The sequence below is a fragment of the Halomonas sp. SL18_1 genome, from assembly GCF_055755715.1.
Map to the genome: position 1 here is coordinate 3,179,383 of NZ_JBVTRK010000001.1, position 56,794 is coordinate 3,236,176.

Below are 56,794 nucleotides of genomic sequence, written 5' to 3' on the forward strand. Positions count from 1 at the left end.
CGGTCAGCCAGGAGTATTTAGCCTTGGAGGATGGTCCCCCGTCTTCAGTCAAGGTTTCACGTGCCCCGACCTACTCGATTTCACTGGATCAGGCTTTCGGCTACGGGACTATCACCCGCTATGGTCGCGCTTCCCAGCGCGTTCGCCTAACCATTCACCAGCTTAAGGGCTGGTCCCCGTTCGCTCGCCGCTACTGGGGGAATCTCGGTTGATTTCTTTTCCTCGGGGTACTTAGATGTTTCAGTTCCCCGGTTCGCCTCCCAACACCTATGGATTCAGTGTGGGATACCCTGCTGATGCAGGGTGGGTTTCCCCATTCAGAGATGCCCGGGTCACAGGTTGTTTGCCACCTCGCCGAGCCTTATCGCAGGCTTCCACGTCTTTCATCGCCTCTGGCTGCCTAGGCATCCACCGTATGCGCTTAATCGCTTGACCATATAACCCGAAAGGGTCTGGCCTACGATTACGTACGACAATTGCCGGATACGCTTGAGACGTATCTCATGTCCTTTCTTCTCAGAAAGGAACTTGTCAGCATGATTCACATTGTTAAAGAGCATTTAGAGCGGTAAGCCCTAAGCTGTAAGCTTTAAGTCAACACCTTGCAGTGTCGTCAAAGCTTATAGCTTAGCGCTAACGTTAGACTGTTTTGGCTGGCGTTTCTGGGAGTGGTGGAGCCTAGCGGGATCGAACCGCTGACCTCCTGCGTGCAAGGCAGGCGCTCTCCCAGCTGAGCTAAGGCCCCTAAAACCGCTGTAAGCTGTAAGCCATAAGCTTCAAGCTAACCCTAGCTCGCGATTCCAAGGGGGTTATCTTACAGCTTCAAGCTTATAGCTTATAGCTTATAGCTTAAGGCTAGAGATTGGTGGGTCTGGGCAGATTTGAACTGCCGACCTCACCCTTATCAGGGGTGCGCTCTAACCAACTGAGCTACAGACCCAAACAGTCTTTGCTCTGGCCGATCAGGTAATTCATTGTGAGCACTTGCCGCGAGGCGGCGATATGTCGTTTAAGGAGGTGATCCAGCCGCAGGTTCCCCTACGGCTACCTTGTTACGACTTCACCCCAGTCATGAACCACACCGTGGTGATCGCCCTCCGAAGTTAGGCTAACCACTTCTGGTGCAGTCCACTCCCATGGTGTGACGGGCGGTGTGTACAAGGCCCGGGAACGTATTCACCGTGACATTCTGATTCACGATTACTAGCGATTCCGACTTCACGGAGTCGAGTTGCAGACTCCGATCCGGACTGAGATCGGCTTTATGGGATTAGCGCACTCTCGCGAGTTGGCAACCCTTTGTACCGACCATTGTAGCACGTGTGTAGCCCTACCCGTAAGGGCCATGATGACTTGACGTCGTCCCCACCTTCCTCCGGTTTGTCACCGGCAGTCTCCCTAGAGTTCCCGACCGAATCGCTGGCAAATAGGGACAAGGGTTGCGCTCGTTACGGGACTTAACCCAACATTTCACAACACGAGCTGACGACAGCCATGCAGCACCTGTCTGTGCGCTCCCGAAGGCACGAATCCATCTCTGGAAACTTCGCACGATGTCAAGGGTAGGTAAGGTTCTTCGCGTTGCATCGAATTAAACCACATGCTCCACCGCTTGTGCGGGCCCCCGTCAATTCATTTGAGTTTTAACCTTGCGGCCGTACTCCCCAGGCGGTCGACTTATCGCGTTAACTGCGCCACAAAGTCCGCGAAGGACCCAACGGCTAGTCGACATCGTTTACGGCGTGGACTACCAGGGTATCTAATCCTGTTTGCTACCCACGCTTTCGCACCTCAGTGTCAGTGTCAGTCCAGAAGGCCGCCTTCGCCACTGGTATTCCTCCCGATCTCTACGCATTTCACCGCTACACCGGGAATTCTACCTTCCTCTCCTGCACTCTAGCCTGACAGTTCCGGATGCCGTTCCCAGGTTGAGCCCGGGGCTTTCACAACCGGCTTATCAAGCCACCTACGCGCGCTTTACGCCCAGTAATTCCGATTAACGCTCGCACCCTCCGTATTACCGCGGCTGCTGGCACGGAGTTAGCCGGTGCTTCTTCTGTGGGTGATGTCCTTCTTCCGGGGTATTAACCCGAAAGCCTTCTTCCCCACTGAAAGTGCTTTACAACCCGAAAGCCTTCTTCACACACGCGGCATGGCTGGATCAGGGTTGCCCCCATTGTCCAATATTCCCCACTGCTGCCTCCCGTAGGAGTTCGGGCCGTGTCTCAGTCCCGATGTGGCTGATCATCCTCTCAGACCAGCTACGGATCGTCGCCTTGGTGAGCCATTACCTCACCAACTAGCTAATCCGACATAGGCTCATCCGATAGCGCAAGGTCCGAAGAGCCCCTGCTTTCTCCCGTAGGACGTATGCGGTATTAGCCTGAGTTTCCCCAGGTTATCCCCCACTACCGGGCAGATTCCTATGCGTTACTCACCCGTCCGCCGCTCGACGCCCGGGAGCAAGCTCCCGTCGTTTCCGCTCGACTTGCATGTGTTAGGCCTGCCGCCAGCGTTCAATCTGAGCCATGATCAAACTCTTCAGTTTAAGATCATATAGTTCTTACCCTCCCGAGGGAGGAAGCGAACCAAACTTGGCTCAAGGTTCAAACGTCTCGTTTGACGAGTCGCTTGCCTTGATAATGGTGTGACTTCTCACCACCTCATCGACAAGCGCCCACATGAATTACCTGATCGATTGTTAAAGAGCGACTCCGGGCTCTCGAGAGAGTGGAGCGTCTCGCTTGCTGTCGTGACCGGAGCTTCCGGCCTCGCCAGCGCCCTGCGAGGAAGGCGTATTCTACTGAACCGGCCGAGCTTGTCAACTCTCTTCGCCGCCTCACTGTCGTGAGCGTGGCGTCGAAGCCCAGCGCTGCTGGTGGCCGCCCAGAGCCCCTGACGGGCCTCTGTATCGAGTGGAGCGCATTCTACCGAATCCGCCGCGGGCGTCAAGCAGGAATTTTGCGAAGCGATTCGAAAAACCCAAAGCGAGACAGCCACTTACCACTCTCGTCACCGCCTGCAACGTTGCCCGTCGCCGGCAGCGGATGCGTACTTTACGGATTAACGGGCAGGCGTGCAACCCCTCCGCATCAAAAAAATATAGACCACTTACGCTCAGGACGCCAAGGCAATCGGCAAGACGACCTGGCAATCCCGAACCGCCAGGCAGGGGAAGTCGCGAGGCGCCAACCACCGCCTGCCATGGTCAGATCACGAAGAGGTCGACGAAACGGTGAACCGGGGTGCTCTCCAGGCGCGCCTGATCCTTGCACAGGGCGAAGATACGCTCGCAGCGTTCCGCCGGGAAGCGGGTCGCCAGGTTGCGGCGGAACTTCTCTTCCAGCACCGGGATGCCCTCGGCGCGGCGCCGGCGATGACCGATCGGGTACTCGACCTCGACCCTGTCGGTGGATGAGCCGTCCTTGAAGAATACCTGGATGGCATTGGCGATGGAGCGCTTCTCGGGATCGTGGTAATCGCGGGAGAAGCGCGGTTCTTCCACCACCTCCATCCTGTCGCGCAGCTCATCGATGATCGGATGGGCCTCGTGGAACTCATCCTCGTAGTGCTCGGCCGTCAGGCTACCGAAGGCGAGCGGCACCGCCGTCATGTACTGCAGGCAGTGGTCGCGGTCGGCCGGATTGGCCAGCGGCCCCGACTTGGAGATGATACGAATCGCCGAATCGTGGGTGGTCAGCACGATCCTGTCGATGTCATCGAGACGGTCCTTGACCTGCGGATGCAGGGCGACCGACGCTTCACAGGCCGTCTGGGAGTGGAACTCCGCGGGGAAGGCGATCTTGAACAGGATGTTCTCCATCACATAGGTGCCGAAGTCGCGCTGGAAGGAGAACTTGCGCTCCGCCTCCGGCTTGAGCGCCTGGTCCTTGTTGGTCTTGGAGAAGAGCACGTCGTAGAACCCCCACTGGGGGGCACTCAGGGCCCCGGGAATCCCCATCTCGCCGCGCAGGGCGATATCGGCCAGGCGCACGCCACGGGAGGTGGCATCCCCTGCCGCCCAGCTCTTGCGCGAGCCGGCATTGGGCGCATGGCGGTAGGTCCTGAGACTCTGGCCGTCGACCCAGGCGTGGGAGAGTGCGGAGAGCAGCTGCTCGCGGTTGGCGCCCATCATCCTGGCGGCCACAGCGGTGGAGGCCACCTTAACCAGCACCACATGGTCGAGGCCGACTCGGTTGAAGCTGTTCTCCAGCGCCAGCACCCCCTGAATCTCATGGGCCCGAATCATCGCCTCTAGCACGTCGCGCATGACCAGCGGCGCCTCTCCCTCGGCGACACGCCGCTGAGAGAGGTGGTCTGCCACCGCCAGGATGGCTCCCAAATTGTCGGAGGGGTGCCCCCACTCTGCCGCCAGCCAGGTGTCGTTGTAGTCCAACCAGCGCACGATACAGCCGATGTCCCAGGCGGCCTTGGCCGGGTCGAGCCGAAACGAGGTGCCGGGCACCCTGGCGCCGTGAGGCACCATCGTGCCCTCCACCAGCGGTCCCAGGTGCTTGGTGCACTCCGGAAAGCGCAGCGCCAGCAGGCCGCAGCCCAGGGTATCGATGAGGCAGTTGCGAGCGGTATCCCAAGCCTCGCTGCTGTCGATTTCGACATCGAGAACATAGTCGGCGATCTTCTGCAGTTCGGCGTCATAGTCCGGGCGTACATTGGCTTCCACGGTGCTCATCTTGATCTCCTTCGACATCGATAGTGGCTACCCCCACTATACGAAAACGCCCCGAGCCATGCGACTCGAGGCGTCTTCTTTTCATCGGCAAATTCACCCGCAAGCGGGGGCAAGATCAGAAGCTGTCGCCTGGCACACGCACGAAGCCTTCCATCAATACCCGCGCGCTACGGCTCATCACCGCCTGGTCGATCACCCAGCGCCCCTCCTCCAGGCTCGCCTCGGCACCCACCCGCAGGGTGCCGGAGGGGTGCCCGAAGGTCACGGCGTTGCGCTTGCCGCCGCCGGCGGCCAGGTTGACCAGCGTGCCTTCGATAGCCGCGGCAGAGGCGATCGCCACCGCTGCAGTCCCCATCATGGCGTGGTGCAGCTTGCCCATGGAGAGGGCGCGCACCAGCAGGTCGACCTCCGCCTCCGTCACTTCCTTGCCGCTGGAGGCGACATAGCGGGTCGGCGGTGCCACAAAGGCCACCTTGGGCGTGTGCTGGCGGCTGGCCGCCTCACCGAGGTCCTGGATCAGGCCCATCTTGAGGGCGCCGTGAGCACGCAGGGTCTCGAAGCGCGAAAGCGCGACCGGGTCGCCGTTGATCGCCTCCTGCAGCTCGGTGCCGGTGTAGCCGAGATCGGCGGCATTGACGAAGATGGTCGGGATGCCGGCGTTGATCAGAGTGGCCTTGATCGTTCCCCCGGCCGCCACCTCGGCCGGCACCTCCAGGTCGTCCACCAGGTTGCCGGTGGGAAAGATGGCGCCCTCGCCGTCGGCGGGGTCCTTGAAGGCCACCGGCACCTCGGCCGCCGGGAAGGTCACCCCGTCCAGCTCGAAGTCGCCGGTCTCCTGCACCTCACCGTCGGTGATGGGGACCTGGCAGACGATGGTCTTGGCGATATTGACCTGCCAGATGCGCACCTCCACCACACCGTTGTCGGGAATGCGCGCCGGGTCCACCAGGCCGTTGGCCACGGCGAAAGGGCCCACGGCGGCGGAGAGGTTGCCGCAGTTGCCGCTCCAGTCGACGAAGGCCTTGTCGATGGCCACCTGACCGAAGAGGTAGTCCACGTCGTGATCGGGGCTTTCGCTCTTCGAGAGGATCACCGTCTTGCTGGTGCTGGAGGTGGCCCCGCCCATGCCGTCGATCTGCTTCTGGTAGGGGTCGGGGCTGCCGATCACCCGCATCAGCAGGCGATCCCGAGCCTCGCCGGGCTCGCGAGCCGCCTCGGGCAGGTCGTCGAGCCGGAAGAAGACGCCCTTGCTGGTGCCGCCGCGCATATAGGTGGCGGGAATGCGAATCTGCGCTGCCCGACTCATGCGCTGACCTCCGTAGACTCCAGGAAGTCCTTGGCGAAGCGCTGCAGCACGCCGCCTGCGGAGTAGACGGTGACCTCTTCCGCGGTATCCAGGCGGCAGGTCACCGGCACCCGGTCGACCTCGCCGGTCTTGCGGTGGATCACCAGCTCGAGCGTCGCGCCCGGCGCCGGCTTGCCTTCCACGTCATAGGTCTCGGTGCCGTCGAGCTGCAGGGTGTGGCGGGTGGTGCCCTCCTGGAACTGCAGCGGCATCACGCCCATGCCGATCAGGTTGGTGCGGTGGATGCGCTCGAAGCCTTCCGCCACGATCGCCTCGACCCCGGCCAGCGCCACGCCCTTGGCCGCCCAGTCGCGCGACGAGCCCTGGCCGTAGTCGGCGCCGGCGATGATGATCAACGGCTGCTTACGCTCCATGTAGGTCTCGATGGCCTCCCACATGCGGGTCACCTCGCCTTCCGGCTCGATGCGCGCCAGCGAGCCCTGCTTCACTTCGCCGTTCTCGTCGCGGACCATCTCGTTGAAGAGCTTGGGGTTGGCCAGGGTCGCGCGCAGGGCGGTGAGGTGGTCGCCGCGATGGGTGGCGTAGGAGTTGAAGTCCTCCTCCGGCAGGCCCATCTTGTGCAGGTACTCCCCCGCCGCGCTGTCCATCATGATGGCATTGGACGGCGACAGATGGTCGGTGGTGATATTATCCGGCAGGATCGCCAGCGGCCGCATCCCCTTCAGCGCGCGCACGGCCGCCATGTTGCCTTCCCAGTAGGGCGGGCGGCGGATATAGGTGCTCTGGGGGCGCCAGTCGTAGAGCGGGCTCTCGGCCTTGTCCGCGGCGTCCAGGTCGAACATCGGGATATAGACCTGCTTGAACTGCTCCGGCTTGACGAACTCGCCGACGATGGCGTCGATCTCCTCGTCGGAGGGCCAGAGGTCCTTGAGGGTCACCGGGTTGCCGTTGTTGTCGGTGCCGAGCACGTCCTTCTCGATATCGAAGCGCACGGTACCGGCGATGGCGTAGGCCACCACCAGCGCCGGCGAGGCCAGGAAGGCCTGCTTGGCGTAGGGGTGGATGCGGCCGTCGAAGTTGCGGTTGCCGGAGAGCACGGCGGTGGCGTAGAGATCGCGGTCGATGATCTCCTGCTGGATCGTCGGGTCCAGCGCCCCGGACATGCCGTTACAGGTGGTGCAGGCGTAAGCGACGATGCCGAAGCCGAGCTTCTCCAGCTCCGGCAGCAGGCCGGCCTCCTCCAGGTACAGCCGCGCGACCTTCGATCCTGGAGCGAACGATGACTTCACCCAGGGCTTGCGGACCAGACCCAGCTCGTTGGCTTTCTTTGCCAGCAGGCCCGCCCCCACCACGTTGCGCGGGTTGGAGGTGTTGGTGCAGCTGGTGATGGCGGCGATGATCACCGCGCCATCGGGCATCTTGCCCTCCTTCTCATCCGCCTGGGCCTTGTCGCTGTCCTTGTAAGAGCCCACGGCGATGCCGCGCTCAACAAGGGCACTGGTGGGCAGGCGACGGTGCGGGTTGGAGGGGCCCGCCAGGTTGCGCTCGACGCTTGAGAGATCGAAGGTCAACACCCGCTCGTACTGGGCCTCTGTCAGGCTGTCGGCCCACAGGCCGGTCTGCTTGGCGTACGTCTCCACCAGCGCCACCTGCTCCGGCTCGCGGCCGGTGAGCGACAGGTAGTCGATGGTCTGCTCGTCGATATAGAACATCGCCGCGGTGGCGCCGTACTCCGGCGTCATGTTGGAGATGGTGGCTCGGTCGCCGATGGTGAGGCTCTGGCCCCCTCGCCGTAGAACTCGAGATAGGCGCCGACCACGCGCTCCTTGCGCAGGAACTCGGTGATCGCCAGCACGATATCCGTGGCGGTGATGCCGGGCTTGGGCTTGCCGGTCAGCTCCACGCCGACGATATCGGGCAGGCGCATCATGGAGGGGCGCCCCAGCATCACGGTCTCGGCCTCGAGGCCACCCACGCCGATGGCGATGACGCCCAGGCAGTCGATGTGCGGAGTGTGGCTATCGGTGCCCACGCAGGTATCGGGGAAGGCCACCCCGTCGCGTGCCTGCACCACCGGCGACATCTTCTCCAGGTTGATCTGGTGCATGATGCCGTTGCCGGCGGGGATCACGTCGACGTTCTCGAAGGCGGTCTTGGTCCACTCGATGAAGTGGAAACGGTCCTCGTTGCGACGATCCTCGATGGCACGGTTCTTCTCGAAGGCGTCCAGCTCGAAGCCGGCGTGCTCCACGGCCAGGGAGTGATCGACGATCAACTGGGTCGGCACCACCGGGTTGACCTTGGCGGGGTCGCCGCCCTGCTCGGCAATGGCGTCGCGCAGGCCGGCCAGGTCGACCAGCGCGGTCTGGCCGAGGATGTCATGGCACACCACCCGGGCCGGGTACCAGGGGAAGTCCAGGTCGCGGCGGCGCTCGATCAGCTGCTTCAGGGCATCGGTGAGCAGTTCCGGCTCACAGCGACGCACCAGCTGCTCGGCGAGCACCCGAGAGGTGTAGGGAAGGGTGTCGTAGGCACCGGGCTGAATCGCCTCGACGGCCGCACGCACGTCGAAGTAGTCCAGCTCGGTGCCGGGAAGCGGTTTACGGTATTCAGTATTCATGGCGTCGAGAGTCTCTTGCTGACGGCCTGGGCGCGAGGCAGGGAAAACGCGAGGTGGGACGACCCCGCGGAGCCGTCCTGTGAGGGCTGATCGATCAGTCGCGCTGTTCGATGGGCACCCACTCGCTGTGCTCGGGGCCGACATAATCGGCGCTCGGGCGAATGATACGGTTGTTGGCGCGCTGCTCGAAGACATGGGCCGCCCAGCCGGTGACGCGCGAGCAGACGAAGATCGGCGTGAACAGCTTGGTGGGAATGCCCATGAAGTGGTAGGCGCTAGCGTGGAAGAAGTCGGCGTTGCAGAACAGCTTCTTCTCGCGCCACATCACCGCCTCGACGCGCTCGGAGACCGGGTAGAGCACGCTGTCGCCCACGTCCTCGGCCAGCTGCTTGGACCACTTCTTGATAATGGCGTTGCGCGGGTCGGACTCGCGATAGATCGCGTGGCCGAAGCCCATGATCTTCTCCTTGCGCTCGAGCATGCCCATGATCTTCTGCTCGGCCTCGTCGGCGGACGTCCAGTTCTCGATCATCTCCATGGCCGCCTCGTTGGCGCCGCCGTGCAGCGGACCGCGCAGCGAGCCGATGGCGCCGGTGACGCAGGAGTGCATGTCGGAGAGGGTCGAGGCGCAGACCCGCGCGGTAAAGGTCGAGGCGTTGAACTCGTGCTCGGCATAGAGGATCAGCGAGACGTTCATCACCCGGGCGTGCAGCTCGGAGGCCGGCTGGTCCCGCAGCATGTGCAGGAAGTGACCGCCGATGGATTCGTCATCGGTCTCGGTCTCGATACGAACGCCGTCGTGGCTGAAGCGGTACCAGTAGCAGATGATCGAGGGCAGCACCGCCAGCAGGCGGTCGGAAACGTCCTGCTGCTCATCGAAGCTCTGCTCGGTCTCCAGGTTGCCCAGCATGGAGGCGCCGGTGCGCATCACGTCCATGGGGTGGGCGTCCTTCGGGATCTGCTCCAGCACTGTCTTGAGTGCCGCGGGCAGGCCGCGCAGGCCCTTGAGCTTGGCGATGTAGGCGTCGAGCTCGGCCTGATTGGGCAGCTTGCCCTTGAGCAGCAGGTAGGCCACTTCTTCGAACTTCGCCTTCTCGGCCAGCTCCGCAATATCGAAGCCGCGGTAGGTCAGGCCGGCGCCGCTCTTGCCGACGGTGCAAAGGGCGGTAGTGCCGGCACTCTGGCCGCGCAGGCCAGCGCCGCCGATCGGTTTATCTGCCATGATCTCTCTCCTCTTGAAAGTATCCGAAATGTCGTGAAGGAACGCGCCTCAGGCGTCGCTGCCCTTCTCGGCGAAGAGCGCATCGAGCTTCTGCTCGAAGCTGTGGTAGTTCAGGAAGTCGTAGAGCTCGTCCCGGGTCTGCATCAGCTCGACCACGTCACGCTGGTGGCCGTTGGCGTGGATGCTCTGGTAGACCTTGAGCGCCGCGGCGTTCATGGCACGGAAGGCCGACAGCGGATAGAGCACCATGCGGCAACCCACCTCGCCCAGCTCCTGCTGGGTGAACAGCGGCGTGGCGCCGAACTCGGTAATGTTGGCCAGTATCGGCGCATCCACCCGCTCGCAGAACGCCTTGTAATCCTCCAGGGTGTGCACCGCCTCGGCGAAGATGGCATCGGCACCGGCTTCGATGCAGGCCTGGGAGCGCTCGATGGCGGCGTCCAGGCCATCCTTCTGGAAGGCGTCGGTGCGGGCGATCAGATAGAAATCCGGATCGATGCGGGCATCCGCGGCAGCTTTGACCCGGTCAACCATCTCCTGCTGGGAGACGATGGCCTTGTTGGGGCGATGGCCGCAGCGCTTCTGGGCCACCTGGTCTTCCAGGTGCACGGCGGCCACGCCGGCGCGCTGCATCTCCTTGACGGTACGGGCGATGTTGAAGGCGCCGCCCCAGCCGGTATCGATATCCACCAGCAGCGGCAGATCGGTGGCGCCACAGATGCGGTGCGCGTCCTCGACCACGTCGTTCATGGTGGTCATGCCCAGGTCCGGCAGGCCGAAGGAGGCGTTGGCCACGCCGCCGCCGGAGAGGTAGATCGCCGGGTGACCCACCCGCTCGGCCATCATGGCGGTGTAGGCGTTGATGGTGCCGACGATGGGCAGTGGCCGGTTGGTCTCTAGGGCGGCACGGAAGCGCGCACCGGGAGTGGGGTGAGTGGTCATCTGGATTCTCCTCTGGCTATGGTTACCGGGCCACCCTATGAGCTGGTCTCGGCGTGTTCTGTGTACTGGGCAAGGGTTGCCGCATAGCGGTCGACGACGTTGGCCCGCGAGGCGCTGACGTGGCGGCGCATCAGCAGCTCGGCAAGCTCCCCGTCGCCGGCTTCGATGGCGTCGACGATGCGGTGGTGCTCGACGAAGGCACGCTGGGGACGCGAGCCGCTGGCGCTGAACTGAGTGCGGTAGAGCCTCACCAGGTAGTAGAGGTCATCGCACAGCAGCGTCATCAGCATGCGATTGTGGCTGCCCTGGACGATCCGGTAGTGAAAGTCCAGATCGCCCTCGCGCTGGAAGTAGGCCTCGCCCTTGCGCAGGTCGGCCTGGCGCTCGTGCACTGCCAATACTTCGCGGAGCCCGGCGATCTCCTCGGCGGTCATGTGCTCGGCGGCCAGCCGCGCGGCCATGCTCTCCAAGGCCTCGCGCACGTCGAACAGCTCCAGCAGCTCCTTGACCGAGAGCTTGACCACCCGCGCCCCCACGTGGGGCACCCGCTCGATCAGGCGGTGCGCCTCCAGGCGGCGCATGGCCTCGCGCAGCGGCCCCCGGGAGATGCCGTAGGTCTTGGAGAGCCCGGGTTCGGTAATCTTGCTACCCGGTGCCAGCTCCCCGCGGACGATGGCATCCTGAAGCTCCTGGAAGACCCGCTCGGCCAGGGTGCGAACTTCCGGCGTATTCTGTTCTGGTGCGACTGAGTTCATAGCGATTGTCGACAATTAAACGATGAGAGAACTTTAGTCACTGCCTTGTCATCGGTCAACCAGGCGACAAGGCCGATGTGCTACGCCTTTGGTTGTAGACAACCGTTGAACGCCAGGGTTTGCTGTCGACAATGGCTAGCGTTGACGGTCAATAGGCTGGGTGTCGCCGATAGGTAGGACAAGGCCCGGCATCATCCCTAGAATGGGGCGCCTGTTCAGAAAGGCCCCGGCGATGACCACACGACTCGAGATCACCCCGCTCCCCTACCGCCCCGACCCGCTGGGCTACTTCGCGGCGCTGCGCCACCGCCCGGGCGCCGTGCTGCTGGACAGCGGTCGCCCCGTGGCCCCCGGCGGTCGCTTCGACATCCTCTCGAGTGACCCGCTGCGCACCCTGAGCATCGACGACCATGGCCGGGTCAGCGATGACGACCCGCGTCTCGCCGGCCTCGCCCCCTTCGCCGCCCAGCAGGCGCTGCTCGACAGCCTGGCGCTGGAGACGCCCGACAGCGAGCTGCCCTTTCTCGGCGGGCTGATCGGCTACTGGGGCTACGACCTGGGCCGCTGCCTGGAGCCGGTGGCCGGCCAGGCCCAGCCTGTGGTGGCGCTGCCGGCCAGCCGGCTCGGCCTCTACGACTGGGCGCTGATTCAGGACCACCACACCCGCGAGAGCTGGCTGGTGGCCAGCGACCGGCGGCGCCGCCAGGTCATGGCATGGCTGGAGACGCCGTCCCCGACGCGCTCCCCCTTCCGGCTGCGGGCCCCCTTCGTCGGCGAGCAGGACCGCCCGGGCTACGCGCGGCGCTTCGCCGCCGTGCAGGCCTATATCCGCGCCGGCGATTGCTATCAGATCAACCTGGCCCAGCGTTTCAGCGCCCCCTTCGTCGGCGACCTCTGGGACGCCTACTGCCGGCTACGCCGCGCCACTCCCACGCCCTTCTCCGGCTATCTGGCCTGGCCCACCGAACAGGGCGAGCAGGCGATTCTCTCGCTGTCGCCGGAGCGCTTCCTGCACTGCGCCAGCGACGGCCGGGTGGAGACCCGACCCATCAAGGGCACCCGCCCCCGAGGCGCCACTCCCGAGGAGGACCGCGCCCTGGCCGACGCGCTGGCGGCGAGCCTCAAGGATCGCGCCGAGAACGTGATGATCGTCGACCTGCTGCGCAACGACCTGGGCCGGGTGTGTCGCCCCGGCAGCGTGCGGGTCCCCCAGCTGTGCGGACTGGAGAGCTACGCCAACGTGCATCATCTGGTCAGCATCGTTCGGGGCGAGCTGGCCGCCGGGCGGCGGCCGCTGGACCTGCTGGCGGCCGCCTTCCCCGGCGGCTCCATCACCGGCGCCCCCAAGGTGCGCGCCATGCAGATCATCGACGAGCTGGAGCCGAGCCGGCGCAGCGTCTACTGCGGCAGCCTGGGCTACGTGGACGTGCGCGGCCACATGGACACCTCCATCGCCATCCGCACCGCCGTCGCCGATGCCGGCCGGCTGCACCTCTGGGGCGGCGGCGGCCTGGTGGCGGATTCCGACGTGGAGGCCGAGTACACCGAGACCCTGGACAAGATCCGCCATCTCCTGGGCGCACTGGAATAAGAATCACCCACGCTAAGCACCAAATAGCATATAAGTGTCAAACCAATCGGTATTCGGGACCCGCCCCGGGCTTTGCTAGGGTACGGCCATCGACCGTACTGGAGGGTAGGATGTCGAGCTTCGACCCCAACCGCTTCGTCCTGGAGCATGACCAGGACACCCCCAAGGAGATCCTGCGCGCCGCCTACCAGGCCTTCGGCGAGCTGACCCTCTCCTTCTCCGGCGCCGAGGACGTGGTGCTCATCGACCTGGCCCTCAAGGTGGCCCCCAAGGAGGCCGTCCACGTCTTCGCCCTGGACACCGGCCGCCTGCACGCCGAGACCTACGCCTTTATCGAGCGGGTCCGCGAGCACTATGCCATCGAGATCGACGTGCGCTTCCCGGACGCCGAGGCGGTGCAGGCCATGGTGCGCGAGAAGGGGCTGTTCAGCTTCTACCGTGACGGCCACCAGGAGTGCTGCGGCATCCGCAAGGTGGCGCCGCTGCGCGAGCGCCTGGCGGGCCTGCCGGTGTGGGTTACCGGCCAGCGCCGCGACCAGAGCCCCGGCACCCGCTCCAGCCTGCAGATCGCCGAGCGCGACGCGGCCTTCGGCAGCGAGGCAAGCCCGCTGTTCAAGATCAACCCCCTGACCCACTGGTCCAGCGAGGACGTCTGGACCTATATCCGGATGTTCGACGTGCCCTACAACCCGCTGCACGAGCGCGGCTTCATCAGCATCGGCTGCGAGCCCTGCACCCGCCCCACCCTGCCCCATCAGCACGAGCGCGAAGGGCGCTGGTGGTGGGAGGACCAGGGCGGCAAGGAGTGCGGCCTGCACAGCACCAACCTGGGCCGATAGCCGGGCAGAAACGCCGAAGGCGCCGCTATTGCGGCGCCTTCGGCATTTGGAGAGGGCTGCGAGGGCCTAGCGCACGGGCAGCTCGATATCCTCGAACAGCGCCTGCTCGTGGCGTGGTCCCGCCGCCAGCGCCGCATCCACCAGGTCGCGCTCCAGATGGTCGGCAAACCCCTTGACGAAGTCGTACATGAAGCCGCGCATGAAGGTACCACGACGAATGCCGATCTTGGTGATGGAGCTCTCGAACAGCTGGCCCGCTTCCAGGGCGACCAGGTCGGTATCCTGCACCGGGTCCACCGCCATATGGGCGACGATGCCGACGCCAAGCCCCAGCCGCACATAGGTCTTGATCACGTCGGCATCCGCAGCGGTGGAGAACCACGTTGGGGGTCAGCCCCTTGGCGCGAAAGGCGTCGTCGAGCTGGGAGCGGCCGGTAAAGCCGAACACATAGGTGACCAGCGGGTGCTCGGCCAGCGCCTCGAGGGACAGCTCATCGAGCTCGGCCAGCGGATGTCCCTTGGGCACCAGCACGCAGCGATTCCAGCGATAGCAGGGCAGCAGCACCAGGTCGTTGAACAGCTCCAGCGACTCGGTGCAGATCGCGAAGTCGGCCTGGCCATCGCTGACCATCTGGGCAATCTGCTTGGGCGTGCCCTGCTGCATGTGCAGCGCCACATCGGGGTATTTATGGGTGAACTCGCCGATCACCGGCGGCAGCGCATAGCGTGCCTGGGTATGGGTGGTGGCGATCGACAGGCTGCCGCGACGCTCATCGCTGTGCTCCTGGGCCACCTGCTTGATGTTGTCGGTCAACCGCAGCACCTGGCCGGCCAGCTCGACGATGGCCTGCCCCGCCGGGGTCACCCGGGTCAGGTGCTTGCCGCTGCGGGCGAAGATTTCCACGCCCAGCTCGTCCTCGAGCAGACGAATCTGCTTGGAGATCCCCGGCTGCGAGGTAAACAGGCTCTGCGCCGTGGCCGACACATTGAGGTTGTGGCGCGTCACTTCCCAGATATAGCGCAGCTGCTGAAGTTTCATGAGGGTACTGCCTCCCGTTACCACCAGGACCGGCCGCGGCTGGCGCGCCAAGGACCGACCATTAATGCTTTATTGAAATAACCGCACACTATATGATTACTTTATAGCATATAAGACGCCGGGGGAGACCCTCTGAACGCTGCCTACCTATCACCCTCTACTATGAAGGTCATGGGCAGGGCGCATTTGCCAGCAACCCGGCCGACCGCTACCATCTGCCGACCGGGCGTGGACGCCACGCCGAATCTTTCGCTCGATGCAGCGCAACGTAACTGGAGAATCACATGGCCAACAACGTCGATGTCACCAATGCCAACTTCGAGCAGGAAGTCCTCAAGGCAGACAAGCCCGTGCTGCTGAAATTCTGGGCCCCGTGGTGCGGTCCCTGCAAGGTGATGGCGCCGGTGATCGACGAGGTCGCCGAGGAGCGTTCCGGCAACCTCAAGGTCGTCAGCATCAACGTTGACGACGCGCCGGAAATCGCCGCCGAGCAGGGCGTGCGTGGTGTCCCCACCGTGATGCTGTTCAAGTCGGGCACCAAGGTCGCCTCCCTGGTGGGCGCCCAGTCCAAGTCGCAGCTGGCGCAGTTCATCGATCAGAACGGCTGATCGCCACCGCCCCGCTCCGGGTTAGCACCCTACGCCATCGCCTCGGCTATTGCCGGGGCGATGGCGTTCTAGGCAACGTCACCCAACGAGCGATAGCCTCCATCGCCACTCAGGACGGCCGCCCGCGCTCGGACGGCGGCCGATCGGCCTTCTCGGCGGTGGGCTCGTCATCGATGAAGCGCTCCCCGGGGCCCAGCAGATGGGCGATCCAGCGGGTCTCGGGGTGGCTGTCCAGGGCGATCTTCAGGGTCATGGTCAGCAGTACCGAGAGCAGCATGCCGACGACCCCCAGCACCCAGCCCCATACCACTAGCGAGAGAAAGGCCACCAGGGTGGAGAGCCCCAGCGCCCGCCCCATCACCTTGGGCTCCACCAGGTTGCCAAGCACGAAGTTGATGACCAGATAGGCTGAGGCCAGCACCAGCGCCTGCAGCACGCCGCCCTCCTGGGAAACCAGCAGCAACAGCACCGGCGGAATCGCCGCAAGCGCCGAGCCGATATTGGGAATGAAGTTGAGGGCGAAGGCGAGCACCGCCCAGAGCAGCGGAAAGTCCACGCCGACCAGCCGGCAGGCGATCCACACCAGCAGCCCGGTGGCCAGGCTGATCAGCGTCTTCACCGCCAGGTAGCGCTTGAGCGTGCGACTGAACTCGCTGAAACGCCGCAGGCTGGGCGCCGGGTTGGCCAGGGCGCGGGTCAGTTTGTCACGAATGTTCAGCGTCTCGAAGAGCATGAACACCACCAGCAGGCCCACGATTACCGACTGCATCACCAGGTTGCCCAGCTCGCCGATCACCTTCGGCACCCAGGTCTGGACTACCTCGATATCCAGCATATCGGCCACCCGGCCGGTGTCGATGGCCAGCCCCATGCCGGCCAGCCCCTGCAGCAGATCGAGATAGAGGTCGTTGAGACGCTCCTCGATGCCGGGCAGCGCATCGACGAAGGTGCCGAAGCTGTTCACCAGCAGCAGGGCCAGCAGCAGAAGAATGGCGCCGATCACCACCAGGGTCAGCCACACCGCCAGGCGCAGGCTCAACCCTAGGCGGTTGAGCCACTGCACCGGTGCGGTGCACACCACCGCGATGAACACCGCCAGCAGCAGCGGCACCACCAGGCTAGCGCCGGCCTTGAGCCCGGCAACGATCACCACCAGGGCGGCCAGCGCCAGCGTCAGGTTGAGCGGTATGCTGCGCGGCGCCTCGTGATTGCTCTCGGGCATGCCAATATCCCTTCGGCCGTGGGCACTCTCATGATGCCGACTGCGGCGGCAAGAGACAAACGCCCGGCCGCACAACGGTGCACAAAACGTGGACATCCGGCAGGCGACGGAACCCCGGCAGGAGTGACGCTTCCAAACAGCACGCGACGCCCCTGACCGACACCCTATCCACCAACGCCGCGCTTAGAGGGTATTTACAAAACAGGCGAACGAAGGCAAGACGAGGCAAAAATTGATGAAACAGCGGAGTTTACGGGGTGTAAATGAGTATGTTGAGTCGATTTTTAACGACGTATTGTCGAGTGCAGCCCTTTTGTAGACACCCTCTTACCGCAAGGAGGCCCTATGTCATTTACCCATCCCTTCCGCCCCCGACACCTGCTGTTCGGCGCCCTGCTGGTCACCGCCCCGCTGCTCGCCGCGGCGGCGCAGGCCGGCGATACCCGCTCGCGGCTCGACGTTCAGGCCGAGGCCCAGCTGGAGGTGGTGCCCGACCGCGCCACCCTCAGCGCCAGGCTGTGGGAGCGCACCCCCGCCATCGCCCGCCAGGACGACGTCGCCACCGACCCCGAGGCCCTGCGCGAGGCCCGCGACCGGTTGGAGGCCCGTGCCACCGAGCTGATCGGCGCCCTGGAGGCGGCGGGCGTCGAGCGCGACGCCATCACCGCGGGCTCGCTCAACGTACACCCCGAACATATCGCCGCCCCCCGAGACGAGCGCGGCGAGCGCGAGCCGCTGGTGCGTACCCGGCTCGAGCGGCCCTTCGAGGTCAAGGTGGCGGAACTGGAGCGGCTGCCGACGCTGCTCGACGCCCTGACCGCCGCCGGGGTCAACGCCCTGGACGGCGTGACCTACGACCTCGCCGACCGCGAGGCGGCCACCGACGAGGCGCTGGTCAAGGCATTGGAGAAGGCGCGCCACAAGGCCGAACTGATGGCCGAGACCCTGGACATCGGCCTGGGCCCGGTGTTCAGCGTCAGCGAGACCCGATCGCCGGCCTTTGCGCCGCGCATGATGGCAATGAGCGCCGACGCCCGGGAAAGCGCGCCCCAGGCGGAGTACCGCCCCGGCACCATCACCATCGAAGCGGGCGTCAGCGTCAGCTGGGGATCGAACCACAGCCGTAAGCCGTAAGCCGGAATATCACCCTACCCATAACGAATCACCCCCAGCCAGGGAGATGGCCGGGGTGTTCTTACAGCTCAAAGCTTATGGCTTACAGCTCCGGGCGAAGCCCGGTCAAGCGTTGATGGTTTCGACCCCGCCCATATAGGGCCGCAGCGCCTCGGGCACGGTGATGGAGCCATCGGCGTTCTGGTGGTTCTCCATCACCGCGATCAGGCAGCGGCCCACCGCCAGGCCGGAGCCGTTCAAGGTGTGCAGCAGCTGCGGCTTCTTCTGCTCCGGGTGGCGGAAGCGCGCCTGCATGCGCCGCGCCTGGAAGTCCTCGCAGTTGGAGACCGAGGAGATCTCCCGGTAGGTCTCCTGGCTCGGCAGCCACACCTCCAGGTCGTAGGTCTTGGCGGCGCCGAAGCCCATGTCGCCGGTGCACAGGGTCACCACCCGATACGGCAGCTCCAGCGCCTGGAGGATCGCCTCGGCGTGGCCGCGCATCTCCTCCAGCGCGGCGTAGCTGGTCTCGGGCGCCACCAGCTGCACCATCTCCACCTTGTCGAACTGGTGCTGGCGGATCATGCCGCGGGTGTCGCGGCCGTGGGAGCCCGCCTCAGAGCGAAAGCAGGGCGTGTGGGCGGTGAGCTTCACCGGCAGCGCCTTGGCATCGAAAATCTCGTCCCGGGCGAAGTTGGTCAGCGGCACCTCGGCGGTGGGGATCAGGTGAAAGCCGCGCTCGTCGTCGAGGCGGAACAGGTCCTCGCCGAACTTGGGCAGCTGCCCGGTGCCGTGGAGCGACGCCTCGTTGACCATGTAGGGCACGTAGCACTCTTCATAGCCGTGCTCCAGGGTCTGCTTGTCGAGCATGAACTGGGTCAGCGCCCGATGCAGGCGGGCGATGGGGCCGCGCATCACCGCGAAACGCGAGCCGGTCAGCTTGGCCGCCAGCTCGAAGTCCAGGTCGCCCTTGAGGGCGCCCAGGTCGACGTGGTCGCGCACCGCGAAGTCCCGCTCCCGGGGCGTGCCCCAGCGATGCAGCTCGACGTTCTCCTCCTCGCTCTCCCCAGCGGCACGCTCTCGTGGGGCAGGTTGGGCAGGCCGCTGACCAGTTCGTCCCACTCGGCCTGCACCTCGGCCAGGCGCGCCTTGGCGGCGTCCAGCCGGTCGCCCAGGTCGCTCACCTCGTCGAGCAGCGGCTGGATGTCCTCGCCGGCCGCCTTGGCCTTGCCGATCGCCTTGGAGCGAGTATTGCGCTCGTTCTGCAGGGTCTCGGTGGCGGTCTGCAGCTCGCGGCGCTGCGACTCCATCGCCTCGAGACGCGCGGTGTCCAGGGCGAAGCCCCGCTTGGCCAGTCGTTGGGCGACCGCATCGAGGTCGCTGCGCAGCAGTTTGGGATCGAGCATGGCATCCTGTCCCTGAAAACGGTGAAAAGTCGGGAAAACGGCGGAACATTGTAGGCAAAAGGCCGTCCAGGCGCCACGGCGGGATGCGCCTCACCGCCCTCTCGCGGTAAAGTAAGGGCATTCTCCTTATCCCCCGACGCTGACTTCCATGATCGCACGACTGGACACCACCGACGCCGGCACCGCTCCCGAGCCTGCCGCGCCCTATCTTCGCTTTCTCGAGGCGCTCAAGGCCGCCGGCTTCGAGGGCGAGATCGCCCCGGACTACGCCGACCGCACGGTGCTCGCCACCGACAACTCCATCTACCAGCGCCTGCCCCAGGCGGCGCTCTACCCCAGGGGCGGCGAGGATCTCGAGCGCATCGCCCACCTCGCCGGCCAGGTAGAGCATCGCCAGGTGGTGCTCACCCCCGCGGCGGCGGCACCGGCACCAACGGCCAGTCGCTCACCGACGGCCTGGTGGTGGATGTCTCCCGGCACATGAACCGGATTCTCGACATCGACGTGGAGAACCGCCGGGTGCGCGTCCAGGCCGGCGTGGTCAAGGACCAGCTCAACGCGGCGCTCAAGCCCCATGGGCTCTTCTTCGCCCCGGACCTCTCCACCTCCAACCGCGCCACCATCGGCGGCATGATCTCCACCGACGCCAGCGGCCAGGGCAGCTGCGAGTACGGCAAGACCCGCGACCACGTGCTGGAACTCGAGACCGTGCTGCTGGGCGGCGAGCGTCTCCTGAGTCGCCCGGTGACACAGAGCGAGCTCGAACGGCTCTGTGAGCGCGACGACGTCACCGGCGCGGCCTACCGCACCGCCCGGACGATCATCGACACCCAGGCCGAACAGATCCGCGCCACCTTTCCGCCGCTCAACCGCTGCCTGACCGGCTACGACCTGGCGCACCTGCGCGACGACCAGGGCCGGCTCGACATGAACAGCCTGCTGTGCGGCTCGGAGGGCTCGCTGGGCTTTCTCGACGAGGCGGTACTCAACGTGCTGCCGATCCCCAAGCACTCGACCCTGGTCAACGTGCGCTACTCAGGCTTCATGGACGCCCTGCGCGACGCCAAGGCATTGATGGCCAGCTCCGCCAAGCCCACCTCCATCGAGACGGTGGACGACAAGGTGCTGCTGCTGGCCATAGAGGACTTCGTCTGGGACAGCGTGGCGGAGTTCTTCCCCGCCGGGGAGAGCGCCGGCGACGGCGCCCAGGGCGAGACCGCCACGGCCACCCGCCAGGCGGCGGCGATCCGCGGCATCAACCTGGTGGAGTTCAACGACGACGACCCGGAGCGGCTGGCCGAGCGGGTCGCCGCTTTCTGCCACCACCTGGAGACGGATGCGAGCGTCGAGCGGCTGGGCTACACCCTGGCCTCCGGCCGCGCCCAGATCCAGAAGGTCTACGGCATGCGCAAGCGCGCCGTGGGGCTGCTGGGCAACGCCAGGGTCGACGAGAAGGGCGAGAAGCGCCCCATTCCCTTCGTGGAGGACACCGCGGTGCCGCCGGAGCACCTGGCGGACTTCATCGCCGAGTTCCGCGCCGCCCTGGACGCCAGGGGCCTCGCCTACGGCATGTTCGGCCACGTGGATGCCGGGGTGCTGCACGTGCGCCCGGCCATCGACATGAAGGACCCCGAGCAGGAGCGGCTGATCCGTGAGGTCACCGACGAAGTCGCCGAGCTGACCCACAAGTACCACGGCCTGCTGTGGGGCGAGCACGGCAAGGGGCTGCGCTCGGAGTACGCGCCCAAGTTCTTCGGCGCGCTCTACCCCAGCCTGCAGCGGGTCAAGGCCGCCTTCGACCCGCACAATCAGCTCAACCCCGGAAAGATTGCCACGCCTGCCGACGCCGATGCCGAAACACCCGTCAAGCTGGTCGATCCCGGCCTGCTGCCCATCGACGGCGTGCCCACCCGCGGCCAGTACGACCGCACCATCGACGAGCGGGCCTGGCAGGCCCACGCCGCCACCGTCTACTGCAACGGTAACGGCGCCTGCTACAACTACGACCCCGACGACGCCATGTGCCCCTCCTGGAAGGCCACCCGCGACCGCATCCACTCCCCCAAGGGGCGCGCCAGCCTGATCCGCGAATGGCTGCGCCTGCAGGGCGCGGCCGGCGTCGACCTGGTCGAGGAGTCGCGCAAGAAGAAGGCCGAGGGCGCCTGGGGCTTCGTGCGCGACCTGCCCCGGCGCACCCTCAACACCCTGCGCCGCAAGCGCCAGGCGGACTTCTCCCACGAGGTCTACGACGCCATGGCCGGCTGCCTGGCCTGCAAGTCCTGCGCCGGCCAGTGCCCGGTGAAGGTCAACGTGCCCGACTCGCGCTCGCAGTTCCTGGAGGTCTACCACGGCCGCTACCTGCGCCCGGTGCGCGACTACCTGATTGGCGGCACCGAATGGCTGATGCCGGCGCTGTCGCGGCTCGCCCCACTCTACAACGCGGCGCTGGGCACCCGCCTGGTGGACCGACTGCTGGCCGGCCCCGTGGGCCTGGTGGACAGCCCGCGGCTCTCCCGGGTGCGCCTGGCCAAGCAGCTCAAGGCCTGGGGCGTGGCCGAGGCCACCCCCACCTCGCTGGGCCTGCTCAGCGAGGCCCAGAAGGCCAAGAGCGTGGTGATCGTGCAGGACGCCTTCACCAGCCACTTCGAGGCCAGCCTGGTGCTGGATATCGTCGAGCTGCTGGCCCGGCTCGACGTCAAGGTGTTCGTCGCCCCCTACTCCCCCAACGGCAAGCCGCTGCACGTGCAGGGCTTTCTGGGCGCCTTCGAGCGCACCGCCGAGAGCCAGGCCAGGCGGCTGCGGGCGCTGGCCGAGTTCGGCGTGCCGCTGGTGGGCATCGACCCGGCCATGACCCTCACCTATCGCCAGGAGTACGTGAAGGCGCTGGGCCCGGCGGCCGTGCCCGAGGTGCTGATGTTGCAGGAGTGGCTGGTCACGCGGGCCCGCCAGCTGGTGCCGGCGGGGCTCGACCTGGCCGGCGCGGGCATCGAGGACCCGGGCTACCGGCTGCTCTCCCACTGCACCGAGACCACCAACGCCCCGGGCAGCCCCAAGGCGTGGCAGCAGCTGTTCGCCGCCTTCGGCCTGGAGCTGGCACTGGTCAACACCGGCTGCTGCGGCATGTCCGGCACCTACGGCCACGAGGCGCGCAACCGGGAGACCTCCCGGACCATCTACGCCCAGTCGTGGCAGCCCCGGGTGGAGGACGAGGCCAACGCGGGGAAACTGCTGGCCACCGGCTACTCCTGCCGCAGCCAGGTGAAGCGCTTCTCCGACACCGCCCTGCCGCACCCGCTGCAGGGGCTGCTGGCGGTGCTGCGTCGCGTCAGCTGGTAGGAGGCAGAAGGAGCACGCCCATGTCTCGCACCCTGATCATCATCGGCCTGTGCATCGTCGCCGTTGGCATCCTCTGGCCCTGGCTCTCCAAGCTGCCCTTCGGCCAGCTGCCGGGCGACATCGCCATCCGCCGCGAGAACGTCTCGTTCTACTTCCCGATCACCACCATGATCCTGTTGAGTCTGCTCATCAGCGGATTACTGTGGCTGTTCAACCGTTGAGGCGCTTTCGTCCGGGATGCGCCGAACCGGCAGCCAGAGGGTGAAGGTCGTGCCCTCTCCGGGGCGGCTATCCAGCTCGATGCGGCCCCCATGCTTCTGCACGATGCCATAGGAGAGCGACAAGCCGAGGCCGGTGCCCTGACCGACCGGTTTGGTGGTGAAAAGGGGTCGAAGATACGCGACTGCATCTCGGCAGATATCCCCGCCCCGTCGTCGGCAAAGGCGAGCCACACCTGATCGCCTTCGCAGCCGGTGCGCAGTGTGATGGTGCCGTGGTTCTCGATTGCCTGAGCCGCATTGACCAGCAGATTGAGGAAGACCTGGTTGAGCTGGGCCGGCACACACTCGACCGCCGGCAGCTGGCCATATTCCCGCACTATCGTGGCTTTGTACTTGATCTCGTTGGCCGCCACGTTGAGCGTGCTCTCCAATCCCTGATGAAGATCGGCAAGCTGCCAGTCGGTGGCACCGGTACGGGAGAAATCGCGCAGATCCTGAACGATGCGCCGTACCCTGAGCGTACCGTCGATCGACTCGGCAATCAGCGCACCGACATCCTCGCGCAGATAGTCCAGTTCGAGTTCCGACTTGAGTTGCGCGATCCGCCCGACCGCCTCGCTCGTCAATGACGGCTCGACCGTCTCGTAGAGGTCGATCAGGCGCAGCAGGTCATCGATATACTGACGCAGGGTGTTGAGGTTGGAACTGACGAAACCGATGGGATTGTTGATCTCATGGGCGACACCCGCGGCAAGCTGGCCGATCGAGGCGAGCTTCTCCGACTGGAGCAGCTGATTGTGGGCCTCCTCCAATTTTCCGATGAGAACTTGCTGCTCCTCCCTCTCACGCTCCAGCGCCACGAGGGCCTCGCGCCGCTCGCGGATCTCCCGTTCCATACCCGCCTGAGCCTGATGCAGGGCACGATTGATCTGCTCGTTCTCGTGCAGCGCCGCCTCCAGCTCCTTGGTTCGCACCCGCACCTGATCCTCCAGCATCACCGCAGTCTGGAAGAGGCTGAAACCGGAGCCGCACACGCTGGTGCTGCGCTCGGCGCGATCCATCAAGGCCTGCACCATCTTCTGCAACTGCTCGACCCCAAGCTGTCTTCGCGGTATCGGCTGGGTGGCATTGGCTTGCCTCATCGGTTCCGTACGGCGGCCAGACAGGCTCCACCCACTCGGCAAACCGCTCGTTTCGCTACGGGCACGAGCGCCAATGGCAATACCTGTCAGCGTCTGGTTCATGTGCACGCCACCGTATTGCTCGCCATAGGTGCTGAAGCCGACCGCATTATGGCGATCGAAAACCGCCTCCACCGCCGTCTTGGTACTCTTCTGGGTGACCTCCAGGTTGCGCAGAATGCAGTCGCAGGCAAGCACCAGTTGCGGCGGGCCCAGTTCCTCGCTCAGCTGCCCCATGGTTGCCTCCAGGTCGGAGACCAGATCCATTCCTTGGGCCACGCGCAGGACCAGCCCTTCGTCAATGGCGCTGTAGAAGGTCAGGCTGCCGTCCGGCCCGGCCTTCTGTATCGAGCGTACGTAATCGATGCCATCGATCAGTACGACCACCGGCGCAGCAGCGAAATGGTGCGGCTCGAGCGCCTCCACCGAAACGCCCAGCAGCTCGGCATAGGCCTGGGCGGCGGGTATGCCATTGATCTCGTGGACGAGCCTCTGCTCCGCATCGGCCCGGGTGACGACCAGCCGCTCCTCCAGCGAGAGGAAGTGCTGGGTCTTGAACAGACGGAACGCGCAGTCGGTCTTCAATACGGTCAGCACAGCGCTGTCACTGTGGAAAGCCCCGTCATGGAACACCTGGGCTTGGCTGAAACACAGGTCGTCGCCCGCCGAGCCGCCCACCAGCACGATATCGCCCAATGCCGTTTGCAGCGTTCGCGCCACCTGCTCTTCACGGATGGAGAGGCCATCAATGAGCAGAAACCCAAAGCTGTTGCCGCCGCTCGGTCTTGTCGCCCGCTCACCGAGTTGCTGCAGAAGCGCGTCGGTGAACGCCTGGCCACGAGCGATGCCGAACTGCTGAAGGGCATCCAATCGCCCGGTTACCGCCGTACAGCTGCCGGCCGGGAAGCTTACGCCGGTGAGTGTATGGTCGAGATAGCCCAGGGGGCCGATCTCCCCCGCAGTGGTACACCCCACCACGGGAGTGTCGCCGAACAGGCGGTTCATCTCGTCCGCCAGCGCCGTCAGATCGTAGTGGCTGGAACAGAAGAACAGCACCAGCTCGGTATCGGGCTGCACCACCCCCTGATGAAACTCGCGAACGGCAGTGCGAGCATCCTCAGCACGGCTCTGCATGCTACGGATCCGGCTCATGGCGGCTCTCCCCTCGTAGGCCTTTCCTATTGTTATCGGCCCCGGCCGCTGAAGGTTGAGGTTTAGCCCTCCTCTCGGCTGACCCCATAGGCGCGAAGCGCAGAGCGGATTGCGACTGCTCTTCAAGCCCCGTCGTAGAGCGATTTGTCGTGCGTCTTCCCTGGGGTCAGCACCCATAGCCTGGCGCACGCCACGAAGCCCAGGCGACGCGCCAGGTTCGCCGAGGCGGGATTGCTCTCAAGCGCTCCCCAGACGGCGGACTTGCCCTTCGCCTTCATCAAGCCCATGAGATGGAGCACCGCGGCCGCCGCGTACCCCCGGCGACGATGGCTGGCCAGGGTGTCGATGGAGAGATCCCACAGCGACTCCGTTTCCGAGGCCACATAGGCGAAGGCCACGGGCAGCGTGCCGTCAAAGGCTGCCACGACCAGCCCCCCCACCTCCGGCACCCGGGAAAGCTCGGCCTGCAGCTCGGCGGGCAGGTGAGAGAGTGCCGCGATCTCGCTCGGGGTGATCGGCCGGCATCGATGGCGCGGGGCGACGGGCAGCCGTTCGGGGCAGAAAAGACAATGGCAGGCTCGGCGTGAAACGCCGGCAGGAGCGCGCGCACGCCCTCGACGTTGTCCGCGAAGGCCAGCAGCTCCGGCACCTCGCCGGCGGCCAGCGCCAGGGCCTCCGGCGCCGGCTCACCCACCACGGCCCCCAGGCCGACCTCCGGGCTCCAGACCACGAAGCCGTTTTGCCCTTGGTTCTCGACCAGCCTGGCGCTTTCCCGGCGCAGCAAGTCCCGCGTCTCCACCCATAGCGGCAGGTCCGGCAGGCTTGAGAGATAGCGCTCTTTCGCTTCATCCACCCTCTATGCCTCCGGGTATTCCGTGCGTTCTGGGCTGCCGGCAGCGGATCGATGACACACATCTCGCAACCACAGCGCCCATCGGCCTACTCGCGCCAGTATTCCGGCCGATCCATGGCCTTCGCGCAGGCCACCCTGCCACGGACCGCACCGAGGACACCGGCATCGAGCGCGCGCACCATCCAGGCCGCTTCCGGCTCGATGGGGTACGGCGCCATGAGCCCGTGCGGAATGGCGGGTTCGAAGCCGCAGCGCGGATAGTAATCCGGATGGCCCAGCACGAACACGAGCCTGACGCCCTCCTTGGCCAGGCGCTCCACGCCTCGCTCGATAAGCTCACGCCCGACCCCCCGGCGCTGACACTCGGGAATGACGGCCAGCGGTGCGAGGATTCTTGCGGTAATTTCCTGCGATGCCCCCGTGAGTCTGGCGTGGGTGAACAGCACGTGGCCGACGGGAAGAGCCCCTTCGTAGGCGAGCAGCGACAGGCTCGGCCGTGCCGTGGCGTCCAGCAGCAAATCCGCCACCAGGCGCGGCACCGCTTCATCGCTCGGGAACGCCTGGCGCTCGACCTGCAACACATGGTCGAGATGATGATCCTGGGCTTCGACGATCTGCATGGTGAGGATCCCTCAGAGCGTTATCGTGGGGCCGAGACGGCAAAGCCCTCATTCATGAAGCCAAGGCGCGTAGCTCAGGCCGATCAATACACCTTCTGGACTCATGAACCTGGCGACCGTCTGGCCCCAGGGTTCCGTCCTGGCCTCGTGGATAAACGCCTGCCCCTTCGCTTTCATCTCCTGCACCGCCGCCTCCACCGCAGCGGCATCCGCCAGCTCGAACTCGATCGTCGCCGTGGGCTCGGGAACACTCTCGGGCCACTCATCCTGCCCGAAGCAGGACTGGGCGGCCATGGCCAGCGGCCAGACACCGAAATGATTCGCGCCGGGGAAATGATCCATAAAGCGATACTCGTCCATCGCCTCCAGTGGAAGGCCCAGCGCCCCCTGATACAGCGACGCACTAGCCGCCGGGTCTTTGGTGATGGAAGCAAAGCCGGAGATGCATTTGATTTCCATTGACCCCCTCCCGTGATTAAAACTGCCTAACGCCGTGCTCACCGGAAAATTGCGAGTGCCAGTGAGTAATTTTTCCGATGCAGCAAATTGTTAAATGCCAACCTACACCATACCAATGTACTTTTGATGATTCTGTACCCTGTCAATCCATGCCAAGACTGAGGGGTACTCATTCAGTTCAAAGCCGCCTTCATGAGCGACATGAGTATACCCATATAGGCTGATATCCGCTGTAGACAGGGAGTCGCCGGTTAAGTAGGGAGAAGTTGAAAGCTGCTGCTCCATAACTGCCAGAGCCTTATGTCCCCCAGACTGTTTGGCTTCGTATTCTGCCTTCCGTTCTTGAGGTAGGCCGAGATACTTGGCGATAAAACGCGCAACCGCTATATATGGTTCGTGGCTGTACTGCTCAAAAAACTGCCACTGCTGCACCTTCGCAATCTTGAAGCTGTCTGACGGAAGCAGATCACTCCCTGCAGCCAAAAAATTAAGTATGGCATTGGACTCGGACAGGCACCGTCCGTCTTCAAGCTCAAGAAGTGGAATCTTCCCGTTGGGGTTCTTCTGTAAAAATTCAGCTTTCGATGTACCGCCTGCCAATATGTCCACATGAACCCACTCATGCTCGATATCCAGCAACGAGCACAGCAGCTTGATTTTGTAGCAGTTCCCTGACTTAACATCTCCATAAATTCTCATCGGCTTTCCTTTCAGCATTTAACGCTTTGCACAGCGGCGCGAGGTACGAGCGTCCGACGCCGTAGGCGTGAACTGCTGCAACTTGTTATGTTTTTTACCATTGCGTCGCACTACGAATTTGACAAATACCATATTCACACCCGGACTCATTCAAATCATCAATGACATGGCTAATACAACAATCTCCATACACTTCATAATTAACTGAATTATCATTTTTGTTTCGGGTGTATACAGCATACAGTGCATCTTGAGGCCCACAGTATGGGCAGCATTCTCCTTTATTTATCAGGCCAATCAAACGATCATGAGAATTCGGTAGATACTGCCTGATTAACGGATAAAACCTAGGTGAAGACAGTAAAATTCTTTCTATGTCATAGCAATTGAAAATTCTACTTTGGCTATTAATTTGATTGCAAACCTTATTTACTGATGTTCTAAAACCTTCTGTAAATGATGTTGAAAAGAAGAACATAAACCCATTACAGCCATGCTCTACCAGCTTGTTAGCAAGAGCTGCATCATCACTTACACCAACCGATCTACCACTGTGTGCATAGTGTTTACAACTTACCAACCATCGATAACCACGACTCCCAAAACGACTAGGCTCTTCACAAATAATATCACGCCCACCATCGGGACCTACGGCAGGCTGAACGTGTATATGTAAACCCATTTCTTCCAAAAGATGCATACAGAAATTTTCAAATGCATGGTCGTTTGGTATTTCTTTTAAATCTATAACCATATTCCCATCCCAAGTAAAACATAACGCCCGCAGCATGCGCAGCTTTGTAGTGAAGGCGAAGCCGCAACGAAAAAGCTGTCGCCATGCCTGCGATTGTTATGCGCTGTCGCGAACATTAACCAAGCCCCAATCTGTTGACAATAGCAACACTTTCTTCACGGTTAAAATTTAAATTGGTAGCAGAGCATGCGTGTTTCATGAAATCTGAGATAGATGAATCATCACTAATTGTAAATTTGTTTCTTTCAGATAACACCTTATCCAAGAAATAGATTCCTTGGGATACATCGATTAGCAACTGAGCTGTGATAAAACTTATATTGCTGGAAATATCATGCCTCTCTGAGCCATTTAACTCTTCTTCATTCTCAAGCCATCGCTTTATATAAATATCTCGCGTCTTATCTTTTTGTTTAATGCCTTCAATCGATCGCTCCATCCGAGACACAAGCATTCTTTGGTGTGGGCCAATCATTCTATCTGTTCCGGCAAGCTCTACTATGAGGTTTTCAATTAACTTTAAATCTAGAGGGGCGGGACCTGAATAGCTCTGTTTCAAGGGGCTTCTGTATTCTTCTAGCAAGGCAGGAAACCAGCTTATAAGATCGTCCTTAAGTATAGAAAACTCATTATAGAACGCATTTTCAAGGGCTTTGGATCGCTCTCTAAACAGACTTACCGCTAGGCGGTGCCCAAGGAAAACACCTATTAGCGCACCTAGAACGCCACCACTGATGAGTGCACCTAAGACAAAACCTAGCAAGCTATTCTCCATTACTCGAAGCCTCTCGCTCTATCGCATAACGCCGCCATAAACGGCGCGAGCTTGCGAGCGTCCGGCGACCGTAGGGAGCGAATTTAATGGCCTTGTTATGCATTTCTCAAATGTCTGGCCTTGTTGAAGCTTGGCATAGCCAGTTGGCGATACGCCTTCGTTACATCTTCTAATTTAATTCCGAGGGACGATATTTGATCGTTTGACCAACTTTCAGGATCAATCCAGAAGTCCGCCTTATGCTCGCAGATCATTGCGAGCTCCTCATCAATATGGCGAAGCGGTATTGCCGCCGCACCCCAGTACCTTACGAGCTGTGCTTCTGTATCAGTATTTCTTTCGGAGCCCCGCTCAAGTGATTTGTAATAGATCTTTGTCTCCTGCAACGCTGTCACAATTGCCCGTAAAGCGTTGTCTTTTAACTCTCTTTTCTCTTTGGACAGAGTCGAAATGGGCCCCATCAATGAAATCAGTCTATCAATTAAATACTCAAGCACTCTAGGTCTCCTGATTTAATGCATAACGCGGAGCGCACCGGAGACCTTGACGCAGCGAAGCGAAGACAAGGGCGTCCGAGTGCCGCGTTTGGTTAACTGGTTTATGTAATATTGGCACGGCGATTTCGCTCCTGCTCAATCATTTGTTCCTGACGTTCCTCAAGGGAATTCAGTCCAAGACGCGCACGGCGTTCATTAACCGTAGCAGAATCCTCAATAGGAAACGGTATTGGCCACCCATTTTCATCTATATCAAACTGGGTACCGTAGTATTGAAGCTCACCACCTAAAGTTCGCACTCGATCCTGAAGGAATGCCAACTGCCAGCCTGCCGCATCCTCTCTCGAAACGGCATGCTCTAGCAGGGAAACACACTCTGCCATGAAATCTGTATCTGAAACAGAGTGCTGAGCAATAAGCCATGCAGCTTTAGCAGCCTCCTCCCCAACTAACGAAATGCCGGGCCAACCGTGTGCACCAATAATCTCTTTCAGGCGAGAAGCATTCTGCTCATGCAGGGCTTTCATCCGGGGATGATAAGACTCAGATGGCAGCTCTCCGGAATCGAAGAGTTGCTGCAACAACCGCTGGTCGTCTGTCATCATCGTGACCAACTCATTCACAATATCCTGATTCATGGACTCCTTCCCAGTTAACGCCAAAACTCACCGGAGCGACGAAGGAGCGTCCGGTGCAGTTAATTGTTGGGCACAACTCAATCATCGATCTGGTTGTCCTTCGGTGGACTCCACCCTTCTCTTCTAAGCTCTTGCAAGACCTCTTTGCGAACCTCGCCTCGTATGCGTTTGATAGAATTGAGATACTTGGTAACCTCGTCACACAGAACCAATATCACGCAAATCGACATGAGGATAAAAACATCATTGGAAAGAATCGAGTCATTTTGATAAACATTTTGACCCATGGCGAATAAAAGCGACAACACGAACAACCAGAATAGGAGAAGAAACAATCGCGTTCTAGGCATATTACCCTCTCACTGCCCATGCAAAGATTATGGTCCACAACGCTACTGACGCAACCATCAAACCGAAGCAAATATATCGCTCAAAGTCGTCAGCATCCAAGCCACCTTCATCGTCCAAGAGAATCCCGGCGGCAGTTAGCGGGCCAAGCAGTATCGCGAAAAATACAATAATCGGCAAAATTACAGCCATCGCAGAAATTTCCGCGACAACCATTGCAGCCTCTTTTATATCGGTTTCCATCGACTTTTCGCTCACGACCATACTCATGTGGCCCAACAGTGATTAGACAGCGCGCTCTATGATTGGATAAACGTGCTCGCGCGTTCATCCAATCATAGAGCGCGCACGACCTTTCTAACCCATTGATCATAAAAAATATTAAGTAAAAATAGGCCGCATACGAATTCTTCGCGTGCCTGCTGCCTTTGCCGGCTTCAATCATCCTTTCGCATCCTTCAGTAGGATTTTGGCACGCTACCGCCCCTATCGGGCATGGTCGGGGGTTGCCGCTTCCATGCGATAGTCGGGGGGGGTGCTATGTCGCTGCCTTCTCACCTCTCTTAGGCTATCCAGCCTAAGCAAATACTGAAATAACTGCAAAGCGCCTCCCTTGACTCAGCGCAGTAAGCGCTCCACGAACCCCACCTGTTGCGGCCTGAGTTAGCCTGGATATTTCATGAGCGCCGCCAGTCGGTGCTCTCTGGTTGTTGATTCGCCGAACGCACCCCACAGCGCATCATGTTGGTCAGTTTTTGATCGATTTCCCGCCGTTTGAGCACACTGCCCCCTTTCCCCCAGTGTTTATTCCGTGCCGGGGACAGCACCGCACCGGTCATCCCGGCACCAGCTTGCGAGCGAGCTTCTGGAAGAGATCCTGATCGGGGTAGTGACTGCTCAGCATCAGGCGGACGCGCCGGGTATTGCGGATCACTACGCCACCGATCTTCAGCAACTTCAGGCGCAGGGTGGTGACCTGGGCCGTGGCGTACGCGGTGCGCTTCAGGTACACCCGGCGCAGCCGTTCCAGCAGCAGGTAGGCCAGACCGGCCAGTAGCAGTCGGTACTGGTTGGGCCACCAGTCATGGCAGCTGGTGCGGTCGGCGAACAGCCATTGCTGCTCCTTGATGCGGTTCTCCATGTCACCGCGCGGGCAGTAGCGGTGGTCATAAAGCCACTGCGGACTGCCGTGCAGGTTGGTCACCACGTAACGGGTGTTGAAACCGCGGTAGCTGGTCTCGGCCTTGACCACTACCTTGCGTCGCGGGCGCTTCCAGCTGTGGGCCGCATAGTCGATGCGCCCGAAGTGACGCTGCTTGGTACGCTCAGCCTCCCAGCGAATCGCCGACTCTAGCGAATATCCAGTGACAGCTTCTCGAGGCGGCTGTTGGTCGCCAGGCCAACGATGTACTCGACACCATGGCGTTCACACCAGGCCAGGATCAGTGGTCGACAGAAGCCACTGTCGCCGCGGAAGACGAGCTTCACCTCGGGCCAGGCCTGACGCAGCCGCCGCACCAGCAGGGCCAGGATGGCGCCGGCATGGTGGGCCGCATCGCGATAGGCCGGGCGCAGGTAGCTGACCAGCAACTGCTGGCCACAGAAGACGTAGAGCGGCAGGAAGCAGTACCCGTTGTAGAAGCCGGAGAAGTGCCGACCGAGCTGCTCGCCATGCACCGGATCGTCGGTGGCATCGAAGTCGAGGATCAACCGCTTCTTCGGCGGTCGCCGGAAGGAGCGGATGAACTGCTCGACGATCTCCTCCTGGATCGCCACCGCCCACTGGCGACTGGCCTGCTGTTCGAAGCGACACAGCGTCGCCTGACTGGCCAGCACGTCGTCGGTACCGACCGCGGTCTGCAAGGCGATGTCGCGACGCAGGGCGTGGTGGTCGTTGAGGTCCTCGTAGCCCAGCGCCAGGCCAAAGACCCGCTGCCGGAGCATGGTCTCGGCCTGATGCCGACAACGGCGCGCAGCCCGCGCATCCTCCAGGCGGCGCGCGATGGTACGGGTCAGCCCCATTTCACGATCCAGTTGGCGAAGCAGCAGGGCACCACCATCGGAGGTGATCTCGCCACCGTCGAAACTGGCGGTGACCTGACGGCCTTTACAGCGTGGAAAGGAGGCGGTCGGCATGGTACATTTCGTCATGGCGGCTGTAGCGGTTGATTCTGGATTAGGCCCTTGAATCATAACCGATTTTCAGCCGCCTTTTTCATGCCTGATGAAATATCCGGGTTAGACCGGTAGAGTGTCTTTCCAGCGCCAGGGCAGCAGCATGCCGAGGTCGTCATCCTCGCCGAGTGTTGGCAGGGTCTCGAACACGAACTGCAGGTACTCGTAGGGCGAGAGGCCGTTGGCCTTGGCCGTCTCGATCAGGCTGTAGATCATCGCGCTGGCCTGGGCACCGCTCGGCGTGTGGCTGAACAGCCAGTTCTTGCGGCCAACGACGAAGGGGCGAATGGCATTTTCTGCTGCGTTGTTGTCCAGCGGGATCAGCCCGTCATCGAGGAAGCGCGTCAGGCGCTGCCACTGGCCATCCAGGTAGTGCAGGGCCTTGCCCAGAGTGCTCTTCGGCAGCACCTGCGTCAGCGACTTGTCCAACCAGGTGCGTAGCTGGGTGATTAGCGGGCGGCTCTTCTGCTCACGCAACGCCTGGCGTGCCTCGGGATCCATCCCCTTGGCCTGCTTCTCCACGGCGTAGAGCTTGCGGATCTGGTTGAGCGCCCAGTCAGCCTTGCCGGTCTTGCCCTTGGGCTGCACCTTCTGCGCCTCGACGAACTTGCGACGGGCGTGCGCCCAGCAGCCGGCATGGGTGATGCCGTTCTTTCGCACCACCTTGGCATAACCCTCGTAGCCATCGGTGACCAGGCGGCCGGCATAGTCACCCAGCAGGCGCAGGGGCACCCGACCGGCTCGGCTGGCGTCATAGTCGAACAGCACCACCTGTTGGCCAGGCGGGCCGCCGCGCTGCAACCACATGTAGGACGTTGAGCTCGCCGGCCGATCCGCCTCGGCGTTGACCTGAAGCGTGGTCTCGTCCATGTGGATCAGCGGGGCCTGTAATAGGTGCTGTCGCAGGGCCTCGACCAGCGGTATCAGTCGCTCGCCCACCTGGACCATCCAGCGGGCCAGGGTGTTGCGCGGTATCTCGGCGCCGTGTCGGGCAAAGATCTGGCTCTGCCGGTAGAGCGGCAAGGCGTCTTGGTACTTGGCGGTGGCCACATAGGCGAGCAACGTCGGGCTGGCGTTACTCTTCGGCAGCAGCTTGGCCGGCGTCGGGGCGATCTGCACGCCCTCCTCGCAGGTGGGGCAGCCGTACTTGAGGCGCACATGGCGGATCACCTCGACCCGCGCCGGCACCACATGCAACTCCTCGCTGATCTCTTTGCCGATCTCCTTAAGCCCGGTGCCGTCGTGGTGGCAATGCCGGGCATCCTCGGGGAGCTCATGGACGACCTCGACGCGGGGCAGTTCGGGCGGTAGCGCCACGCGGCCACCACGGGTGCGGCGTTTGGCCGGCTGATGGGGGTCGGCCGGTGCGTCAACCTCATCGTCAGCCGTGCCATCCTGGGCGCTGGTCTCTTCCTCGTCGACCGCTGCTTCGGCCTCGTTGATGAGAAGGTCACCCTGCGCGACACGGTACTTTTCGGTGGAGGGACCGAACTGACGCTCGATGGCCAGGCGGAACTGCTCGAACAGCGCCGCCTTGGCGGCTTCCCACTCTGCCTCTTTCTTCTCCATCAGCTGATGGAGACGCGCGATCTCCTCCTGCTGAGCACGCACTTGGCGCTGCAGTTGGGAAACGCTGGCGGAAGACGTAGAGGCCGACGAAGTCATGCCGATATTTTACCAAGCAGCGCCACCGGAGGCAGCAAAAAAGTCAACCAACTGCCTGAAAATCCAACGCCTTATGAGGCTGCATGGCGCTGAGATCATAGCCGTCAAGAAGCCAGTTCAGCTCTTGGCCCGAGAGCGTGACGGTGTCACCCTCCAGCCGATCCGGCCACTTGAAGCGCTCCCGCTCCAGGCGCTTGTACCAGACCACGAAGCCGTTGCGCTCCCAGAACAGCAGCTTCACCTTGTCGCGCTGACGGTTGCCGAATACGAAGACCGCCTCCTCGAAGGGATTGAGCTCCATGGCCTCCTGAACCAGCAGGGCCAGTCCATCGATCTGCTTGCGCATGTCGACCGGCTCGCGGCACAGGTAGACGCGCAGTCCCGTGTCCGGCCGAATCATGGCGTCACCTCCACGGCGACGAAACGCTGCGGGCGATGACGAGGTGGCACAGGTACATCCTGCACCACCAGACGCTGCTCCCACGCCAGCAATGACGCCAGCTCCAGCCCTTGCTCTTCGGCGTACTCGCTCAGCGGCAGTTGCCGAGAGGAGGCATGGAACAGGTGGCCCAGCCAGAAGGCCTGTGTCGATGTCAGGTCGGTCATGGTGTCCTCCTTGGGATCGGGTGACACCAGTCTGATGGACACTATTCAGTTGCAGAAGATGGGGTTTGTGGAGCGCTTACTCAGCGCAAGGTCGGCACAGGCAAGTCTGAATCACGGGATGGCAACCAGGTGGGGCTTGGGGGTTACACTGTTCAGGAGTTGAGACGGCAAGGAGCTGCGCATGGGGCATGGGACGAGAAGACGGCTGCTGGGCTGCCTGCCCATTGCGGTTGCGGTGTGGGGTATGCCGGGGCTGGTCGCGGCGGAGGAAGGGGAAAACGCCGAGGCGCTGCCCACCATCACCATCAGCGCGCCGCGCCTGGCCCGGGAGCTCTACGATACCCCGGCGGCGGTGTCGGCGGTCACCCGCGAGGAGATCCAGCAGGGCCAGCAGCGGGTGCGCCTCGACGAGGCCCTCGCCCCGGTGCCTGGCCTCTTTTTGCAGAACCGCGACAACTTCGCCCAGGGCCAGCGCATCGCCAGCCGCGGCTTCGGGGCCCGGGCGCCCTTCGGCATCCGCGGCATCCATATCCGCGTCGATGGCATTCCCTACACCCTGCCCGACGGCCAGGCCCAGATCGACGCCGTGGACCTGGATAGCGCCGAGCGCATCGAGGTGATCCGCGGCCCCGCTTCGGTGCTCTACGGCAACGCCGCCGGCGGCGTGCTCGATATCACCACCGGCGACGGCAGCGAGATGCGTCGCTCCCCGGTGCTGCGCCTGCAGGGCGGCAGCCACGACTACCGCAAGCTGGCCCTGCGCCAGGGCGGCGAGCACGGCAGCTGGGTGCACAGCGTCAGCCTCTCGGCGCTGGACTTCGAGGGCTACCGGGAACAGAGCGCCGTGGAGAAGCGCCTGCTCAACGCCCGGCTGGGCTACCGCTTCGATGAGACCCGCACCCTCTCGGCGCTGGTGAACCTGCTCGACCTGCCCACCGCCGAGGACCCGGGCGGGCTGACCGCCGAAGAGGTGGCGACGGACCGTCGTCAGGCGGCGCCGGCCGCGGCCGCCCTGGACGCCGGCCAGCGGGTGGAGCAGCAGCTATTGGGGCTGCACTACGAGGATCTCGACGCCGCCGGCGGCGAGCTCAACGCCCGCGCCTTCGTCAGCCGCCGCGACTTCGAGCAGCAGCTGCCCTTCCCCGGCAATAGCCTGGTGGACTACCGCCGCCGCTACTACGGCGCCAGCCTGGATCTGACCCGGGAGGAGACGCTGGGCGAGCGGCCGCTGCGCTACGTGGCCGGGCTAGAGGTGGGCCGCCAGGAGGACGACCGCGGGCGGCGCGCGGTCACGCCCAGGGTGCGGTGAGCGCCGAGACCGCCGACGAGCAGCAGAACGCCACCGCCGCCGGCGCCTTCCTGCTGGCGGAGCTCGGGGTCACTGAGGCCCTGGAGCTCTCCGCCGGGGTGCGCCACGACCAGGTGCGGCTCTCCATCGACGACCGCTTCCAGGCCGAGGGCATCGATGCCAGCGGTTCGCGCACCTTCCGGGAGTGGACCGGCAGCCTCGGCGCCAGCTATCGCTACCGGGAGGGGCACCAGCTCTATGCCAACCTGGGCACCGCCTTCGAGACGCCCACCTTCACCGAGTTCGCCCGGCCCGACGGCGGCGGCGGCTTCAATCCCGAGGTGGCGCCCCAGCAGACGCTAAGCCGCGAGCTGGGGCTGCGCGGGCGCCTGGCCAACGGCCTGCGCTACGACCTGGCGGCCTTCTCCATACGGGTGGACGACGAGCTGGTGCCCTTCGAGGCGGACAACGGCCGCACCTTCTACGAGAACGCCGGGCGCACCGCCCGGGAGGGCATCGAGCTGGAGCTGGACTGGAGCCCGACCCTGGCCTGGCAGCTGACCAGCACCCTGACCCTGGCGGACTACCGCTTCTCGCGCTTCGCCGACGATCAGCAGGACTTCGCCGACAACCGCCTGCCGGGGCTGCCCCGCCGGCAGTGGCACAATCGTGTGACCTGGTACGGCAGCGGCGAGCGCTTCGCCCGCCTGGAGGGGCTCTATACCGGCGGCTTCTACGCCGATAATGCCAACGAGGTGCCGGTGGAGAGCCACTGGCTGGTCAACCTGCGCGGCGGCGACGCCTGGCGGCTGGGCGACGGCACCACCCGCCTCGGCGCCCATCTGGGCGTGCGCAACCTGCTCGACGAGTCGCACTTCGCCAACGTGCGCATCAACGCCAGCGGCGGGCGCTTCTTCGAGCCCGCCCCGGGGCGCACCCTCTATGCGGGGCTGGAGCTGAGTTTTTAGGCGGGAGCCGCCCGCCCGTAGGGAGCGATCAGAAGAACAGCCGGCGCAGCGCTTCGCCGGGGTCGGCTTCGCGCATGAAGGCCTCGCCCACCAGGAAGCCGTGGACGTCGTGCTCGCGCATGCGCAGCACGTCGTTGCGGGTGTGGATGCCCGATTCGGTGACCACGGTGACCCCTTGGGGAATCCGCGGCAGCAGGTCGAGGGTGGTGTCGAGGGTGGTGTCGAAGGTGTGCAGGTTGCGGTTGTTGATGCCCACCAGGCCGAGGTCGAGCTTCAGGGCACGCTCCAGCTCGCGGAGGTCGTGGACCTCCACCAGCACGTCCATGCCCAGCGTGGTGGCCTGCTGGTGCAGGTCCGCCATGCGGGCGTCGTCCAGGGCGGCGACGATCAGCAGGATGCAGTCGGCGCCGATGGCCCGCGCCTCGCTGACCTGGTAGCCGTGGGTGATGAAGTCCTTGCGGATCACCGGCAGGGCGCAGGCCTCGCGGGCGGCGATCAGGTAGTCCTCGTGGCCCTGGAAGAAGTCGGCGTCGGTGAGCACCGAGAGGCAGGCGGCGCCGCCGGCGGCGTAGCGCTCGGCGATCTCGGCGGGGTGGAACTCCTCGCGCATCACCCCCTTGGAGGGGGAGGCCTTCTTGATCTCGGCGATCACCGCCGGATCGCCCTCCGCGATGAACCGCTCGAGCGCGGCGATGAAGCCGCGGGGCGCGCTCTGGGCGTCGGCCAGGCGCAAAAGCTCGGCCTCGGAGACGGCGCGCGAGCGCTCGGCGACCTCCTCGTCCTTGCGCGCCAGGATGCGAGTGAGAATGGTCGGGGTAGCGTCCTGCGTTGGGCTCATGGCGAGATCCTGAAAGTGTACGAGGGGCGGGTCAGGGAATCAGCACCCGGGTGAAGTCGGCCAGTTCCTTCATCTTTTCCAGCGGCAGCCTGGAGGCCTGGGCGTCCTGGGCCATGGCCACGCCTTCGGCCAGGGTATCGGCGACCCCGGCGCAGTAGAGCGCGGCGCCGGCGTTGAGGGCGACGATATCCGCCGCCGCGCCTTCGCCGACCAGCGCCTCCTGCACCAGGCGCAGGCTGTCCTCGGCGCTGACCACCTTGAGCGGCGTCAGCGACTGGCGCTCGATGCCAAGCGATTCGGGCGTAATCGTATAGCGCTGGATCTCGCCATCCTTGAGCTCGGCCACCTGGGTGGGGGCGGCCAGCGAGATCTCGTCCAGGCCATCCTCGGCGTGCACCACCATCACGTGCTCGCTGCCCAGCTGGCGCAGCACCTCGGCCATCAGCGGCAGCAGCGCCGCGGAGTAGACGCCCAGCAGCTGGTTGGGGGCGCCGGCCGGGTTGGTCAGCGGGCCGAGGATATTGAACAGGGTGCGCACGCCCATCTCGCGGCGCGGGCCGATGGCGTGGCGCATGGCCGGGTGGTGGTTGGGGGCGAACATGAAGCCCACGCCCACCCGTTCGATGCAGCGCGCCACCTGGTCGGGCTTGAGGTCCAGGTAGATGCCGGCCACGTCGAACAGGTCGGCGCTGCCCGAGGAGGAGGAGACGCTGCGGTTGCCGTGCTTGGCCACGTGGGCGCCGGCGGCGGCGGCGACGAAGCTGGCGGCGGTGGAGACATTGAACAGGTTGGCGCCGTCGCCGCCGGTGCCGACGATGTCCACCACGTTCTCGGCGTCGAGGGTGACCCGGTTCATCAGCTCGCGCATCACCTGGGCGGCGGCGCTGATCTCCTCGGGGGTCTCGCCCTTCATGGCCAGGCCCACCAGCAGGCCGCCGGTCTGGGCGTCGGTGGCCTCGCCGGTCATGATCTGGCGCATCACGGCGTGGGTCTGCGCGAAGGTCAGGTTCTCGTGGCGCATCACCGCGGCGATGGCGTCTCGCATCTGCATGGACAGGCTCTCCTCTACGACTCAGGCTCGGCGCGGTTCAGCAACGCTTCAGGAAATTGGCCAGCAGCTCGTGCCCCTGGCGGGTGAGGATCGACTCGGGGTGGAACTGCACGCCCTCGATATCCAGCTCGCGGTGGCGCAGCCCCATCACCAGGCCCGGGGTGACGTCGTTCTCGTCGGTCCAGGCGGTCACCTCCAGGCACTCGGGCAGGCTGTCGGTCTCCACTACCAGGGAATGATAGCGGGTCACCTCCAGCGGGTCCTCCAGGCCGGCGAACACGCCATGGCCGTGATGGCGGATTCGCGAGGTCTTGCCGTGCATCACCTGGGGAGCGCGCACCACCTTGCCGCCGTATACCTGGCCGATGGCCTGGTGGCCCAGGCAGACCCCGAGGATCGGCAGCCGGCCGGCGAAGTGGCGGATCGCCGCCAGGGAGATGCCGGCCTCGTTGGGCGTACAGGGCCCTGGCGAGACCATCAGGTGGCTGGGCGACAGGGCCTCGATCTCCTCCAGGGTGATGGCGTCGTTGCGGTGGGTGACCACCTCGGCCCCCAGCTCGCCCAGGTACTGGACCAGGTTGAAGGTGAAGCTGTCATAGTTGTCGATCATCAGCACGGGCATGACGAAGGGTTCCTGTCTCGGTTGCGCGTATCCGGTGGCGTGGAAGGGGCTGTTGCATTCGCCAGCCGTGCAGGGACACCAGGCACAAAAATGCCGCCCCGACGGCGGCATGGTCATTCAAGACGCAGCGGTGCCGCCCTCCTTCAGGGGCGCCACCAGGGGCGAATCGAATGCGTGTAATCTGATGTGTTCATGGGCCAATAGTGCCGCCGCGGCGGCACTCCTGTCAATCCGGGGATAGTCCGCTAGAGGTTATCCAGGCCCTGCTCGGCCATGGCCACGGCGCGGAAGATGGCGCGGCCCTTGTTGAGGGTCTCCTGCCACTCAAGTTCGGGCACCGAGTCGGCCACCACCCCGGCGCCGGCCTGGACGTGCAGCTCGTCGTCCTTGATCACCGCGGTGCGGATGGCGATGGCGGTGTCCATGTTGCCGTGCCAGGAGAGATAGCCCACCGCGCCGGAGTAGACGCCGCGCTTGACCGGCTCCAGCTCGTCGATGATTTCCATGGCGCGGATCTTGGGCGCCCCGGAGAGGGTGCCCGCCGGGAAGGTGGCGCGTAGCACGTCCATGGCCGAGAGCCCCGGCTTGAGCCGGCCGGTGACGTTGGAGACGATGTGCATCACGTGGGAGTAGCGCTCCACCGCCATCTGGTCGGTGACCGTCACCGAGCCGGTCTGGCTGATGCGCCCCACGTCGTTGCGCCCCAGGTCGATCAGCATCAGGTGCTCGGCCACCTCCTTGGGGTCGCCCAGCAGGTCGGCCTCCAGCGCCCGGTCCTCCTCCTCGGTCTTGCCGCGCACCCGGGTGCCGGCGATGGGCCGAACCGTCACCTCGCCGTCTTCCAGCCGGGTGAGGATCTCCGGCGAGGAGCCCACCACGTGGTGGTCGTCGAGGTTGAAGAAGAACATGTAGGGCGAGGGGTTGAGGCTTCTCAGCGCGCGATAGAGGTCCAGCGGCGAGGCGCGGTAGGGAATCGACATGCGCTGGGAGGGCACGCACTGCATGACGTCGCCGGCCAGCACGTACTCCTTGATCTTCTCCACGGCGGCCTTGAAGCCCGCCTCGGTGAAGCCCGAGGTGAAGTGCCCCTCCTCCACCGCGCTGCGCCCGGTGCCGGGGCTGATGGTGTTGAGGGTGGCGCTGCGCAGGCGGCGCTCCAGCTCGGCCAGGCGCGCCACGCCGCGCTCGTAGGCGTCGGCCTCGGCGGGGTCGGCGTGGGTCCAGAGGGTCAGCCGCCCGGAGAGGTTGTCGAACACCACCAGGTCGTCGCAGACCATCAGCAGGATGTCGGGCACCCCCAGCGGGTCGGGCTTGTCGGCCACCTGGGCGCTGCGCAGGCGCGGCTCGATATAGCGGATGGTGTCGTAGCCGAAGTAGCCCACCAGGCCGCCGTCGAAGCGCGGCTGGTCGTCGAGCCGCGGCACCCGGAAGCGCGCCTGGAACTGCTCGATCCAGTCGAGGGGATCCGCCACCTCGGTGACGCCCTGCTGCTCGCCGTCGATGATATGGATGACCGTGAAGCCGCGCACCTCGATGCGCTCGCGACAGGGCAGCCCGATGATCGAGTAGCGCCCCCACTTCTCGCCCCCCTGGACCGACTCCAGCAGGAAGGTCCAGGGCTCGTCGGCCAGCTTCAGGTAGGTGGAGAGCGGAGTGTCGAGGTCGGCCAGCACCTCGCGGGTGACCGGGATGCGGTTGTAGCCGGCCTCGGCCAGTTCCTGAAAGCGCTCGGGGGTCATCATGCCCGGGGTCCTCTTGGCATCCTCTTGGCGGGGTGGCGATGGTGAACGAGTTCCGCAAGCGATTCAACCACGCCATCCGGCCCGCTGTCTCGCACCGGCTCGCCGTGGTTGTAGCCATAGGGCACCGCCAGGGTGCGAAAGCCGGCGGCCTTGCCCGCGGCGATATCGTGACGGGAGTCGCCCACCATCAGGCAGGCGTCGGGGGCGACGCCGAAGTGGGCCGCCGCGTGCAGCAGCGGCGCCGGGTCGGGTTTCTTCCGGGGCAGGCTATCGCCGCCCAGGCACAGCGCGAAGTGCGCCTGCAGCCCGAACCGCTCGAGGATCGGGTCGATGAAGGCGTGGGGCTTGTTGGTGATCAGCGCCAGGGGGATCCCGCGCGCCCGCAGGGCGTCGAGGCCTTCGCGCACTCCCGGGTAGAGGCGGGTATGGGCGGCAGGGTCGCGGGAATAGTGGTCCAGAAAGACGGCGTGGGCAAGCTTCAGCAGAACGCTGTCGACCTCGATGGGGCTCTCCGGCGCCTCGCTGGCCTGGATTGCAAACCGCAGCGCACGCTCCATCAGCTTGAGCGAGCCGTTGCCCACCCAGTCGCACACCTTGGCCTCGCCGGCGGCGGGCAGGTCGAGATCGACCAGGGCCGCATCCACGGCCAGCGCCAGGTCGGGCACCGAATCCACCAGGGTGCCATCCAGGTCGAAGGCCACCAGTTCGATGCCGTCGAGAATGGGGTGCATGCTCTCTCCTTGCCGACCCTCAGGATAATCGCGGCAGCCTGCTCGCTGCCTCTCCCCTAGCCAGGCCCGCTTGCGGGCGGCCGAGAAGCGCTTGATCTTCGCCTCGAGCCGCAGCGCCTCGCCGCGGCTACCAACGGGCTCATGATGCACCAGCCGCAGCGGGCCACGGCCCCGCAGCGCCTTGGCGCCGCGCCCGGCGGCGTGCTCGGCAAGCCGCCGGGTCACGTCGGTGGTGATGCCGGTATAGAGGGCGCCGCCGGCGGTCTCGATCAGGTAGAGATACCAGCCGCCCGCACCGGCTGTCGGCGCCGGGCCCGAGGAGGCGCCGCCCGACACGCGCCTCAGACCCCGGCCAGCTGCTCGCGGAACTGGCGCATCACGCTGTCGTAGCGGTGCGGGTCGGCCTCGCGTCCGGCGCCGAACACCGCCGAGCCGGCCACGAAAGTGTCGGCGCCGGCCCGGGCGATCTCGGCGATATTGTCGACCTTCACGCCGCCGTCGATCTCCAGGCGAATGTCATAGCCCGAGGCGTCGATCCGCCGCCGCGCCGCACGCAGCTTGTCCAGGGTGCCAGGCAGGAAGGACTGGCCGCCGAAGCCGGGGTTGACGCTCATCAGCAGCACCATGTCGACCTTGTCCATGACATGGTCGAGAAAGGAGAGCGGTGTGGCCGGGTTGAACACCAGCCCCGACTTGCAGCCGCCGTCGCGAATCAGCTGCAGGGAGCGGTCGATATGGTCGGAGGCCTCGGGGTGGAAGGTGATATAGGTGGCGCCGGCGTCGATGAAGTCGCCGATCAGCCGGTCCACCGGCTTGACCATCAGGTGAGCGTCGATGGGCGCGGTGACGCCATGCTTGCGAAGCGCCTCGCAGACCATGGGCCCGATGGTCAGGTTGGGCACGTAGTGGTTGTCCATGACATCGAAATGAACGATGTCGGCACCGGCGGCCAGCACGTTGTCGACCTCTTCACCGAGACGGGCGAAGTCGGCGGACAGAATAGAGGGGGCGATCAGGAAATCGCGGGTCGCATCGGTCATGGGGCATCCAGGCTGTCGCTCGGGGAAGGCGGTATTCTAGCAGGAACCTGCGTAGCCCGGGGAGGGCGTCACCCCGGCGGCAAGGCGCACAGTGAGGTGGGCAAAGCCCCACAGATATATCTCCAAATCGAATAAAAAACGTTATTGTAATTCCCTTGAGGCAGGTTTACCCTTGACCCTCAATGCTTCCCAGAATGGAGTCACCGGCATGTCCCTGCTGTCGACCTTTCGCCGCACCGCGGTTGTCATCGCCCTGGGCGCCAGCCTGACCACACCGGCGCTGGCCGCCGACCGCGAGCTGCTCAACTCGTCCTATGACATCGCCCGCGAGCTGTTCTCCGCCATCAACCCGGAGTTCCGCGAGTGGTGGCAGGCCGAGCAGGATGAGGCCGTGGCCATCAGCCAGTCCCACGGCGGCTCCTCCGCCCAGGCCCGGGCGATCCTGCAGGGGCTTCGCGCCGATGTGGTGACCTACAACCAGGTGACCGATGTCCAGGTGCTGGCCGACGCTGGCCTGGTGGCCGAGGACTGGCAGGAGGCGCTGCCCAACAACGCTTCGCCCTACTACTCCACCACCGCCTTCCTGGTGCGTGAAGGCAACCCCAAGGGCATCGAGAGCTGGGACGACCTGGTGCGCGAGGACGTGAGCATCGTCTTCCCCAACCCCAAGACTTCCGGCAACGGCCGCTACACCTATCTGGCCGCCTGGGGCTTCGCCGACCGAGCCTTCGACGGCGACGAGGAGCAGATCCACGACTTCATGCGCACCTTCCTGCGCAACGTGGCCGTGTTCGACACCGGCGGCCGCGGCGCCACCACCAGCTTCATCGAGCGCGAGCGCGGCGATGTGCTGATCAGCTTCGAATCCGAGGTCAACAACATCCGCGGCGAGTACGGCGAGGACGACTACGAAGTGGTCGTGCCGCCGCTGAGCATCCTGGCCGAGTTCCCGGTGGCCGTGGTTGCGACCAACGCCGAGCGCAACGGCACCCAGGACCTTGCCCAGGGCTATCTCGACTACCTCTACACCGAAGAAGCGCAGCGCCTGCTGGCCGGCTTCAACTACCGCGTGCACCACGAGACGGTGGTCGAGGAGTTCGCCGAGCAGTTCCCCGAGACCGAGCTGCTGCGGGTCGAGGATGTCTTCGGCAGCTGGGAGCAGGCCATGGAGGAGCACTTCGCCGGCGGCGCCCTGCTCGACCAGCTGCAGCGGCGCTGAGCGAGACCAGCGTTGCTTCCTGAAGCCAACGTCATGAGCCGCCTGCCATGAGCACCCGCGCCCTCCCCTTCGGCCTCGGCAGCGCCCCCAAGCGGGTGCTGCCGGGCTTCGGCCTGTCGCTGGGCATCAGCCTGATGTTCGTCTCGCTGGTGCTGCTGCTGCCGATGACCGGCCTGTTCGGCCAGCTCGCCGAGCTAACCCTGGCCCAGTACTGGGCGATCATCACCGACGGCCGGGTGGTGGCCAGCTACACCGTGACCATCGGCGCCGCGGCGGTGGCGGCGGTGGTCAACGGCGCCTTCGGGTTGCTGCTGGCCTGGGTGCTGGTGCGCTACACCTTTCCCGGCAAGCGCCTGCTCGACGCCCTGATGGACCTGCCCTTCGCCCTGCCTACCGCGGTGGCCGGCATCACCCTGGCCACCCTCTACGCCAGCAACGGCTGGATGGGCCGGCTGCTGGAGCCGCTGGGGCTGCAGGTGGCCTATACCTGGGTGGGCATCGCCCTGGCCATGGCCTTCACCAGCATCCCCTTCGTGGTGCGCACCGTTCAGCCGGTGCTCGAGGATTTGCCGGTCGAGGTAGACGAGGCCGCCCTGACCCTGGGCGCCAGCGATGGCGTGGCCTTCCGGCGGGTGATCCTGCCGCATCTGTGGCCGGCGCTGGTGACCGGCACCGGCCTGGCCTTCGTGCGCTCGCTGGGCGAGTTCGGCGCCATCATCTTCATCGCCGGCAACATGCCCTACGAAACCGAGATCACCGCACTGATGATCTTCGTGCGGCTGCAGGAGTTCGACTACGCCGGCGCCTCGGCCATCGCCTCGGTGGTGCTGTTCGTCTCCCTGGCCTTGCTGCTGGCGATCAACGTCTGGCAGGGCCGCTTCATCAAGCGACTGCATGGAGGGCGCGGCTGATGCAGCGAATCGGTGATGCGCCCTGGGTGCGGCGCCTGCTGATCTTTGCGGCGGTGGCGCTGTCGGCGCTGTTCCTGCTGCTGCCGCTGGTGGCCATCTTCGCCCAGGCCTTCGCCCAGGGCGTGGCGGTGTTCTGGTCCAACGTCAGCAACGAGTACACCGTGGCGGCCATCGGCCTGACGCTGTTCATCGCGCTGCTGACCATTCCGGTCTGCCTGGTGTTCGGGGTGGCCCTCGCCTGGCTGGTGACCCGCTTCAGCTTCCCGGGCCGGCGCATCCTGCAGACCCTGATCGACATCCCCTTCGCGGTGTCGCCGGTGGTGGCCGGCCTGATCTACCTGCTGCTCTACGGCCGCAACGGCTGGCTGGGCGCCTGGCTCGACACCCACGACATCCAGCTGATGTTCGCCTGGCCGGGCATCCTGCTGGTGACCATTTTCGTCACCTGCCCCTTCGTGGCCCGGGAGCTGATCCCCCTGATGCAGGCCCAGGGCTCCCGCGAGGAGGAGGCCGCGGTGACCCTGGGCGCGCCGGGCTGGACCATCTTCCGCCGGGTGACCCTGCCCAACATCCGCTGGGCGCTGCTCTACGGGGTGATCCTGACCAATGCCCGGGCGGTGGGGGAATTCGGCGCCGTCTCGGTGGTCTCAGGGGCCATTCGCGGCCAGACCAACACCCTGCCGCTGCACCTGGAGCAGCTCTACCAGGACTACAACACCGTGGGCGCCTTCGCCAGCGCCGCCCTGCTGGCACTGATCGCCCTGCTCACGCTGGTCGCCAAGGCCAGCCTGGAATGGCGCGCCGCGCGCCGGGAGGTTCATGCATGAGCATCCGTCTTCAGAACATCGCCAAGCACTTCGGCCGCACCTGCGCCCTGGAGCCGGTGAACCTGGATATCCGCGACGGCGAACTGGTCGGCCTGCTCGGCCCCTCGGGCTCCGGCAAGACCACCCTGCTGCGCATCATCGCCGGCCTGGAAAGCGCCGACCGCGAGCCCGCCGGGCGCATCCTGTTCGGCGAGCGCGACGTGACCCAGGTGCATGTGCGCGACCGCCGCATCGGCTTCGTCTTCCAGCACTATGCGCTGTTCCGCCATATGACGGTGTTCGACAACGTGGCCTTCGGCCTCACCGTGATGCCGCGCAGAGCCGCCCCACCAGCGGCGAGATCCGCGCCCGGGTGCACCGCCTGCTGGAGATGGTGCAGCTCGAAAGCTTCGCCAAGCGCTACCCGGCTCAGCTCTCCGGCGGCCAGCAGCAGCGCGTCTCGCTAGCCCGCGCCCTGGCCCTGCGCCCCGACGTGCTGCTGCTCGACGAGCCCTTCGGCGCCCTGGACGCCAAGGTGCGCCAGGACCTGCGCCGCTGGCTGCGCCACCTGCACGACGAGCTCAACTTCACCAGCGTCTTCGTCACCCACGACCAGGAGGAGGCCCTGGAGCTCTCCGACCGGGTGGTGGTGATGAGCAACGGCCGCATCGAGCAGATCGACACCCCCGACGCCCTCTACCGGGCGCCGGCCAACCGCTTCGTGTTCGAGTTCCTGGGCGACGTCAACCACCTGGAGGGCGAGGTGCGAGACGGCATCCTGACCTGCGGCGATGCCCACCTCTCGGTGGAGCTCCCCGACGGGCCGGAAGAGCTGCTGCTGCGCCCCCACGAAGTCAAACTGGCCACCGCCCCGACCCGCGAGGCCCATCTGCCGGTGACGGTGACCGCCATCTCCCCGGTGGGCGCCGAGGTGCGGGTGGAGCTGGCCGCCGACTGGCTCTCCGAGCCGTGGCTGGCCACGGTGCGCCACGCCGACTTCGAACAGCTGAACCTGACCCGGGGCCAGCGCCTGTTCGCCGTGCCGCGGCGCTGGCACCGCTTTCCCGACCCGACCGACCCCGCCCTGACCCCGGAAACCGCCGACGCGCTCTCCTGAAGCAGCGCGTCAGTTAATGGAGGCGGCGCTGGGCGCGGGCTGCTCTTGCCAGCGCTGCCGAACCTGCAGGATCTCAGGAAGCGCGATCAGGAAGGCCTCCACCAGCGCCGGGTCGAAATGCTTGCCCGCCTGCTCCCGGATCAGCTGGGTCGCCTCCTCCACCGGCCAGGCCTTCTTGTAGGGGCGCTCGCTGGTGAGGGCATCGAAGACATCCGCAATGGCGACGATACGTGCCGCGAGGGGAATCTGCTCGCCGGCGAGCCCCTTGGGGTAGCCGCTGCCGTCCCACTTCTCGTGATGACAGAGCGCCACCTCCCGCGCCATCGCCATCAGGTCGGAGCCGTCCTCTCCGATGATCCGGGCTCCGATTTCGGCGTGGCGCTTCATGATCTTCCACTCCTCGGCGTCGAGCTTGCCCGGCTTCTGCAGGATGGCATCCGGGATGCCGATCTTGCCCACGTCGTGCATGGGAGAGGCGTTGAGCAGCGTATCGGACCAGGCGGCGCCCATGCCGCAGGCCAGGGCAATCAGGCGTGAATAGTGGCTCATGCGAATCACATGAAGTCCCGTCTCGTTATCCTTGTACTCCGACGCCCGCCCCAGCCGCTGAACCACTGCCAGCCGGGTCTCCACCAGCTCGTCCAGCTGCACTAGGGAGAGGTGGTTCCGCACCCTCGCGCGCACGATGGGGGCGCTGACCGGCTTGGTGATGTAATCCACCGCGCCGAGATCGAAGCCCCGGATTTCGTCCTCCACGTCGGAGAGCGCGGTCACGAAGATCACCGGGATGTGGCGGGTCTGGGGGTCCTGCTTGAGGGCCTGGCAGACCTCGTGGCCCGACAGGCCGGGCATCATGACATCCAGCAGGATCAGGTCCGGCCGCTCGGAGCGGGCGATCCGTCGTGCCCGCTCGCCATCCCGGGCGAAAAGCAAGCGGTAGTCGCTGGCGAGAATGTTCTGCAGGACCTGCAGGTTGGCAGGTTCATCGTCCACGAGCAGCAGCGTCCGGGTATCGGTCAGCATCGGCATCCTCAGCGGGGCGGTAGGAACTGGGTCAGGAGTCGGGCGGCTCTCTCCGGCTCGAAGTCGGCGAGCGCCTGCGTGGCCTCGCTCAGGGCCGGTTCAGGCAGAATCGTCTGGATCAGGGGTACGGCCTGGTCGGGCACTTCGCCGTGGTCGAGCTGCTCGATGAGCGCCTCGATGGCCTGCGGGCTCGGCGGCGGGCAATCGGGCGGCTCGCTCTGCGCCTCGTCCGGCTGACGGTCGAGCCACTGCTCGGCGGCCCTGAAGCGCTCGGCGAGCTGCTGCCACTCCAGGCCGCCGACGACGTCTCCCTGCTGAAGGGTAAGTTCAACAGTGGCCAGCGCGGCGGCCAGGTCGCGGAACCCCAGGTTGGCGGCGGTTCCCCGCAGACGGTGCGCCAGCGCCTGGGCGCAGGAGCGATCCCGCTCATGGTAGAGCTCCGAGGGCCGGCTGTCAGGCAGGGTCAGAAACCGTCGAGCGGCTTGCCGGTGAGCGGCCCTGTCCGGCCAGAGCTGCTCCACCACGGTGGCATCCACCACCCCCTCATCCTCCGGCGCCGCCCCCCGGGCGCAATGACGTCCAGGCCCAGCTGGCGGGCGATCTCCGCGGTCAGCTCCGGGACGTTGATGGGCTTGGTGGCGAAACCGTCCATCCCGGCGCCCAGCGCATCGCGCCGGTCATCCTCCAGGACGCTGGCCGTCAGCGCAATCACCGGGGTGTGCGACAGCTCTTTCTCCGCCTCACGCCGGCGAATTTCCCGGGTGGCCTGGTGGCCGTTCATGGTCGGCATCTGGACATCCATCAGCACCACATCGAAGGTCTGCTCGGCGAAGCGGGCCACGGCCTCTTCCCCATTTTCGGCCGTGATCACCCGATGCTGGCGCTGCTCCAGGAGGGTCTTGAGCAGCACCAGGTTCTGGGAAACGTCATCCGCCACCAGCACCTTCAAGGGTGGCAGCGGCGTCTCCCTATCCGGTGTGTCGTCCATGACGACCGGCTGCCCGATCGCCAGGGGAGGCTGACCTGGAAGCGGGTCCCCGCCCCGGGCGTGCTCTCCACGGTGATCCGCCCGCCCATCAGCTCCGTGAGCTGCCGGGCGATGGTCGTACCAAGACCGGTGCCGCCGAAGCGCCGGGTCATGCTGGCATCGGCCTGGGCAAAGGGCTCGAAGATCGTGTCGATCCGGTCGGCGGGAATCCCGATGCCGGTATCCGCCACCTCAAGCGTAACGTCCCCGCCGTCGGCATGACGCACCCGCACCGTGACACCCCCGGCCTCCGTGAACTTGACCGCATTGCTGATCAGGTTGAGCACCACCTGCTGGATGCGCAGCGGGTCACCCCGGAAATACTCCGGCGCCTGATAATCCAGTTCGAGGTACAGCCCCTTGCGTTGTGCATTCAGCGACTGGGTGGCGACGACCTGTTCGCAGACGGCGTGCAGGGAGAAATCCTTCTCTTCCAGCTGGGTATGCCCACCATCGAGCTTGGCCGTGTCCAGAATGTTATTGAGCAGGGCCAGCAGCGACCGGGCGGAGTTCCTGACAGTGTCCAGGTGCTTGGCCTGCACCGGCTCCAGCGGTGTCTCCAGTACCAGGTCGGTGAACCCGATGATGGCATTCATCGGGGTACGGATCTCATGGCTCATATTGGCCAGGAAGCTGCTCTTGGCTTCGGCCGCCTGCTCGGCGACCTCCTTGGCCCGACGCAGGTCGTTCTCCATGCGCACTCGCTCGGAGATATCGGTCACGAAGCCGACGAAGGTGCTGCGCCCGTCGACGCGCGCCTCCCCGATGGCCAAACGGACCGGGATCTGCTGGCCATCCTTGCGCACCGCCATCACCCGGCGGCCGGTGCCGATGATCTTTCGTTCACCGGTGCACAGGTAGTTGTCCAGATAGCTGTCGTGGGCACCGCGATGCGGTTCCGGCATCAGCATGCTGACGTTCTTGCCGAGCACCTCATGAGCCCGATAGCCCAGAATCCGCTCGGCGGACTGGTTGAAGGAGAGCAGGGTGCCACGCTCCGATATCTTGATGATGCCGTCGACGGCCGCATCCACCGTGGTCTGCAGCTCGCTGGCGACCTCCTGGCTGTGGCGATAGAGGCTGCGGTAGCGCGCAATGGCGTTGACGCTGGCGGCAAGCAGGCTGCAGGCCACGGCGATGAAGGCGATCGCCAGCGCCAGCACCGTGTGGCGCTGGCTTCCCGGCATGAAATCCGCTGCCGAGTCCCCGATGAAGCGCGCCGCCTCCATGGCGGTGTAGTGCATGCCGGCAATGGCCAGCCCCATGATGCCCGCGGCCAGCAGGCGCCGGCGGCTCCCTTTCAACCCGAACCGTTTCCTCAGCCCGAAATTGGCCCAGAGCGACAGGGTACCTAGCCCCACCGCCACCAGGATGGAGAGCGCAAAAAGCCCGGGTCGTAGCGCAGCGCGGGGCCGATCTCCATGGCCGCCATGCCCAGATAGTGCATCGCGCCGATCCCCGAACCCACCGCCAGCCCCCGGCCGCCAACCGCACCCGCGTCAGGTCATGGCGCGACAGCAGGCTGAGGGTGACCCAGGAGGCCAGCAGGCTGGGCAGTGCCGACAGGGCGGTGATTCCCGGGTGATAGTGCACGTGGGTCGGCATTTGAAACGCCAGCATGCCGATAAAGTGCATGGACCAGATGCCAAGCCCCAGCGAAGCCGACCCGCTCGCCAGATGCAGCCGCAGCATGAACGGCGAGCGACTGCGCCGAGCGGCAGCCGCCAGCGTCAAGGCCATGTAGGAGGCCCCGATGGCGATGGCCAGGGACAGCGCGACCAGCCAGAGATTGTACTGACCGGTGACGAGCTTCTCGGGCGCCGGGCCGAGTACGAAGAAATGATCCAGTGAGAGCAATGTCGAGACCTGTCAGCGTGAGTCAGCGGCAAATGGGAGGTGGCACCGAGGGTGACCAGGCGCGTTGTCTCCGTTATCGGCACGCAGCATGGCCAGCTTGAGCGGGGATACCTGCGATGGGGGTCGACACGACAGGCTGTTGCGGCTTTCGCGACATGGCTATACTCGGCTACCCCATGCCATGACCCGGGAGAATCAGGATGCCTCAATGCCATCTCGTTCGCCGCTGGCAGCGTGCTGCCAGCCTGCTGCTGGTCAGCCTGCTGCTGGGCGGCTGCGCCAGCCCCCACTACCTGCAGCTCGATCCCCGGCGCAGCGCCGAGGTGCCGACCAGCGGCAGTGGCCAGGCCATCACCGTGATGGCGGTGGACCAGCGCGACGGCGAGGTGATCGGCACCCGCACCGGCAGCGCCATGTCCACCGCCACCATCAACGTCAGCGCCCATGAGCTGGTGCCCCGGCTGCAGGCCGAGGCGGAGCGCGCTCTGCGCGACATGGGCTTCTCGCCCACCACCGAGCCCGCCGAGGGGCGGCCCAGCCTGACCCTGACCCTGATGCATCTGGGCTACGAGCGCGGCCAGAGCCGCCCGGTGATCGACGAGGCCCGCCTGGAAGCGGTCTTCGAGGCCAGGGCGGTCAACCGCAGCACCACCTACACCGGCACCTACACCTCGCGGCGCACCCAGACCTATGCGGTGCGCCCGGACCGCAACGCCAACACTCGCATGCTCAATGAGCTGCTCTCCAACGGGCTTGACCGAACCTTCCGCGACCCCGAACTGGGCCAGCTGCTGGCACGCTGAACTCGGTGGGCCGGGGCCTTCGTCGAAGCGTCGAACCGCCGGCGGAGCCGGCCTCCCACACTGCATGTCCTGCCAAGACGGAAGCGACAAAGATAGGGGTCGGGAAGGGCTGTGCCCTCCCCGCCCTCCGAACCGTGCGTGCGGTTCTCCCGCACACGGCTCTCCAGTCGATGGTTTTCCTCATCGGGATTGGCTCGCGTACCGCCAGGCTCCGGCTAGGGTGAAGAGCCCTGCGGTCGCGAAGAACGTATTCGACCAGCGCCATGTGTCCGACCGGGTGTTACCACGCCCGGGCGCTTCTCCTGCTTGCGCAGCATGGCCCGAAGACGTCGACGAATGAAGCCATCCAGAGGCCGGAACGTCGTCCGATAGGCATGCTGGAAGTAGCCGAACCAGCCTCTCAGCATGGGGTTCAGCGAGGCAATGACGTGCCGCAAGCTCTTGCCTTCCGTCCGCCGCGTCTTGCTTCTCACCTTGTCCTTGAACGCCTTGAGGCTCTTCTTACGCACCCAGCGCCTGCCCGCCTCGAAGCGGTAGCCTAGGAAGTCGAAACCCTGTCCCTTCTGCCGGCAATCGCCGACGTGGGTCTTGTCAGGGTGCAGGGTCAGGCCATTCGCCGCCACCCATTCCTGTACGTGGGCCAGGGCTTGTCGGGCCTCCTGCTCACTGTGGCAGAGAATGACGAAGTCATCGGCATACCGCACCATACGGTAGCCGTGCTGTGTCACTTCCTGGTCCAGCGGATGCAGGTAGACGTTCGCCAACAAGGGGCTGATGATCACTCCTTGTGGCGTCCCTGACGTGGGGGTCCATCGGCTCATGTCGCTGACAATATCCTGGCTCAACCAGCTTCGTAGCAAGGCCAGCAGTCGACCGTCGCTGATCCGTCCCTCGACGCGGGCCATCAGGCGGTCGTGCGGGATGCTATCGAAATAGCCTTGCAGATCCGCATCCACCACCCAGGTCATGCCCGCCTTGAGCGCCTCATCAACGTCTCGTAAGGCATCCTTGCAGCCTCTGCCCGGCCGGAAGCCGTAGCTCATCGGCAGGAACTCATGCTCGAAGATCGGTTCGATCACGCGCTTGACCGCTGCCTGGACAATACGGTCCTTGACGGTCGGAATGCCCAGCGGGCGCATCTTGCCGTTGCCCTTGGGGATCTCGACGCGTCGCACCGCTTGCGGGCGGTAACACCCCGCTGCCAGGTCGGCCTGGAGCTCCTCAAGGTAGCGTTCGGCCTGCGACGCAAAGCGGGACACGCTTTGCCGATCGACACCCGCCGCTCCCTGGTTGCGGTAGACCTGCAGCCAGGCACTGACCAGGGTCGACGAGCGGTATACCTTGTCGATCAGACTGAACCACTTACGTCCTTTGACGCCGTTATCCAGCGCCGCCAACATGCGGTCCGTCCAGATCGAGCGGTCAATCCCTGCCATCGTGGCGGGTGTTGACGCATCTTGTTTAACCCCATCGTGGGGCACTGTCGATGCTGTGCTGTCGCGTTCGCTCATCTCTGGTCGTCTCTCGCATCCATCTTCCTGCCTCCCTTCCCTCGGCGCAGGTTCTGTTCTCTGCGCCTCCTGTGCGGCGCCTTGGCGGTAGGCAGAGTCCGCGCTCCAGCATCTCTCGATCCCGGCTTTCGCCGGGATGAGCCGTGGCCAGGGCGTGATCCGCACGCCGGGTACTATGAAGGCTCTGACTCCTGGCCGCTGTCACCTCGGCTGCCAGGTCTCCCCGTTTATCTCGTACACCCTTCCTGACGTTCCGCCTCCAACCACCTGGCAGGTCCCGTCGTCGCTTTGTCCGCCATACCAGCGCGACGGGTGAGTTTCAGGCTTCGCTATCTCCCAGCGAGCTCGCCACCTGACCCGGCCGAATCGAGTTCGTCATCCTACGGACCGCCAGTTCGCCTCCGGTTGCTTCCCACCCCGCCTCGCGACGACGCAGTTACCTTTGGCTACGGGGCCATGGCTTACCCCGATGCGGACTCTCACCGCACTGTGTGCACGCCTTCTCGGGCGCACTGGAGGGAGCTTCAGCTCGCGAAGCAGCGCGCAGCGCTGCCGGTATTGGGCGCCTGCGGCGCCTTCGCTGGGCAGAGCCGGCCTCCTATACGGCGCCTTCGCCCGGCGGAGCCGGCCTCCCACAAAAGTCCATCCGGGCCGGCCATCCACCTAAACCTTGGGCCCTCGGCGAACCATGGCCCAGACGCTCTCTCGAAAGCCGCTGCCGGGCTCCGGAGCGCCGTCCTCCAGGTGGGTGACCTGGAAGTTGGGCTCGAACAGCTCGCGCACCTCCGCACCCGACACGCTGTAGGGTGGGCCGCCGGCATCCCCCGGCGCCCGCTCCAGGCTGATCAGCAGCCCCCGGGCGCCCGGGGGAATCAGCTGAGCCAGATGAAAGGCATAGCGCTGGCGGGTGGCCGCCGGCAGGGCGATCAGGGCGGCCCGGTCGTAGAAGGCGCCGATCTCGGCGGCCTGCTCGATATGGAAGTGGAAGAAGTCGCCGCACCACAGCTCGACGCTGCCCTGGCGACAGATATCGAAGGGCGCCTGGCGATAGCGCGAGATCTCGCCGACCCCCTCGGCGACGAACTGCTCGATGGCCTCGGACGCCAGCTCGATGCCCAGCACCGGATGGTCATGCTGCGCCAGCCAGCGCATGTCCAGGCTCTTGCCGCACAGCGGCACCAGCACCTTGGTGCCGGGCCTGGCCCCCAGCAGGGGCCAGTGGCGGATCAGCGCCGGATGGGTCTCATCGCGGTGAAAGCCGATGCGCCCCTCGCGCCAGCGGTCGAGCCACTCCTTCGCCATATGGCCTCCGTCAGAACCAGCGGTCGTTTCTGCGCTTCTTGCGGGGCAGGTGCGGCACGATCAGCCCCACCAGCAGGCCCGCACCGGCCACCCCACCGCCGTACATGAAATAGCGCATCAGCAGGTCCTCCTCCTGGGTGTCCAGGCGCGCCTGCAGCTGGCGGATGGTCTGGCGGGACTGCTCGGCCTCACCGTCGAGCTCGCGATTGCGGGCCTCGAGCTCGCCGATGCGCTGCTCACGCACTTCGAGGGTCTCGGTCATCGTCGCCACCCGGTTCTCCCAGGTCTCGTTGATGCTGCCCAGCTCCGCCTCGAGCTCTGCCACCTGAGCTTCCAGCTCGGGCAACTGGACCCGCGCGCTGGGGGCGTCCTGGAGTTCGTTGCTCTGCACCCAGACGGTGTTGCCCTCACCGTTTTCTACCCGGCTGTAGTCGCCGCTGGTCTCCAGCACCTGGACCGGCTCGCCAGCGGTCAGGGTGCCGATGATACGGTAGCCGTCGGTGGGGCCGCTGCGCACCCAGGTGGTCAGCTCGTCGGAAACCCAGTGGGTGGCGCCGTCGTCGGTCTGGGCGTGAAGCGGCAGGGCCGCCAGCCCCAGGGTCACACCCACCAGAAGGGTCTTGAATCTGTACATCATCATGCCGTAGTCCTGACTATCGAAGGCTCACATGCGGCGTCATTGCTGCCGCGACCCGTATGCCGTCGCAGAACCTCCCGTTCCGGCAACGACCGATGAGACTGTTATCTCTCGTGCTGATCGTTTTCCACAGCTTCTGTGGACAACTATCGGGACAACCGCTGGAAAGGCGCCCAAGGCCGCGACGGGGGCGGCCACGGCGACGGCTGATCATTCGCTGACCAGCGCCCTGCTGTCTCGGCGTCCGATGCAAGCCGCCAAGGGTACCACAGTCGTGGGACGACAACGCGCCTGAGCTGGCCCCGCCGCGGGGCCTTCCGTATAATACGACCACCTTCGAGAACGGCTTTCGGCCGCACTCCCGCGACACTCCACTCACCGGTGACGCTTGCGTCGGGCAACCGACCAGACTCTATTCTTATGGCGAAGAAACTCTTCATCAAGACTCACGGCTGCCAGATGAACGAGTACGACTCCGCGCGCATGGCGGACCTGCTCGGCGAATCCCATCAGCTGGAGCTGACCGACGACGAAGGCGATGCCGACGTCATACTGCTCAACACCTGCTCGATCCGCGAGAAGGCTCAGGAGAAGGTGTTCCACCAGCTCGGCCGCTGGAAGAAGCTCAAGGAGGCCAACCCCGACCTGGTGATCGGCGTGGGCGGCTGCGTGGCCAGCCAGGAGGGCGAGGCGCTGCGCAAGCGGGCGCCTCATGTGGACATGGTGTTCGGCCCCCAGACCCTGCACCGGGTGCCCTCGATGCTCGACGCCCGCCAGCAGAACCAGATCTCGGTGGTGGACGTCACCTTCCCGGAGATCGAGAAATTCGACCACCTGCCCCAGCCCAGCTCCGACGGCGCCACCGCTTTCGTCTCGGTAATGGAGGGCTGCTCCAAGTACTGCACCTTCTGCGTGGTGCCCTACACCCGTGGCGAAGAGGTCTCGCGGCCCTTCGAGGCGGTCATGGACGAG

Annotated in this window: 45 protein-coding genes, 2 tRNA genes, 2 rRNA genes and 9 pseudogenes (2 of these 58 running past the window's edge); 15 read left to right on the forward strand and 43 right to left on the reverse strand. The window is 64.8% G+C overall.

Going from position 1 to position 56,794, the window contains the following annotated elements; translation table 11 throughout:
* The 10 genes and pseudogenes from ACSJDS_RS16205 to ACSJDS_RS16250 form a co-directional block, all read right to left on the reverse strand.
* Positions 1–435, reverse strand: a 23S ribosomal RNA gene (locus ACSJDS_RS16205); it reaches 2,559 nt to the left of the window's first position.
* A 234-nt stretch (positions 436–669) separates the two neighbouring features.
* A tRNA-Ala gene (locus tag ACSJDS_RS16210) sits at positions 670–745 on the reverse strand.
* 118 nt (positions 746–863) lie between these two features.
* Positions 864–940: transfer RNA gene (locus tag ACSJDS_RS16215), tRNA-Ile, on the reverse strand.
* Between the two features lie 70 nt (positions 941–1,010).
* Positions 1,011–2,548, reverse strand: a 16S ribosomal RNA gene (locus ACSJDS_RS16220).
* The 16S and 23S rRNA genes sit together here with 2 tRNA genes alongside, the layout of an rRNA operon.
* A 660-nt stretch (positions 2,549–3,208) precedes the next feature.
* Positions 3,209–4,690 (reverse strand): 2-methylcitrate dehydratase, encoded by a 1,482-nt coding sequence (gene prpD / locus ACSJDS_RS16225; RefSeq protein WP_473034154.1) that lies wholly within the window; start codon positions 4,688–4,690, stop codon positions 3,209–3,211.
* Between the two features lie 115 nt (positions 4,691–4,805).
* Positions 4,806–5,996 carry a 2-methylaconitate cis-trans isomerase PrpF gene (prpF, locus tag ACSJDS_RS16230; protein ID WP_473034155.1) on the reverse strand — a complete coding sequence of 397 codons (1,191 nt, stop codon included), beginning with the start codon at positions 5,994–5,996 and terminating at the stop codon, positions 4,806–4,808.
* Positions 5,993–8,616 (reverse strand): annotated as a pseudogene (acnD, locus tag ACSJDS_RS16235) (Fe/S-dependent 2-methylisocitrate dehydratase AcnD). The gene prpF and the pseudogene acnD overlap by 4 nt, the downstream one beginning before the upstream one ends.
* A 94-nt stretch (positions 8,617–8,710) precedes the next feature.
* On the reverse strand, positions 8,711–9,838 hold the full coding sequence (gene prpC / locus ACSJDS_RS16240; RefSeq protein ID WP_473034157.1) for a bifunctional 2-methylcitrate synthase/citrate synthase: 1,128 nt from the start codon (positions 9,836–9,838) through the stop codon (positions 8,711–8,713).
* A 48-nt stretch (positions 9,839–9,886) separates the two neighbouring features.
* Positions 9,887–10,780: a methylisocitrate lyase gene (prpB, locus tag ACSJDS_RS16245; protein WP_473034158.1), complete on the reverse strand. Its 894-nt coding sequence runs from the start codon at positions 10,778–10,780 to the stop codon at positions 9,887–9,889.
* A gap of 35 nt (positions 10,781–10,815) precedes the next feature.
* Positions 10,816–11,535 carry a GntR family transcriptional regulator gene (locus ACSJDS_RS16250; protein WP_473034159.1) on the reverse strand — a complete coding sequence of 240 codons (720 nt, stop codon included), beginning with the start codon at positions 11,533–11,535 and terminating at the stop codon, positions 10,816–10,818.
* 232 nt (positions 11,536–11,767) lie between these two features.
* On the opposite strand from ACSJDS_RS16250, the gene pabB reads away from it, so the two are divergent.
* The gene (gene pabB / locus ACSJDS_RS16255) at positions 11,768–13,126 is read left to right on the forward strand and encodes an aminodeoxychorismate synthase component I (protein ID WP_473034160.1); all 1,359 of its coding nucleotides are present in this window, start codon (positions 11,768–11,770) and stop codon (positions 13,124–13,126) included.
* A gap of 110 nt (positions 13,127–13,236) precedes the next feature.
* The gene (locus ACSJDS_RS16260; RefSeq protein ID WP_473034161.1) at positions 13,237–13,965 is read left to right on the forward strand and encodes a phosphoadenylyl-sulfate reductase; all 729 of its coding nucleotides are present in this window, start codon (positions 13,237–13,239) and stop codon (positions 13,963–13,965) included.
* Between the two features lie 66 nt (positions 13,966–14,031).
* Here the strand turns inward: ACSJDS_RS16260 and cysB are convergent.
* Positions 14,032–15,004, reverse strand: a pseudogene (cysB, locus tag ACSJDS_RS16265) (HTH-type transcriptional regulator CysB).
* Positions 15,005–15,288: 284 nt separating this feature from the next.
* Between cysB and trxA the strand changes: the two are divergent.
* Positions 15,289–15,612 (forward strand): thioredoxin, encoded by a 324-nt coding sequence (gene trxA, locus ACSJDS_RS16270; protein ID WP_238977909.1) that lies wholly within the window; start codon positions 15,289–15,291, stop codon positions 15,610–15,612.
* 109 nt (positions 15,613–15,721) lie between these two features.
* Here trxA and ACSJDS_RS16275 read toward each other — a convergent pair whose 3' ends face one another.
* Positions 15,722–16,834 (reverse strand): AI-2E family transporter, encoded by a 1,113-nt coding sequence (locus tag ACSJDS_RS16275; RefSeq protein WP_473034162.1) that lies wholly within the window; start codon positions 16,832–16,834, stop codon positions 15,722–15,724.
* A 345-nt stretch (positions 16,835–17,179) separates the two neighbouring features.
* Here ACSJDS_RS16275 and ACSJDS_RS16280 point away from each other — a divergent pair, with 345 nt between their 5' ends.
* Entirely contained in the window at positions 17,180–17,968 is a 789-nt protein-coding gene (locus tag ACSJDS_RS16280; RefSeq protein ID WP_473034163.1) for an SIMPL domain-containing protein, read from the forward strand.
* A gap of 105 nt (positions 17,969–18,073) precedes the next feature.
* On the opposite strand, the pseudogene serS reads toward ACSJDS_RS16280, so the two are convergent.
* Positions 18,074–19,350 (reverse strand): annotated as a pseudogene (gene serS, locus ACSJDS_RS16285) (serine--tRNA ligase).
* 148 nt (positions 19,351–19,498) lie between these two features.
* Here serS and ydiJ point away from each other — a divergent pair.
* Positions 19,499–22,686: pseudogene (gene ydiJ, locus ACSJDS_RS16290) on the forward strand (D-2-hydroxyglutarate dehydrogenase YdiJ).
* Positions 22,687–22,706: 20 nt separating this feature from the next.
* A complete protein-coding gene (locus ACSJDS_RS16295) occupies positions 22,707–22,907 on the forward strand; it encodes a DUF2905 domain-containing protein (RefSeq protein WP_473034164.1) in 201 nt (66 codons plus the stop codon).
* Here the strand turns inward: ACSJDS_RS16295 and nosP are convergent.
* The 14 genes and pseudogenes from nosP to ACSJDS_RS16365 all read right to left on the reverse strand — a co-directional run bounded on the left by nosP (position 22,884) and on the right by ACSJDS_RS16365 (position 35,329).
* Positions 22,884–25,417, reverse strand: a pseudogene (gene nosP, locus ACSJDS_RS16300) (nitric oxide-sensing protein NosP). The gene ACSJDS_RS16295 and the pseudogene nosP sit on opposite strands and share 24 nt — an antisense overlap.
* Positions 25,363–25,788 carry a GNAT family N-acetyltransferase gene (locus tag ACSJDS_RS16305; RefSeq protein ID WP_473035050.1) on the reverse strand — a complete coding sequence of 142 codons (426 nt, stop codon included), beginning with the start codon at positions 25,786–25,788 and terminating at the stop codon, positions 25,363–25,365. The pseudogene nosP and the gene ACSJDS_RS16305 overlap by 55 nt, the downstream one beginning before the upstream one ends.
* Before the next feature lie 391 nt (positions 25,789–26,179).
* Positions 26,180–26,713 (reverse strand): GNAT family N-acetyltransferase, encoded by a 534-nt coding sequence (locus ACSJDS_RS16310; RefSeq protein WP_473034165.1) that lies wholly within the window; start codon positions 26,711–26,713, stop codon positions 26,180–26,182.
* A gap of 48 nt (positions 26,714–26,761) precedes the next feature.
* The gene (locus ACSJDS_RS16315; RefSeq protein WP_473034166.1) at positions 26,762–27,172 is read right to left on the reverse strand and encodes a VOC family protein; all 411 of its coding nucleotides are present in this window, start codon (positions 27,170–27,172) and stop codon (positions 26,762–26,764) included.
* Between the two features lie 102 nt (positions 27,173–27,274).
* Complete coding sequence (locus ACSJDS_RS16320; RefSeq protein WP_473034167.1) at positions 27,275–27,871, reverse strand: glutathione S-transferase family protein; 597 nt, start codon at positions 27,869–27,871, stop codon at positions 27,275–27,277.
* Positions 27,872–27,965: 94 nt separating this feature from the next.
* Entirely contained in the window at positions 27,966–28,625 is a 660-nt protein-coding gene (locus tag ACSJDS_RS16325) for a restriction endonuclease (protein WP_473034168.1), read from the reverse strand.
* A gap of 115 nt (positions 28,626–28,740) precedes the next feature.
* A complete protein-coding gene (locus tag ACSJDS_RS16330) occupies positions 28,741–29,400 on the reverse strand; it encodes a hypothetical protein (protein WP_473034169.1) in 660 nt (219 codons plus the stop codon).
* A 95-nt stretch (positions 29,401–29,495) separates the two neighbouring features.
* Entirely contained in the window at positions 29,496–29,897 is a 402-nt protein-coding gene (locus ACSJDS_RS16335) for a hypothetical protein (protein ID WP_473034170.1), read from the reverse strand.
* A 101-nt stretch (positions 29,898–29,998) separates the two neighbouring features.
* Entirely contained in the window at positions 29,999–30,535 is a 537-nt protein-coding gene (locus ACSJDS_RS16340) for a DUF6624 domain-containing protein (protein WP_473034171.1), read from the reverse strand.
* 351 nt (positions 30,536–30,886) lie between these two features.
* Positions 30,887–31,141, reverse strand: coding sequence for a hypothetical protein (locus ACSJDS_RS16345; protein ID WP_473034172.1), 255 nt, complete (start codon positions 31,139–31,141; stop codon positions 30,887–30,889).
* Positions 31,142–31,718: 577 nt separating this feature from the next.
* Positions 31,719–33,034 (reverse strand): annotated as a pseudogene (locus ACSJDS_RS16350) (IS1380 family transposase).
* Positions 33,035–33,121: 87 nt separating this feature from the next.
* Positions 33,122–34,723 (reverse strand): IS66 family transposase, encoded by a 1,602-nt coding sequence (gene tnpC, locus ACSJDS_RS16355; protein ID WP_473034173.1) that lies wholly within the window; start codon positions 34,721–34,723, stop codon positions 33,122–33,124.
* 43 nt (positions 34,724–34,766) lie between these two features.
* Positions 34,767–35,123 carry an IS66 family insertion sequence element accessory protein TnpB gene (gene tnpB, locus ACSJDS_RS16360; protein ID WP_027961197.1) on the reverse strand — a complete coding sequence of 119 codons (357 nt, stop codon included), beginning with the start codon at positions 35,121–35,123 and terminating at the stop codon, positions 34,767–34,769.
* On the reverse strand, positions 35,120–35,329 hold the full coding sequence (locus ACSJDS_RS16365; protein ID WP_473032531.1) for a hypothetical protein: 210 nt from the start codon (positions 35,327–35,329) through the stop codon (positions 35,120–35,122). Before ACSJDS_RS16365 ends, tnpB begins: the two co-directional genes overlap by 4 nt.
* A gap of 181 nt (positions 35,330–35,510) precedes the next feature.
* On the opposite strand from ACSJDS_RS16365, the gene ACSJDS_RS16370 reads away from it, so the two are divergent.
* Positions 35,511–36,638 carry a TonB-dependent receptor plug domain-containing protein gene (locus ACSJDS_RS16370; RefSeq protein ID WP_473034174.1) on the forward strand — a complete coding sequence of 376 codons (1,128 nt, stop codon included), beginning with the start codon at positions 35,511–35,513 and terminating at the stop codon, positions 36,636–36,638.
* Positions 36,635–37,585 (forward strand): TonB-dependent receptor domain-containing protein, encoded by a 951-nt coding sequence (locus ACSJDS_RS16375; protein ID WP_473034175.1) that lies wholly within the window; start codon positions 36,635–36,637, stop codon positions 37,583–37,585. The genes ACSJDS_RS16370 and ACSJDS_RS16375 overlap by 4 nt, the downstream gene beginning before the upstream one ends.
* A 28-nt stretch (positions 37,586–37,613) precedes the next feature.
* Here the strand turns inward: ACSJDS_RS16375 and trpC are convergent, their stop codons facing one another.
* The 7 genes and pseudogenes from trpC to rpe form a co-directional block, all read right to left on the reverse strand.
* Positions 37,614–38,423, reverse strand: a complete 810-nt coding sequence (gene trpC / locus ACSJDS_RS16380; RefSeq protein WP_473034176.1) for an indole-3-glycerol phosphate synthase TrpC — start codon at positions 38,421–38,423, stop codon at positions 37,614–37,616.
* 31 nt (positions 38,424–38,454) lie between these two features.
* Positions 38,455–39,474 (reverse strand): anthranilate phosphoribosyltransferase, encoded by a 1,020-nt coding sequence (gene trpD / locus ACSJDS_RS16385; protein ID WP_473034177.1) that lies wholly within the window; start codon positions 39,472–39,474, stop codon positions 38,455–38,457.
* 37 nt (positions 39,475–39,511) lie between these two features.
* Positions 39,512–40,096: an anthranilate synthase component II gene (locus ACSJDS_RS16390; RefSeq protein WP_473034179.1), complete on the reverse strand. Its 585-nt coding sequence runs from the start codon at positions 40,094–40,096 to the stop codon at positions 39,512–39,514.
* Positions 40,097–40,341: 245 nt separating this feature from the next.
* Entirely contained in the window at positions 40,342–41,835 is a 1,494-nt protein-coding gene (gene trpE, locus ACSJDS_RS16395; protein ID WP_473035051.1) for an anthranilate synthase component I, read from the reverse strand.
* On the reverse strand, positions 41,835–42,569 hold the full coding sequence (locus ACSJDS_RS16400; protein WP_473035052.1) for a phosphoglycolate phosphatase: 735 nt from the start codon (positions 42,567–42,569) through the stop codon (positions 41,835–41,837). The genes trpE and ACSJDS_RS16400 overlap by 1 nt, the downstream gene beginning before the upstream one ends.
* A gap of 87 nt (positions 42,570–42,656) precedes the next feature.
* Positions 42,657–42,905 (reverse strand): annotated as a pseudogene (locus tag ACSJDS_RS16405) (GIY-YIG nuclease family protein); the annotation flags it as partial.
* A 5-nt stretch (positions 42,906–42,910) separates the two neighbouring features.
* Positions 42,911–43,609 (reverse strand): ribulose-phosphate 3-epimerase, encoded by a 699-nt coding sequence (gene rpe, locus ACSJDS_RS16410; RefSeq protein ID WP_473034180.1) that lies wholly within the window; start codon positions 43,607–43,609, stop codon positions 42,911–42,913.
* 208 nt (positions 43,610–43,817) lie between these two features.
* Between rpe and cysP the strand changes: the two genes are divergently transcribed.
* The 5 genes and pseudogenes from cysP to ACSJDS_RS16435 all read left to right on the forward strand — a co-directional run bounded on the left by cysP (position 43,818) and on the right by ACSJDS_RS16435 (position 47,662).
* On the forward strand, positions 43,818–44,828 hold the full coding sequence (gene cysP / locus ACSJDS_RS16415) for a thiosulfate ABC transporter substrate-binding protein CysP (RefSeq protein ID WP_473034181.1): 1,011 nt from the start codon (positions 43,818–43,820) through the stop codon (positions 44,826–44,828).
* Positions 44,829–44,875: 47 nt separating this feature from the next.
* Positions 44,876–45,739: a sulfate ABC transporter permease subunit CysT gene (gene cysT, locus ACSJDS_RS16420; RefSeq protein WP_473034182.1), complete on the forward strand. Its 864-nt coding sequence runs from the start codon at positions 44,876–44,878 to the stop codon at positions 45,737–45,739.
* Positions 45,739–46,566 carry a sulfate ABC transporter permease subunit CysW gene (gene cysW, locus ACSJDS_RS16425; protein WP_473034183.1) on the forward strand — a complete coding sequence of 276 codons (828 nt, stop codon included), beginning with the start codon at positions 45,739–45,741 and terminating at the stop codon, positions 46,564–46,566. Before cysT ends, cysW begins: the two co-directional genes overlap by 1 nt.
* Positions 46,563–47,002 (forward strand): annotated as a pseudogene (locus ACSJDS_RS16430) (sulfate/molybdate ABC transporter ATP-binding protein); the annotation flags it as partial. The gene cysW and the pseudogene ACSJDS_RS16430, both read left to right, overlap by 4 nt.
* 195 nt (positions 47,003–47,197) lie before the next feature.
* On the forward strand, positions 47,198–47,662 hold the full coding sequence (locus ACSJDS_RS16435; RefSeq protein WP_473035053.1) for a TOBE-like domain-containing protein: 465 nt from the start codon (positions 47,198–47,200) through the stop codon (positions 47,660–47,662).
* A 9-nt stretch (positions 47,663–47,671) separates the two neighbouring features.
* Here the strand turns inward: ACSJDS_RS16435 and ACSJDS_RS16440 are convergent, their stop codons facing one another.
* The 6 genes and pseudogenes from ACSJDS_RS16440 to ACSJDS_RS16465 all read right to left on the reverse strand — a co-directional run.
* Complete coding sequence (locus tag ACSJDS_RS16440; RefSeq protein WP_473034185.1) at positions 47,672–48,685, reverse strand: response regulator; 1,014 nt, start codon at positions 48,683–48,685, stop codon at positions 47,672–47,674.
* 8 nt (positions 48,686–48,693) lie between these two features.
* Positions 48,694–49,224 carry a hypothetical protein gene (locus ACSJDS_RS16445; RefSeq protein ID WP_473034186.1) on the reverse strand — a complete coding sequence of 177 codons (531 nt, stop codon included), beginning with the start codon at positions 49,222–49,224 and terminating at the stop codon, positions 48,694–48,696.
* Positions 49,149–49,673: a response regulator gene (locus tag ACSJDS_RS16450; RefSeq protein WP_473034187.1), complete on the reverse strand. Its 525-nt coding sequence runs from the start codon at positions 49,671–49,673 to the stop codon at positions 49,149–49,151. Before ACSJDS_RS16450 ends, ACSJDS_RS16445 begins: the two co-directional genes overlap by 76 nt.
* Entirely contained in the window at positions 49,631–51,016 is a 1,386-nt protein-coding gene (locus tag ACSJDS_RS16455) for an ATP-binding protein (RefSeq protein ID WP_473034188.1), read from the reverse strand. The genes ACSJDS_RS16450 and ACSJDS_RS16455 overlap by 43 nt, the downstream gene beginning before the upstream one ends.
* A gap of 47 nt (positions 51,017–51,063) precedes the next feature.
* Entirely contained in the window at positions 51,064–51,180 is a 117-nt protein-coding gene (locus ACSJDS_RS16460; RefSeq protein ID WP_473034189.1) for an MHYT domain-containing protein, read from the reverse strand.
* 20 nt (positions 51,181–51,200) lie between these two features.
* Positions 51,201–51,569, reverse strand: a pseudogene (locus ACSJDS_RS16465) (MHYT domain-containing protein); the annotation flags it as partial.
* 200 nt (positions 51,570–51,769) lie between these two features.
* On the opposite strand from ACSJDS_RS16465, the gene ACSJDS_RS16470 reads away from it, so the two are divergent.
* Positions 51,770–52,372 carry a YajG family lipoprotein gene (locus ACSJDS_RS16470; RefSeq protein WP_473034190.1) on the forward strand — a complete coding sequence of 201 codons (603 nt, stop codon included), beginning with the start codon at positions 51,770–51,772 and terminating at the stop codon, positions 52,370–52,372.
* Positions 52,373–52,587: 215 nt separating this feature from the next.
* Here ACSJDS_RS16470 and ltrA read toward each other — a convergent pair whose 3' ends face one another.
* The 3 genes from ltrA to ACSJDS_RS16485 form a co-directional block, all read right to left on the reverse strand.
* Positions 52,588–53,883 (reverse strand): group II intron reverse transcriptase/maturase, encoded by a 1,296-nt coding sequence (ltrA, locus tag ACSJDS_RS16475; protein WP_473034191.1) that lies wholly within the window; start codon positions 53,881–53,883, stop codon positions 52,588–52,590.
* Between the two features lie 663 nt (positions 53,884–54,546).
* On the reverse strand, positions 54,547–55,185 hold the full coding sequence (locus ACSJDS_RS16480; RefSeq protein ID WP_473034192.1) for a thiopurine S-methyltransferase: 639 nt from the start codon (positions 55,183–55,185) through the stop codon (positions 54,547–54,549).
* Positions 55,186–55,195: 10 nt separating this feature from the next.
* Entirely contained in the window at positions 55,196–55,822 is a 627-nt protein-coding gene (locus ACSJDS_RS16485) for a TIGR04211 family SH3 domain-containing protein (RefSeq protein ID WP_473035054.1), read from the reverse strand.
* 420 nt (positions 55,823–56,242) lie between these two features.
* Between ACSJDS_RS16485 and miaB the strand changes: the two genes are divergently transcribed.
* Positions 56,243–56,794, forward strand: partial view of a tRNA (N6-isopentenyl adenosine(37)-C2)-methylthiotransferase MiaB gene (gene miaB / locus ACSJDS_RS16490; RefSeq protein WP_473034194.1) — the beginning only. The gene runs 792 nt beyond the window's last position; only the first 552 of its 1,344 coding nucleotides appear in the window; its start codon is at positions 56,243–56,245; its stop codon lies off the right edge, out of view.

What these genes read in the sequence shown, in the direction of transcription:
- prpD (WP_473034154.1), bottom strand. Translation starts at nt 4,690, where the DNA reads ATGAGCACCGTGGAAGCCAATGTACGCCCGGACTATGACGCCGAACTG.
- prpF (WP_473034155.1), bottom strand. Translation starts at nt 5,996, where the DNA reads ATGAGTCGGGCAGCGCAGATTCGCATTCCCGCCACCTATATGCGCGGC.
- prpC (WP_473034157.1), bottom strand. Translation starts at nt 9,838, where the DNA reads ATGGCAGATAAACCGATCGGCGGCGCTGGCCTGCGCGGCCAGAGTGCC.
- prpB (WP_473034158.1), bottom strand. Translation starts at nt 10,780, where the DNA reads ATGACCACTCACCCCACTCCCGGTGCGCGCTTCCGTGCCGCCCTAGAG.
- ACSJDS_RS16250 (WP_473034159.1), bottom strand. Translation starts at nt 11,535, where the DNA reads ATGAACTCAGTCGCACCAGAACAGAATACGCCGGAAGTTCGCACCCTG.
- pabB (WP_473034160.1), top strand. Translation starts at nt 11,768, where the DNA reads ATGACCACACGACTCGAGATCACCCCGCTCCCCTACCGCCCCGACCCG.
- ACSJDS_RS16260 (WP_473034161.1), top strand. Translation starts at nt 13,237, where the DNA reads ATGTCGAGCTTCGACCCCAACCGCTTCGTCCTGGAGCATGACCAGGAC.
- trxA (WP_238977909.1), top strand. Translation starts at nt 15,289, where the DNA reads ATGGCCAACAACGTCGATGTCACCAATGCCAACTTCGAGCAGGAAGTC.
- ACSJDS_RS16275 (WP_473034162.1), bottom strand. Translation starts at nt 16,834, where the DNA reads ATGCCCGAGAGCAATCACGAGGCGCCGCGCAGCATACCGCTCAACCTG.
- ACSJDS_RS16280 (WP_473034163.1), top strand. Translation starts at nt 17,180, where the DNA reads ATGTCATTTACCCATCCCTTCCGCCCCCGACACCTGCTGTTCGGCGCC.
- ACSJDS_RS16295 (WP_473034164.1), top strand. Translation starts at nt 22,707, where the DNA reads ATGTCTCGCACCCTGATCATCATCGGCCTGTGCATCGTCGCCGTTGGC.
- ACSJDS_RS16310 (WP_473034165.1), bottom strand. Translation starts at nt 26,713, where the DNA reads ATGCAGATCGTCGAAGCCCAGGATCATCATCTCGACCATGTGTTGCAG.
- ACSJDS_RS16315 (WP_473034166.1), bottom strand. Translation starts at nt 27,172, where the DNA reads ATGGAAATCAAATGCATCTCCGGCTTTGCTTCCATCACCAAAGACCCG.
- ACSJDS_RS16320 (WP_473034167.1), bottom strand. Translation starts at nt 27,871, where the DNA reads ATGAGAATTTATGGAGATGTTAAGTCAGGGAACTGCTACAAAATCAAG.
- ACSJDS_RS16325 (WP_473034168.1), bottom strand. Translation starts at nt 28,625, where the DNA reads ATGGTTATAGATTTAAAAGAAATACCAAACGACCATGCATTTGAAAAT.
- ACSJDS_RS16330 (WP_473034169.1), bottom strand. Translation starts at nt 29,400, where the DNA reads ATGGAGAATAGCTTGCTAGGTTTTGTCTTAGGTGCACTCATCAGTGGT.
- ACSJDS_RS16340 (WP_473034171.1), bottom strand. Translation starts at nt 30,535, where the DNA reads ATGAATCAGGATATTGTGAATGAGTTGGTCACGATGATGACAGACGAC.
- tnpC (WP_473034173.1), bottom strand. Translation starts at nt 34,723, where the DNA reads ATGACTTCGTCGGCCTCTACGTCTTCCGCCAGCGTTTCCCAACTGCAG.
- tnpB (WP_027961197.1), bottom strand. Translation starts at nt 35,123, where the DNA reads ATGATTCGGCCGGACACGGGACTGCGCGTCTACCTGTGCCGCGAGCCG.
- ACSJDS_RS16365 (WP_473032531.1), bottom strand. Translation starts at nt 35,329, where the DNA reads ATGACCGACCTGACATCGACACAGGCCTTCTGGCTGGGCCACCTGTTC.
- ACSJDS_RS16370 (WP_473034174.1), top strand. Translation starts at nt 35,511, where the DNA reads ATGGGGCATGGGACGAGAAGACGGCTGCTGGGCTGCCTGCCCATTGCG.
- trpC (WP_473034176.1), bottom strand. Translation starts at nt 38,423, where the DNA reads ATGAGCCCAACGCAGGACGCTACCCCGACCATTCTCACTCGCATCCTG.
- trpD (WP_473034177.1), bottom strand. Translation starts at nt 39,474, where the DNA reads ATGCAGATGCGAGACGCCATCGCCGCGGTGATGCGCCACGAGAACCTG.
- ACSJDS_RS16390 (WP_473034179.1), bottom strand. Translation starts at nt 40,096, where the DNA reads ATGCCCGTGCTGATGATCGACAACTATGACAGCTTCACCTTCAACCTG.
- trpE (WP_473035051.1), bottom strand. Translation starts at nt 41,835, where the DNA reads ATGACCCCCGAGCGCTTTCAGGAACTGGCCGAGGCCGGCTACAACCGC.
- ACSJDS_RS16400 (WP_473035052.1), bottom strand. Translation starts at nt 42,569, where the DNA reads ATGCACCCCATTCTCGACGGCATCGAACTGGTGGCCTTCGACCTGGAT.
- rpe (WP_473034180.1), bottom strand. Translation starts at nt 43,609, where the DNA reads ATGACCGATGCGACCCGCGATTTCCTGATCGCCCCCTCTATTCTGTCC.
- cysP (WP_473034181.1), top strand. Translation starts at nt 43,818, where the DNA reads ATGTCCCTGCTGTCGACCTTTCGCCGCACCGCGGTTGTCATCGCCCTG.
- cysT (WP_473034182.1), top strand. Translation starts at nt 44,876, where the DNA reads ATGAGCACCCGCGCCCTCCCCTTCGGCCTCGGCAGCGCCCCCAAGCGG.
- cysW (WP_473034183.1), top strand. Translation starts at nt 45,739, where the DNA reads ATGCAGCGAATCGGTGATGCGCCCTGGGTGCGGCGCCTGCTGATCTTT.
- ACSJDS_RS16435 (WP_473035053.1), top strand. Translation starts at nt 47,198, where the DNA reads ATGAGCAACGGCCGCATCGAGCAGATCGACACCCCCGACGCCCTCTAC.
- ACSJDS_RS16440 (WP_473034185.1), bottom strand. Translation starts at nt 48,685, where the DNA reads ATGCTGACCGATACCCGGACGCTGCTGCTCGTGGACGATGAACCTGCC.
- ACSJDS_RS16450 (WP_473034187.1), bottom strand. Translation starts at nt 49,673, where the DNA reads ATGGACGACACACCGGATAGGGAGACGCCGCTGCCACCCTTGAAGGTG.
- ACSJDS_RS16470 (WP_473034190.1), top strand. Translation starts at nt 51,770, where the DNA reads ATGCCTCAATGCCATCTCGTTCGCCGCTGGCAGCGTGCTGCCAGCCTG.
- ltrA (WP_473034191.1), bottom strand. Translation starts at nt 53,883, where the DNA reads ATGAGCGAACGCGACAGCACAGCATCGACAGTGCCCCACGATGGGGTT.
- ACSJDS_RS16480 (WP_473034192.1), bottom strand. Translation starts at nt 55,185, where the DNA reads ATGGCGAAGGAGTGGCTCGACCGCTGGCGCGAGGGGCGCATCGGCTTT.
- ACSJDS_RS16485 (WP_473035054.1), bottom strand. Translation starts at nt 55,822, where the DNA reads ATGATGTACAGATTCAAGACCCTTCTGGTGGGTGTGACCCTGGGGCTG.